Annotated in this window: 49 protein-coding genes, 1 pseudogene and 1 other annotated feature (1 of these 51 only partly in view); of the genes and pseudogenes, 28 read left to right on the top strand and 22 right to left on the bottom strand. The window is 58.5% G+C overall.

The genetic code is table 11. From position 1 onward, the window contains the following. From trpB to MXF20_RS04680, 4 genes and pseudogenes are all read right to left on the bottom strand, one after another. Nucleotides 1-422, bottom strand: the 5' portion of a protein-coding gene (gene trpB, locus MXF20_RS04695; protein ID WP_325967880.1) for a tryptophan synthase subunit beta. 772 nt of this gene lie to the left of the window's left edge; only the first 422 of its 1,194 coding nucleotides appear in the window; the start codon lies at nucleotides 420-422; its stop codon lies beyond the left edge, outside the window. Nucleotides 423-468: 46 nt separating this feature from the next. Then, the gene (gene trpCF, locus MXF20_RS04690; RefSeq protein ID WP_325967879.1) at nucleotides 469-1,836 is read right to left on the bottom strand and encodes a bifunctional indole-3-glycerol-phosphate synthase TrpC/phosphoribosylanthranilate isomerase TrpF; all 1,368 of its coding nucleotides are present in this window, start codon (nucleotides 1,834-1,836) and stop codon (nucleotides 469-471) included. Between the two features lies 1 nt (nucleotide 1,837). Next, nucleotides 1,838-3,431: pseudogene (gene trpD / locus MXF20_RS04685) on the bottom strand (bifunctional anthranilate synthase glutamate amidotransferase component TrpG/anthranilate phosphoribosyltransferase TrpD). Further along, nucleotides 3,431-4,993 carry an anthranilate synthase component 1 gene (locus tag MXF20_RS04680; RefSeq protein WP_325967878.1) on the bottom strand — a complete coding sequence of 521 codons (1,563 nt, stop codon included), beginning with the start codon at nucleotides 4,991-4,993 and terminating at the stop codon, nucleotides 3,431-3,433. Before MXF20_RS04680 ends, trpD begins: the two are co-directional and overlap by 1 nt. Before the next feature lie 22 nt (nucleotides 4,994-5,015). Further along, nucleotides 5,016-5,120 (bottom strand) — a sequence feature (Trp leader region). A 155-nt stretch (nucleotides 5,121-5,275) separates the two neighbouring features. Here MXF20_RS04680 and rnm point away from each other — a divergent pair. Beyond that, nucleotides 5,276-6,160: an RNase RNM gene (rnm, locus tag MXF20_RS04675; RefSeq protein ID WP_325967876.1), complete on the top strand. Its 885-nt coding sequence runs from the start codon at nucleotides 5,276-5,278 to the stop codon at nucleotides 6,158-6,160. Between the two features lie 12 nt (nucleotides 6,161-6,172). After that, nucleotides 6,173-6,793, top strand: coding sequence for an L-threonylcarbamoyladenylate synthase (locus MXF20_RS04670; protein ID WP_021510107.1), 621 nt, complete (start codon nucleotides 6,173-6,175; stop codon nucleotides 6,791-6,793). Here the strand turns inward: MXF20_RS04670 and MXF20_RS04665 are convergent, their stop codons facing one another. Continuing rightward, the gene (locus MXF20_RS04665; protein WP_325967875.1) at nucleotides 6,794-7,450 is read right to left on the bottom strand and encodes a serine protease; all 657 of its coding nucleotides are present in this window, start codon (nucleotides 7,448-7,450) and stop codon (nucleotides 6,794-6,796) included. It lies immediately after the preceding gene. Nucleotides 7,451-8,268: 818 nt separating this feature from the next. Between MXF20_RS04665 and rluB the strand changes: the two genes are divergently transcribed. Next, a complete protein-coding gene (gene rluB, locus MXF20_RS04660; protein WP_325967873.1) occupies nucleotides 8,269-9,147 on the top strand; it encodes a 23S rRNA pseudouridine(2605) synthase RluB in 879 nt (292 codons plus the stop codon). Between the two features lie 32 nt (nucleotides 9,148-9,179). Here the strand turns inward: rluB and cobO are convergent, their stop codons facing one another. Together cobO and MXF20_RS04650 are read right to left on the bottom strand one after the other, a co-directional pair. Beyond that, complete coding sequence (cobO, locus tag MXF20_RS04655) at nucleotides 9,180-9,767, bottom strand: cob(I)yrinic acid a,c-diamide adenosyltransferase (protein WP_325967871.1); 588 nt, start codon at nucleotides 9,765-9,767, stop codon at nucleotides 9,180-9,182. Continuing rightward, nucleotides 9,764-10,528: a YciK family oxidoreductase gene (locus MXF20_RS04650; RefSeq protein WP_325967869.1), complete on the bottom strand. Its 765-nt coding sequence runs from the start codon at nucleotides 10,526-10,528 to the stop codon at nucleotides 9,764-9,766. The genes cobO and MXF20_RS04650 overlap by 4 nt, the downstream gene beginning before the upstream one ends. Before the next feature lie 174 nt (nucleotides 10,529-10,702). Between MXF20_RS04650 and sohB the strand changes: the two genes are divergently transcribed. Then, the gene (gene sohB / locus MXF20_RS04645) at nucleotides 10,703-11,749 is read left to right on the top strand and encodes a protease SohB (RefSeq protein ID WP_325967868.1); all 1,047 of its coding nucleotides are present in this window, start codon (nucleotides 10,703-10,705) and stop codon (nucleotides 11,747-11,749) included. Between the two features lie 26 nt (nucleotides 11,750-11,775). On the opposite strand, the gene MXF20_RS04640 is transcribed toward sohB, so the two are convergent. Beyond that, on the bottom strand, nucleotides 11,776-12,024 hold the full coding sequence (locus MXF20_RS04640) for a DUF2498 family protein (RefSeq protein ID WP_325967867.1): 249 nt from the start codon (nucleotides 12,022-12,024) through the stop codon (nucleotides 11,776-11,778). A 370-nt stretch (nucleotides 12,025-12,394) separates the two neighbouring features. Between MXF20_RS04640 and topA the strand changes: the two genes are divergently transcribed. From topA to acnA, 4 genes are all read left to right on the top strand, one after another. Beyond that, a complete protein-coding gene (gene topA, locus MXF20_RS04635; protein WP_325967866.1) occupies nucleotides 12,395-14,992 on the top strand; it encodes a type I DNA topoisomerase in 2,598 nt (865 codons plus the stop codon). Nucleotides 14,993-15,184: 192 nt separating this feature from the next. Then, a complete protein-coding gene (gene cysB, locus MXF20_RS04630) occupies nucleotides 15,185-16,159 on the top strand; it encodes an HTH-type transcriptional regulator CysB (RefSeq protein ID WP_021510116.1) in 975 nt (324 codons plus the stop codon). A 492-nt stretch (nucleotides 16,160-16,651) separates the two neighbouring features. Beyond that, the gene (locus MXF20_RS04625) at nucleotides 16,652-16,810 is read left to right on the top strand and encodes a YmiA family putative membrane protein (RefSeq protein ID WP_071813666.1); all 159 of its coding nucleotides are present in this window, start codon (nucleotides 16,652-16,654) and stop codon (nucleotides 16,808-16,810) included. A gap of 616 nt (nucleotides 16,811-17,426) precedes the next feature. Continuing rightward, entirely contained in the window at nucleotides 17,427-20,108 is a 2,682-nt protein-coding gene (gene acnA / locus MXF20_RS04620) for an aconitate hydratase AcnA (RefSeq protein WP_325967864.1), read from the top strand. A 79-nt stretch (nucleotides 20,109-20,187) separates the two neighbouring features. Here acnA and ribA read toward each other — a convergent pair whose 3' ends face one another. Continuing rightward, nucleotides 20,188-20,781 carry a GTP cyclohydrolase II gene (gene ribA, locus MXF20_RS04615; RefSeq protein ID WP_325967863.1) on the bottom strand — a complete coding sequence of 198 codons (594 nt, stop codon included), beginning with the start codon at nucleotides 20,779-20,781 and terminating at the stop codon, nucleotides 20,188-20,190. Between the two features lie 230 nt (nucleotides 20,782-21,011). Here ribA and pgpB point away from each other — a divergent pair, with 230 nt between their 5' ends. From pgpB to yciH, 5 genes are all read left to right on the top strand, one after another. Next, entirely contained in the window at nucleotides 21,012-21,776 is a 765-nt protein-coding gene (pgpB, locus tag MXF20_RS04610; protein WP_325967862.1) for a phosphatidylglycerophosphatase B, read from the top strand. Between the two features lie 126 nt (nucleotides 21,777-21,902). Beyond that, nucleotides 21,903-22,208 carry a LapA family protein gene (locus MXF20_RS04605; RefSeq protein ID WP_325967861.1) on the top strand — a complete coding sequence of 102 codons (306 nt, stop codon included), beginning with the start codon at nucleotides 21,903-21,905 and terminating at the stop codon, nucleotides 22,206-22,208. Between the two features lie 6 nt (nucleotides 22,209-22,214). Continuing rightward, entirely contained in the window at nucleotides 22,215-23,384 is a 1,170-nt protein-coding gene (gene lapB / locus MXF20_RS04600) for a lipopolysaccharide assembly protein LapB (protein ID WP_325967860.1), read from the top strand. A 203-nt stretch (nucleotides 23,385-23,587) separates the two neighbouring features. Then, nucleotides 23,588-24,295 (top strand): orotidine-5'-phosphate decarboxylase, encoded by a 708-nt coding sequence (gene pyrF / locus MXF20_RS04595; protein WP_325967859.1) that lies wholly within the window; start codon nucleotides 23,588-23,590, stop codon nucleotides 24,293-24,295. After that, entirely contained in the window at nucleotides 24,295-24,618 is a 324-nt protein-coding gene (yciH, locus tag MXF20_RS04590; RefSeq protein WP_325967858.1) for a stress response translation initiation inhibitor YciH, read from the top strand. Before pyrF ends, yciH begins: the two co-directional genes overlap by 1 nt. Nucleotides 24,619-24,686: 68 nt before the next feature. Here yciH and osmB read toward each other — a convergent pair whose 3' ends face one another. Beyond that, nucleotides 24,687-24,902: an osmotically-inducible lipoprotein OsmB gene (gene osmB, locus MXF20_RS04585; protein ID WP_031279061.1), complete on the bottom strand. Its 216-nt coding sequence runs from the start codon at nucleotides 24,900-24,902 to the stop codon at nucleotides 24,687-24,689. 383 nt (nucleotides 24,903-25,285) lie between these two features. Here osmB and araD point away from each other — a divergent pair, with 383 nt between their 5' ends. Continuing rightward, nucleotides 25,286-25,987: an L-ribulose-5-phosphate 4-epimerase gene (gene araD, locus MXF20_RS04580; protein WP_325967857.1), complete on the top strand. Its 702-nt coding sequence runs from the start codon at nucleotides 25,286-25,288 to the stop codon at nucleotides 25,985-25,987. A gap of 288 nt (nucleotides 25,988-26,275) precedes the next feature. Further along, the gene (locus MXF20_RS04575; protein ID WP_021505954.1) at nucleotides 26,276-27,142 is read left to right on the top strand and encodes a crotonase/enoyl-CoA hydratase family protein; all 867 of its coding nucleotides are present in this window, start codon (nucleotides 26,276-26,278) and stop codon (nucleotides 27,140-27,142) included. 15 nt (nucleotides 27,143-27,157) lie between these two features. On the opposite strand, the gene pdeR is transcribed toward MXF20_RS04575, so the two are convergent. The 5 genes from pdeR to MXF20_RS04550 form a co-directional block, all read right to left on the bottom strand. Continuing rightward, the gene (gene pdeR, locus MXF20_RS04570; RefSeq protein WP_325967855.1) at nucleotides 27,158-29,143 is read right to left on the bottom strand and encodes a cyclic di-GMP phosphodiesterase; all 1,986 of its coding nucleotides are present in this window, start codon (nucleotides 29,141-29,143) and stop codon (nucleotides 27,158-27,160) included. A gap of 153 nt (nucleotides 29,144-29,296) precedes the next feature. Further along, a complete protein-coding gene (locus MXF20_RS04565; RefSeq protein ID WP_325967854.1) occupies nucleotides 29,297-29,593 on the bottom strand; it encodes a YbdD/YjiX family protein in 297 nt (98 codons plus the stop codon). Next, complete coding sequence (locus tag MXF20_RS04560) at nucleotides 29,586-31,652, bottom strand: carbon starvation CstA family protein (protein WP_325967853.1); 2,067 nt, start codon at nucleotides 31,650-31,652, stop codon at nucleotides 29,586-29,588. The genes MXF20_RS04565 and MXF20_RS04560 overlap by 8 nt, the downstream gene beginning before the upstream one ends. A gap of 185 nt (nucleotides 31,653-31,837) precedes the next feature. Next, the gene (locus MXF20_RS04555) at nucleotides 31,838-33,772 is read right to left on the bottom strand and encodes an exoribonuclease II (protein ID WP_325967851.1); all 1,935 of its coding nucleotides are present in this window, start codon (nucleotides 33,770-33,772) and stop codon (nucleotides 31,838-31,840) included. A 126-nt stretch (nucleotides 33,773-33,898) separates the two neighbouring features. Then, on the bottom strand, nucleotides 33,899-36,208 hold the full coding sequence (locus MXF20_RS04550; RefSeq protein ID WP_325967850.1) for an FdhF/YdeP family oxidoreductase: 2,310 nt from the start codon (nucleotides 36,206-36,208) through the stop codon (nucleotides 33,899-33,901). 247 nt (nucleotides 36,209-36,455) lie between these two features. Here MXF20_RS04550 and MXF20_RS04545 point away from each other — a divergent pair, with 247 nt between their 5' ends. Then, nucleotides 36,456-38,045, top strand: a complete 1,590-nt coding sequence (locus tag MXF20_RS04545; protein WP_325967849.1) for a PTS transporter subunit EIIC — start codon at nucleotides 36,456-36,458, stop codon at nucleotides 38,043-38,045. A gap of 188 nt (nucleotides 38,046-38,233) precedes the next feature. After that, nucleotides 38,234-39,130: a LysR family transcriptional regulator gene (locus MXF20_RS04540; protein WP_325967962.1), complete on the top strand. Its 897-nt coding sequence runs from the start codon at nucleotides 38,234-38,236 to the stop codon at nucleotides 39,128-39,130. On the opposite strand, the gene MXF20_RS04535 is transcribed toward MXF20_RS04540, so the two are convergent. From MXF20_RS04535 to sapA, 7 genes are all read right to left on the bottom strand, one after another. Continuing rightward, nucleotides 39,127-40,257 (bottom strand): oxidoreductase, encoded by a 1,131-nt coding sequence (locus MXF20_RS04535; RefSeq protein ID WP_325967847.1) that lies wholly within the window; start codon nucleotides 40,255-40,257, stop codon nucleotides 39,127-39,129. The genes MXF20_RS04540 and MXF20_RS04535 overlap by 4 nt on opposite strands. A gap of 194 nt (nucleotides 40,258-40,451) precedes the next feature. Beyond that, complete coding sequence (gene fabI / locus MXF20_RS04530; protein WP_021505963.1) at nucleotides 40,452-41,240, bottom strand: enoyl-ACP reductase FabI; 789 nt, start codon at nucleotides 41,238-41,240, stop codon at nucleotides 40,452-40,454. Nucleotides 41,241-41,381: 141 nt separating this feature from the next. Continuing rightward, the gene (gene sapF / locus MXF20_RS04525; RefSeq protein ID WP_058758607.1) at nucleotides 41,382-42,185 is read right to left on the bottom strand and encodes a putrescine export ABC transporter ATP-binding protein SapF; all 804 of its coding nucleotides are present in this window, start codon (nucleotides 42,183-42,185) and stop codon (nucleotides 41,382-41,384) included. Continuing rightward, complete coding sequence (gene sapD, locus MXF20_RS04520) at nucleotides 42,185-43,180, bottom strand: putrescine export ABC transporter ATP-binding protein SapD (RefSeq protein WP_325967846.1); 996 nt, start codon at nucleotides 43,178-43,180, stop codon at nucleotides 42,185-42,187. The genes sapF and sapD overlap by 1 nt, the downstream gene beginning before the upstream one ends. Next, entirely contained in the window at nucleotides 43,180-44,070 is an 891-nt protein-coding gene (sapC, locus tag MXF20_RS04515) for a putrescine export ABC transporter permease SapC (protein WP_325967845.1), read from the bottom strand. Before sapC ends, sapD begins: the two co-directional genes overlap by 1 nt. Then, entirely contained in the window at nucleotides 44,057-45,022 is a 966-nt protein-coding gene (gene sapB, locus MXF20_RS04510) for a putrescine export ABC transporter permease SapB (protein WP_325967843.1), read from the bottom strand. The genes sapC and sapB overlap by 14 nt, the downstream gene beginning before the upstream one ends. 2 nt (nucleotides 45,023-45,024) lie before the next feature. Beyond that, nucleotides 45,025-46,647, bottom strand: coding sequence for an ABC transporter substrate-binding protein SapA (sapA, locus tag MXF20_RS04505; protein ID WP_325967842.1), 1,623 nt, complete (start codon nucleotides 46,645-46,647; stop codon nucleotides 45,025-45,027). A gap of 387 nt (nucleotides 46,648-47,034) precedes the next feature. Between sapA and MXF20_RS04500 the strand changes: the two genes are divergently transcribed. From MXF20_RS04500 to MXF20_RS04450, 11 genes are all read left to right on the top strand, one after another. Beyond that, the gene (locus tag MXF20_RS04500; protein WP_325967961.1) at nucleotides 47,035-48,054 is read left to right on the top strand and encodes a dipeptidase; all 1,020 of its coding nucleotides are present in this window, start codon (nucleotides 47,035-47,037) and stop codon (nucleotides 48,052-48,054) included. Between the two features lie 150 nt (nucleotides 48,055-48,204). Next, the gene (gene pqqA, locus MXF20_RS04495; protein ID WP_010617686.1) at nucleotides 48,205-48,276 is read left to right on the top strand and encodes a pyrroloquinoline quinone precursor peptide PqqA; all 72 of its coding nucleotides are present in this window, start codon (nucleotides 48,205-48,207) and stop codon (nucleotides 48,274-48,276) included. A 55-nt stretch (nucleotides 48,277-48,331) separates the two neighbouring features. After that, the gene (gene pqqB, locus MXF20_RS04490) at nucleotides 48,332-49,258 is read left to right on the top strand and encodes a pyrroloquinoline quinone biosynthesis protein PqqB (protein ID WP_325967841.1); all 927 of its coding nucleotides are present in this window, start codon (nucleotides 48,332-48,334) and stop codon (nucleotides 49,256-49,258) included. Next, the gene (gene pqqC / locus MXF20_RS04485) at nucleotides 49,255-50,010 is read left to right on the top strand and encodes a pyrroloquinoline-quinone synthase PqqC (RefSeq protein WP_325967840.1); all 756 of its coding nucleotides are present in this window, start codon (nucleotides 49,255-49,257) and stop codon (nucleotides 50,008-50,010) included. The genes pqqB and pqqC overlap by 4 nt, the downstream gene beginning before the upstream one ends. A 4-nt stretch (nucleotides 50,011-50,014) precedes the next feature. Then, entirely contained in the window at nucleotides 50,015-50,293 is a 279-nt protein-coding gene (gene pqqD / locus MXF20_RS04480; RefSeq protein WP_325967839.1) for a pyrroloquinoline quinone biosynthesis peptide chaperone PqqD, read from the top strand. Continuing rightward, on the top strand, nucleotides 50,280-51,422 hold the full coding sequence (gene pqqE, locus MXF20_RS04475; protein ID WP_325967838.1) for a pyrroloquinoline quinone biosynthesis protein PqqE: 1,143 nt from the start codon (nucleotides 50,280-50,282) through the stop codon (nucleotides 51,420-51,422). Before pqqD ends, pqqE begins: the two co-directional genes overlap by 14 nt. Then, on the top strand, nucleotides 51,422-53,746 hold the full coding sequence (pqqF, locus tag MXF20_RS04470) for a pyrroloquinoline quinone biosynthesis protein PqqF (protein WP_325967837.1): 2,325 nt from the start codon (nucleotides 51,422-51,424) through the stop codon (nucleotides 53,744-53,746). Before pqqE ends, pqqF begins: the two co-directional genes overlap by 1 nt. Nucleotides 53,747-53,866: 120 nt before the next feature. Beyond that, a complete protein-coding gene (locus MXF20_RS04465; protein WP_325967836.1) occupies nucleotides 53,867-54,217 on the top strand; it encodes a hypothetical protein in 351 nt (116 codons plus the stop codon). Between the two features lie 49 nt (nucleotides 54,218-54,266). Next, nucleotides 54,267-56,270: a protein-disulfide reductase DsbD family protein gene (locus MXF20_RS04460; protein ID WP_325967835.1), complete on the top strand. Its 2,004-nt coding sequence runs from the start codon at nucleotides 54,267-54,269 to the stop codon at nucleotides 56,268-56,270. Continuing rightward, nucleotides 56,270-56,992 carry a DsbA family protein gene (locus MXF20_RS04455; protein ID WP_325967960.1) on the top strand — a complete coding sequence of 241 codons (723 nt, stop codon included), beginning with the start codon at nucleotides 56,270-56,272 and terminating at the stop codon, nucleotides 56,990-56,992. Before MXF20_RS04460 ends, MXF20_RS04455 begins: the two co-directional genes overlap by 1 nt. Next, complete coding sequence (locus tag MXF20_RS04450) at nucleotides 56,989-57,492, top strand: thioredoxin domain-containing protein (RefSeq protein WP_325967834.1); 504 nt, start codon at nucleotides 56,989-56,991, stop codon at nucleotides 57,490-57,492. The genes MXF20_RS04455 and MXF20_RS04450 overlap by 4 nt, the downstream gene beginning before the upstream one ends. Nucleotides 57,493-57,671: the final 179 nt, after the last annotated feature.

The raw sequence follows: 57,671 nt of genomic DNA, 5'->3' as shown, positions 1-57,671 counted from the left end.
CGCTCAACGTCTTTCGCACCCATGTAAATGCGACATTTCATGCCGAGCAGGGCGCAGGCCAGCGCCGACGCCACACCGTGCTGACCGGCGCCGGTTTCCGCGATGATCTCGTTTTTGCCCATGCGCTTTGCCAGCAGCGCCTGGCCCAGCACCTGGTTGGTTTTGTGGGCGCCGCCGTGCAGCAGGTCTTCACGCTTCAGGTACAGGCGGGTTTTGCTGCCTTTGGTCAGGTTGCTGCACAGCGTCAGGGCCGTCGGACGACCGGCGTAGTTTTTCAGCAGGTCGGTAAACTCCGCCTGAAACTGCGGATCGCGCTGGGCTTCAACAAAGGCCGTTTCCAGCTGACGCAGGGCCGGCATCAAAATCTGCGGCACATACTGGCCGCCGAACTCGCCAAAGTAGGGATTAAGTAATGTCGTCATCGTGTCCTCTTCCTTATCCGGCCCGCCCGCAGGCGGGCAGACGCAATTAATAGGCGCGCAGCGTGCGGAATACCGCCGCGACTTTGCTGGCATCTTTGATGCCCGGCGCGGATTCCACGCCAGAGTTAAAATCGAGGCCGGCACAGCCGAGCTGAGCGGCTTCGACGCAGTTATCGGCGCTCAGGCCACCGGCCAGCAGCACGTCTGTCAGGTTTTCACCCTGCAGCAGCGACCAGTCAAAGCGCTGACCGCTGCCGCCCTGGCCGTTATCCAGCACATAGCGATCAACGTGCGGCCAGTCGCGTGGCGGCAACCGATCTTTGATGCTCAACGCCTTCCAGATGCGTACGCTGGCCGGCAGCGCCTGACGCAGTTCCGCGACGTACGCCTTATCTTCGTCGCCGTGCAATTGCACGGCCGCAAGCGATAAGTCAGTGGCCAGCGTGACAACGTCACTAATGGCGCTGTTACGGAAGACACCAACATACTTCAGCGGCGCGGCGGCGATCACCGCCTGTGCCTGCGCTGTACTGACCTGGCGCGGCGAACCGGCGGCAAAGATCACGCCACCGAACAGCGCACCGGCCTGATGCGCGGCCTGCGCATCTTCCGGCCGGGTCAGGCCGCACACTTTGTTATCGCCCAGCAGCACGCGGCGCACGCCGGCGTCGAGGTCGTGCTCTTCCATTAGCGCCGAGCCGATTAAAAAGCCGTTGGCGAAATGGCTCAGCTCGCGCACCTGAGCGTAATTATGGATGCCGGACTCACTGATCACCGTGACGCCATGGCCGAGACGCGGCGCCAGCTGACGCGTACGATTCAGGTCAATCGACAAATCGCGCAGGTCACGGTTGTTGATGCCGACCACTTTGGCTTCCAGCGCAATGGCGCGTTCCAGCTCTTCTTCATTACTGACTTCGGTCAGCACGCCCATTTTCAGGCTGTGCGCCACCGCAGCCAGCTGACGGTACTGCTCATCATCCAGCACCGACAGCATCAGCAGAATGGCGTCGGCCTGGTAATGGCGCGCCAGATAAATCTGGTAAGGATCAATAATAAAGTCTTTGCACAGCACCGGCTGCGTAATCGCCGCGCTGACCACTGGCAGAAAATCAAAGCTGCCCTGGAAATATTTCTCATCGGTCAGCACCGACACCGCAGAAGCGTAATGGCGATAGATGCCGGCGATGGTGGCCGGATCAAAATCGGCGCGAATCAGCCCTTTGGACGGGGAGGCTTTTTTGCACTCCAGAATGAAAACGGTGCGCGTGCCGCGCAGCGCCTCGTAAAAATGACGCTCCGCCGGCTGCAGATCGTTCTGGAAAGAGGCCAGCGGCTGCTGCGATTTGCGTGCTTCAACCCACAGGGCTTTGTCCTGCACAATTTTCTCTAATACGGTGCCCTTGATACTCATTTCATCCTCTCGCTGCCAGTGCTACAACGCGCTCATACGCCTGACCGCTGCGAATGGCAGCGATGGCGCGCGCCGCGTTGTCGCGCAAATCTTCATTTCCGAATACTTTCAGCAACATTGCGACATTCACCGCAACCGCCTGCTCGTGGGCGGGCTGGCCTTTACCCTGGAGCAAACGCGTCAGAATGTCACGGTTTTCTTCCGGCGTGCCGCCGGCCAGCGCCTCTTTCGGCTGGAAGCTGAAGCCAAAGTCTTCCGGCGTCAGCTGATAGCTGGTGATCTCACCGTCACGCAGTTCAGCCACCTGGGTCGCACTGTGCAGCGCCACTTCATCCATGCCGCCGCCGTGCACCACGGCAGCGCGCTGGTAGCCCAGCACTTTCAGCGTCTGGGCAATAGGCAGCACCAGCTCCGGGCTGTACACGCCAATCACCGCCAGCGGCGGGCGCGCCGGGTTGATCAGCGGGCCAAGCACGTTAAACAGCGTGCGGGTTTTCAGCTGCTGGCGCACCGGCATCGCATGGCGAAAACCGCTGTGGTACTGCGGCGCAAACAGGAAGCAGACGTTGAGATCGTCCAGTGCCTGCCGTGCCTGCTCTGCCGGCATGTCGAGATTGATACCGAAGGCGGCCAGCAGATCGGACGATCCGGATTTGCTGGAGACGCTGCGGTTGCCGTGCTTGGCCACTTTCAGCCCGCAGGTGGCGGCGACAAAAGCGCTGGCGGTAGAAATATTGATGCTGTTGCTGCCGTCACCGCCGGTGCCGACGATATCGGCAAAGGTATACTCCGGACGCGGGAACGGTTTGGCATCGGCCAGTAGCGCGGAAGCGGCACCGGCGATCTCCTCCGGACGTTCTCCACGCACTTTCATGGCGATCAGCGCCGCTGCCAGCTGCGTTGGCTCCAGCTGTCCGGTAATGATGGCGCTAAACAGCTGGTGGCTCTCGGCCTGGCTCAGCGTCTGCGCCTGATACAGTTTTTCCAGAATAGTTTGCATCGTCATCTCCCTGTTATTTCGCCAGCGCCCAGGCCAGCGTTTGCTCCAGCAGACGTGCGCCCTGCGTGGTGAGAATGGATTCGGGATGGAACTGGAAACCGCACACGCGGTCGGTTTCGTGACGCACCGCCATCACCATGCCGTTGTAGCTGGCATTAACCGTCAATTCCGCCGGGGTATTGCTGCCGACCAGCGAGTGATAGCGCGCCACCGGCAGCGGATTGCTCAGGCCAGTAAACATCGCCTCGCCATCGTGGGTAATGGCGGAAGCTTTGCCGTGCAGAATTTCGCCCGCCTGGCCGACGTGGCCGCCGTAAGCTTCAACAATGGCCTGATGGCCGAGACAGATACCGATGATCGGCAGCTGACCGCGCAGCGCCTGGAGCAGCTGCGGCATGCAGCCGGCATCTTTTGGCGCGCCGGGACCGGGTGAAAGCATCAGCACCGGATTTTCCATCTGCTGCAGGCGGTCGATCAGCACCTCTGCCGGGACGTTATTGCGGTAAATCACCACGTTGTGGCCAAAGGTACGCAGCTGGTCAACGAGGTTATAAGTAAAGGAGTCGATATTATCGAGCAGCAGGATATCGGCCATCAGAAAATCTCCTTGCAGTGATGGGCAGTGGCGATGGCGCGCAATACCGCGCGGGCTTTGTTGCGGCTCTCGTCCGCTTCAGCCTGAGGCTGAGAATCCAGCACCACGCCGGCACCGGCCTGGACCGTGGCGACGCCGTCTTCCACCCAGGCAGAGCGGATCACAATACAGGTATCGAGGTCGCCGCTGGCGGTGAAGTAACCGACTGCGCCACCGTAGCTGCCGCGTCGCGTGCCTTCTTTTTCCGCGATCAGCTGCATCGCACGCACTTTCGGTGCGCCGCTCAGCGTGCCCATGTTCATGCAGGCGCGATAGGCGTGCAGCACGTCGAGATCGTTGCGCAACGTGCCCACCACGCGGGACACCAGGTGCATTACAAACGAGTAACGGTCAACTTTGGTCAGATCCGCGACATAGCGGCTGCCGGGCACACAGATACGCGCCAGGTCGTTGCGCGCAAGGTCTACCAGCATCAGGTGTTCAGCCAGCTCTTTGTGGTCAGTGCGCATCTCCAGTTCAATGCGGCTATCCAGGTCGCGATCCAGCGAGCCATCAGCATGGCGGCCGCGAGGACGCGTACCGGCAATCGGATAGATTTCGATCTGGCGCGAGCTGGCGTCATACTTCAGCGAGCTCTCTGGCGAAGCGCCAAACAGCGCGAAATCCTGATCCTGCATAAAGAACATATACGGGCTCGGGTTGCTGTTTTTCAGCGTGTCGTAAGCCGCCAGCGGTGACGGGCACGGCAGCGAGAAGCGACGCGATGGCACCACCTGGAAGATTTCTCCGATACGAATCGCCTGCTGCAGTTCGCTTACCACGTTGCAGTAAGCCTCGTCGCTCTGGCTGGTGCTGAGCGTCATCTGCTCGACGCGATGTACCGGCAGCGCCGGCGCGGGCTGCGTCATCTGGCCGTGCAGCTGCTCAATGCGGCTCTGCAGACGCTGGAACTCGCTGGTGGACGGCGTAAACAGGCTGGCCTGCAGGCGGGCGCTGCGTTGCTGGTGATCGATCACCAGTAAGGTTTCGGCGAGGTAGAAACAGTAATCCGGGCAGCTCTGGTCGTTGCGCAGCGGCGGCAGATCTTCAAATCCCGCGACCAGATCGTAGGCAAACAGGCCGCCCAGCAGCATGGCTTCACGCTCCTCCGCCGGGCTGTTCACCAGGTGCGGAATCAGACGCAGCGCATCGAACACCGACAGCGCTTTCAGGCGCGAATCTTCATCGTGCAGACCCTGAACCGGCATGAAATGCAGCGCACGGCCGTCCGGACGGACTTCAATACGCACCTCTGGCGGCAGCGCTTCGTCCAGCAGCGGCAGCAGTGCGCGGCCGTTTTCAGACAGCGCCTGCAGGGTGACAACATTGCCGAGTGCGCTGATGCGCAGCGCGCTGTCGACAATCAGCAGGCTTTTCAGGTTCTGCTTGCTGTCGATATCGGCAGATTCAAGCAGCAGAGTTGCCGGTCGTGCGCCGCATAATTGATGAAACACTGCGGCCGGATCTTCGCGGTAGGGCGCGGTGCCGGTAATCAACTTCAATGTAGGTTTCGCATTAGCCATAATGGATTCTCTGAATTTCGCTCAAAAAAAGCCCGCTCGGTGGCGGGCTCAGGTATCTGCACTGCGGTTACGCAAAATGTGCACGACGACGTCGCCCGTGAAAGGGATCATCGCGCCACCAACCATTAACATGCGTACCGATAAGAGCCATGATTAAATACCCGTTACGTGTGAACTTGTGTACTAGTTAACTGGTTCGGGTGAAAAAAGTCAATACCCTTTTTCAGTTACGGGCAAAATCGTTATCATGCCAGCCGGTTTCATGCAGTCGCTGGAGTGACCTTGTCAGATATCGCCCGTTTTCCGCTTTACGATTTACACAGCCATACCCAGGCTTCTGACGGTTTGCTGACGCCGACCGCACTGGTGCAGCGCGCCGTTGAGATGCGCGTCGGCGTGCTGGCCATTACCGATCACGATAGCGTGGCGGGCGTCGCCGAAGCGCAGGCGGCGGTGCAGCAACAGCAATTGCCGCTCAGGGTGCTTGCCGGTCTGGAAGCATCCACGCTGTGGGAGAATCATGAAATTCATATCGTCGGGCTGAATGTGGATTGCCAGCATCCGGCATTAACTGCTTTCCTCGCGCAGCAGCACCAGTGCCGGATGGCACGCGCAGCGCTGATTGCCGAACGGCTGGAACGCGCGCGTATTCCCGACGCGCTGGCCGGCGCCCAGCGTCTGGCGCAGGGCGGGGTAATCACCCGCGGGCATTTTGCCCGCTATCTGGTTGAACTGGGCAAAGCCGATAACATGGCGCAAGTATTTAAAAACTATCTGGCGCGTGGCAAAACCGGCTATGTGCCGCCACAATGGTGTACAATTAAACAAGCCATTGATGCTATTCATCATTCTGGCGGCGTGGCGGTGCTGGCCCATCCTGCGCGTTATGGGCTGTCGGCCAAATGGCTGAAGCGGCTGATCGCGCATTTTGCTGCGGAAGGCGGCGATGCAATGGAAGTGGCGCAGTGCCAGCAGGCACCGAATGAACGTACCCAGCTGGCGAGCTATGCGCGCGATACTCAGCTGGCGGCCTCACAGGGGTCCGATTTCCACCAACCCTGTCCGTGGATTGAACTGGGGCGCAAGCTATGGCTGCCGGGCGGCGTCGAGCCGGTCTGGGAGCGATTCCCCGCGTTAGCGCCCGCGACGTCTCCCGCTGACAGGTGACATGAGGTTTTTATGAGTCAACTTTTTCACATTCATCCGGAAAATCCGCAGCCGCGTCTGGTCAACCAGGCGGTTGATTATCTCAATAAAGGCAGTGTGATTGTCTATCCAACCGATTCCGGCTACGCGCTGGGGTGCCGTCTGGAAGAAAAGAATGCTATGGAGCGCATCTGCCGCATTCGTCAGCTTGATGGCAACCACAATTTCACCCTGATGTGTCGCGATCTCTCAGAGCTGTCGACCTATTCGCAGGTGGATAACAGCGCGTTTCGCATTCTGAAGAACAACACGCCGGGCAATTACACCTTTATTCTGAAGGCGACCAAAGAAGTGCCGCGTCGTCTGATGAACGATAAGCGTAAAACCATCGGCCTGCGCGTGCCGTCAAATCCGGTGGCGCTGGCGCTGCTGGAGCGTCTCAATGAGCCGATGATGTCGACCTCACTGATGCTGCCGGGCAATGATTTCACCGAATCCGATCCGGAAGAGATTCAGCACAGCATCGGCAAGCTGGTGGATTTGATTATCGATGGCGGCACGCTGGGTCAGCAGCCGACCACCGTGATCGATCTCACCAGCGACGCGCCGGTCATTGTGCGTGAAGGGGCAGGCGACACCCGCCCGTTCCTGTGATCAGGCCGGGCCAGGCGCGGTTTGCGGCGCCTGGCCGATATTGGCTTCCAGCCAGCGTTTGAAATCGCCGTAAGGGATGTACAGCGAGACATCTTTTAAGATAACTTTTTTGCTGCGCACGTTAGCAATTTCATGGCTGTAACCCACAATCACTCCGCTGATTGTCTGGTCGGCATTATACACCGCGCCGCCCGACATCCCCTGAACGACACCGGCATCAGAAGCCATCGCCATGCACGGTTTTTTATTCCAGCGATTATTGATCGCGGTGCGCGCCAGATTAACGCCGCTCGATTCCACCGGCATCGCGGAAATAAAGCTGTAGCCGTACATTTTAACCGGCTCGCCCACCGCGCTACTGCGGAATTTCGCCAGCGTATCCGGACTGTTTTTATGATAAATAATCGCGACGTCGCAATAAGGGTGATAAGCCTTTACGCGCTGCACGGCGGTTTTGGCCACGTGCGCGGCGGTCAGGCTATATTCCGGCGTTAACGGAATGGTTGTACCGAGGATGCCCAAACCGAGTACCGTCGGGATGCCGGTCACGCTCATATCCACGTGCTGCATTGCCGTACGACTGTACTCAGTATGGCCCACGGAACAACCGCTCAGTGCCAGCGCTGCAAGCGCCGGCCAAAGCAGAGAGGTTCTCATGATAGCGATCTTCATTTAATGTCCGTCAGCAAAATCCCTGGTGAAGACTTTCGACAGACAAATTAAATTCAATCCGTGAAGCGATTAGCGCGCGAATTCCCGTGCGCGCCGGATTATATTATCAGGCCTGCTGTACCATTAATTGTGAATGGCTTGTTATAAAAAGAAGATAAAGGGTAAATTAAATACTTTATTAAGACAGCTCAGCCAAATTCAGGATTAAATTTTACACAGTTTTCGTTTGAGAACAATTCATCATATTTAATCTTTATCAAATAAAAGCGAAAATACAGACTTAATTCAACCTGCAGTGCCAATTCGCTGTAAATCTGTCATGCCTGATTGACATCGACCTGATTAACCCAATTGTTCAGAGGTTTGTGCTGTTTTTGTTGTAACTTGCCGATTTTATGTTTGCGAATCCTTGTCTGTGTCGTGAACGCTGCTGGCATCTGACTGGTGAGTCAATTTAATCTATTGTGAGGCTAATCGGCCCGGCGGTCAGCCAATAAACCGTGTCAGACAAAACGACGCTATTTCAGCGGGTTGCGTCAGCTGCCCTGACACTTTTTACGCGAATTGATCAGAAACCCAAATCAATCGCCGGCCGGACGGGTACGCACGCTAAACTTCAGGCGCTTTATTATCGGCAGATGAGGAAAAGGTGTTAACGAAACTGTAGCTGGTGTAAAATCACCGGCCGCGCGCGCTGGCATACGGTGCGCTGCGGTCACAAATTCTGATACAGGACCTGGTAACGCCGGTATCTTACCTCTTCATTACCACGACGCCTGGGAAGGCGACAACGAGGCAGCTCCATGAGCGAGAAATTACAAAAAGTATTAGCGCGCGCCGGTCACGGCTCGCGCCGCGAAATCGAAGCAATGATTTCAGCCGGACGCATCAGCGTTGATGGCAAACTGGCGACGCTGGGCGATCGCATCGAAAATGATAAAACCCTGAAAATCCGTATTGATGGTCATCTGGTGTCGATTGCTGAATCGGCCACCGAGGTGTGTCGCGTACTGGCGTACTACAAACCGGAAGGTGAGCTGTGCACGCGCAACGATCCGGAAGGGCGTCCGACGGTATTTGATCGCCTGCCGCGTCTGCGCGGTTCCCGCTGGATTGCCGTTGGCCGTCTGGATGTGAACACCTGCGGTCTGATGTTGTTCACCACCGACGGTGAGCTGGCCAACCGTCTGATGCACCCCAGCCGCGAAGTCGAGCGTGAATACGCCGTGCGCGTATTCGGTGAAGTGGATGACGACAAAGTGCGTCAGCTGAGCAAAGGCGTGCAGCTGGAAGACGGTCCGGCAGCGTTTAAAACCATCAAATTCGCTGGCGGTGAAGGCATCAACCAGTGGTACAACGTCACCCTGACCGAAGGGCGTAATCGTGAAGTGCGTCGTTTGTGGGAAGCGGTTGGTGTGCAGGTCAGTCGTCTGATGCGCGTGCGCTATGGCGATATCCAGCTGCCAAAAGGCCTGCCGCGTGGCGGCTGGATGGAGATGGAACTGCCAGCGGTCAACTACCTGCGTACGATAGTGGGACTGCCGGAAGAGACGGTCACCAAAGTGGCGGTCGAGAAGGATCGTCGCCGTACCAAAGCCAACCAAATCCGCCGGGCGGTCAAACGTCACAGTGCGGTCAGCACCAACAGCCCGCGTCGCAATAACACCAAACGCGGTTCCTGATGTCCCCGACGCCGCGCCTGCGGCGTCAGTTTTTACCAGTCGATTCCCTGCTGTGCCTGAATCCCGGCATCAAACGCATGCTTCACCGGACGCATTTCGCTGACGGTATCTGCCATCTCCAGTAACGTACGGTGACAGCCGCGCCCGGTAATAATCACGCTTTGCTGCGGCGGACGTTGCTGTAGAGCGCTCACCAGCTCATCCAGCTCAAGATAATCCAGGCTCACCATGTAGGTGATCTCATCAAGGATCACCAGATCGAGCGTGTCATCTTGCAGCATGCGTCTGGCGTGTTGCCACACTTGCTGGCAGGCCGCCGTATCGCTGACGCGATCCTGTGTTTCCCAGGTAAAGCCGGTGGCCATCACCTGAAACTCTACGCCGTGCTGCGCCAGCAGATTACGCTCGCCGTTGGGCCATTCACCCTTGATAAACTGCACGGCAGCCACCTTTTTACCGTGACCACAGGCGCGCAGCGCGGTGCCAAAGGCGGCGGTGGTTTTGCCTTTGCCGTTGCCGGTAAACACCATCAGGATGCCGCGCGTGTCGGTGGCGGCGGCGATGCGGGCATCAACCTGTTCTTTCAGCCGCTGCTGACGTTGCTGATGACGATCGCTCATGCGCTGGCCGGTCCCGGTTTACGCCCCGGTTGTGCATCGTAGCTGATGCCGGTTTTGCGGCGGCTGTCATCGCCCATTAAATAAAGGTAGAGCGGCATCAGGTCAGCCGGGGTTTTTAGCAGGCTGGCATCTTCCTCCGGGAAGGCGCTGGCGCGCATTTTGGTGCGCGTGCCGCCCGGATTGATGCAGTTCACCCGCAGATGGCGGTTTTTGTACTCATCGGCCAGCACCTGCATCATGCCCTCGGTGGCGAATTTTGACACCGCGTAGGCACCCCAGCCGGCGCGGCCGGTACGGCCCACGCTGGAGGTGGTGAACACCAGTGAACCGGCGTCGGATTGCAGCAGCAGCGGCAACAGCGCCTGCGTTAAATAGAATGTGGCGTCGAGGTTGATTTGCATCACCTGCTGCCAGACCGCCGGATCGAGCTCGGCCAGCGGCACGATCTCGCCGAGAATGCCGGCGTTATGCAGCACGCCATCCAGTCGCGGCACCAGCGCGGCAACCTGCTGTGCCAGCTGCTGGCAGCTCTCCGGTGTGGCGTCAGCCAGATCCAGCAGCAGCGTGGCGGCGGGCTGTTTGTTAAGTTGATTGATTGCGTCCGCAGTCTGCTGCAGCGTTGCGGCATTGCGACCCAGCAGAATGACGCGCGCACCGTAGCGCGCATAGGTCAGGGCGGCTTCGCGGCCAATGCCGTCGGAAGCGCCGGTCACGAGGATGATGCGATTGTCCAGCAGGTCGCTTTTCGGTTGATAATGCACAGCGATGTCCTTTGCAGGTCAGAGGGTTTTTTGGCTTTATGCCTCAATTTACCGCAAGGTGCAATCGCCGCAACGCGCATTCTGTGCCGCCTGCCGGCATTTCAGGCGACGAACGGCGTTAAAGCGGGTAAACTCAGCGTTTGACTGTAATTCACTGTTTAATAAGGCGGCAGAATGGATTTACTCTCCAGTTATGGATTATTTCTGGCCAAGGCCGTCACCGTAGTGGTGGCGATCGCAGCTATTGTACTGATTGTGCTGAATGCCGCGCTGCGTAAACGTCACAGCGGCGGTCAGCTGCGCTTAACCCATCTCGACGAGGCGTATCGCGAGATGAAAGAGGATTTGCAGCTGGCGAAGATGAAGCCGCAGGCGCAAAAAGTGTGGCTGAAGCAGCATAAAAAAGAAGAGAAACAGAAAGCCAAAGCCGAAAAGCGCAACGCCAAAGCCGGTGTGACTGAAGCGGCGAAGCCGACACTGTATGTGCTGGAGTTCAAAGGCAGTATGGATGCTGGTGAAGTCAGCTCGCTGCGCGAAGAGATCTCCGCGGTGCTGGCAGTGGCGCAGCCGGGTGATGAAGTGCTGCTGCGGCTCGAAAGCCCGGGCGGCGTGGTGCACGGCTATGGCCTGGCGGCGTCGCAGCTGCAGCGCCTGCGTGATGCCGACCTGCACCTGACGGCGGTGGTGGATAAAGTCGCTGCCAGCGGCGGCTACATGATGGCCTGCGTCGCGGATCGCATCGTGGCGGCACCGTTCTCCATCATCGGCTCCATTGGGGTGGTGGCGCAGATCCCTAACTTTAATCGTCTGCTGAAGCGCAACGATATTGATGTCGAACTGCACACTGCCGGTCAGTACAAGCGAACGCTGACGCTGTTTGGTGAGAATACCGAGGAAGGGCGGGAGAAGTTTCAGGAAGACCTGAACGAAACCCATCAGCTGTTCAAAGACTTTGTGCAGCAGATGCGACCGACGCTGGATCTGGACAAAGTGGCGACCGGCGAACACTGGTACGGCCGTCAGGCGCTGGATCTGGGGCTGATTGACGAGATTGGCACCAGTGATGCGCTGATTATCGCACGCATGGAGCGCTTTAGCGTGCTGGGCGTACAGTTTGCGCGCAAGAAAAAGATGATTGACCGCTTTACCCACAGCGCCAGCGTCGCGGCCGAGCGGCTGATTCTGAAAATCTGGCAGCGCGGTGACAAACCGCTGCTGTAAATGAACCCGGCGCAGGCCGGGTTTTTTTATGCCAGGTGATACTGCGCGGAGAGCACCACTGCAAGGTGCTTGAACACGTTGAACACCGCTGTGGTTTTGGCCGTCGGTAAGCCTTCGGCGTCGAGGAACCACGGACCGCGAAACACCAGCACCTCGCCCTGCTGAATCACCTCACTGGCTTCCATCCCGGTAAAATATTCGTCGTGCTGCTGAATGAGCTGATTGGCGATTTCCAGTAACGCCTGGTGTGAAATGGATTCCGTTTCTGCTGACATTTTTCCCCTCTTTTTTGACAACGTATTTTCTCCTTCTATATTACCTGGCTGTTGGTGCGTTCAGCAAATCACCGTTCGGGCGGAAAACTGGCGCAAAATTGAACAGAATGCTAATTAAGTTGCGTAACCGATTTTATCAGGTAGAGTGTGGGCGATTCAGCTTTCAGGGAGTTCACACCGGGATGTGTGATACCGTCAGACGGAAAACTCGCTCTTAATCATCAAGTTGCAAATACCGATGCAATCTGACCAGAGATTGTCCCCGCTGGCTTGAAAATGAAAAAGTCAGCAGCAATATTTAACCCACTGGGTTTTGGGGCCGCCAATCCTCTCCCGTTTATCAGGACGTTTCAATTAGGTAAAGGTACATATGGGTAAAGCACTCGTCATCGTTGAGTCCCCGGCAAAGGCCAAAACAATCAATAAATACCTCGGTAATGACTACGTGGTGAAATCCAGCGTCGGTCATATCCGTGATTTGCCGACCAGTGGTTCAACGGCCCGTAAAAGTGCCGACGGGGAAAAGGCGAAAACCGGCAAGAAAGTAAAGAAAGATGAAAAGGCCGCGCTGGTCAATCGCATGGGCGTTGACCCGTGGCACGGCTGGGAAGCGGACTATCAGATTCTGCCTGGCAAGGAGAAAGTGGTCTCCGAGCTGAAAAACCTGGCTGCCGATGCCGACCACATCTATCTCGCAACCGACCTTGACCGCGAAGGGGAAGCCATCGCCTGGCACCTGCGGGAAGTAATCGGCGGCGACGATAAACGCTTCAGCCGCGTGGTGTTTAACGAAATCACCAAAAATGCGATTCGTCAGGCGTTTGACAAGCCGGGCGAACTGAATATCGAACGCGTGAATGCGCAGCAGGCGCGTCGCTTTATGGACCGCGTGGTGGGCTATATGGTCTCGCCGCTGCTGTGGAAAAAGATTGCCCGTGGCCTGTCGGCCGGCCGCGTACAGTCGGTCGCCGTGCGCCTGGTGGTTGAGCGCGAACGCGAAATCAAAGCCTTCGTCCCGGAAGAGTACTGGGAAATTGACGCCGACCTGTCGACGCCGAAAGGCGATGCGCTGGCGGTCAGAGTGACACATCAGGGCGACAAAGCGTTCCGTCCGGTTAACCGCGAGCAAACCGAAGCGGCAGTCGCGATTCTGGAGAAAGCGCGTTACGCGGTGCTGGATCGTGAAGACAAACCGACCAGCAGCAAACCGTCGGCGCCGTTTATTACCTCGACGCTGCAGCAGGCGGCGAGCACGCGCCTCGGCTTTGGCGTGAAGAAAACCATGATGATGGCGCAGCGTTTATACGAAGCCGGTCACATCACCTATATGCGTACCGATTCCACCAACCTGAGCCAGGATGCGGTGGCGATGGCGCGTGGCTTCGTGGAGAAAAAATTCGGTAAGAATTATCTGCCGGATGCGCCTAACACTTACGCCAGCAAAGAGAACTCGCAGGAAGCGCACGAAGCGATACGTCCTTCCGATGTGAATATTGCCGCCGAGCAGCTGAAAGATATGGAAGCGGATGCGCAGAAACTGTATCAGCTGATCTGGCGCCAGTTTGTCGCCTGCCAGATGGTACCGGCGCAGTATGACTCCACCACGCTGACCGTAGGCGCTGCGGATTTCAAACTGAAAGCCAAAGGCCGTACGCTGCGCTTTGACGGCTGGACCAAAGTGATGCCGGCACTGCGTAAAAATGATGAAGATTTGACCCTGCCGCCGGTGAACGTCGGCGACACGCTGGATCTGAAATCACTGCTGCCGGGCCAGCACTTTACCAAGCCGCCGGCGCGCTTCAGCGAAGCTTCACTGGTGCGTGAGCTGGAAAAGCGTGGCATTGGTCGTCCGTCCACCTATGCTTCGATTATTTCCACCATTCAGGACCGCGGCTACGTGCGGGTGGAAAACCGCCGTTTCTACGCTGAGAAGATGGGTGAAATCGTTACCGATCGTCTGGAAGAGAACTTCCGTGAGCTGATGAACTATGACTTCACCGCGCATATGGAAGACAGCCTCGACCAGGTAGCGAACAACGAAGCCGAGTGGAAAGCGGTGCTGGATTCGTTCTTCAGCGATTTCAGCCAGCAGCTGGAGCAGGCGGAGAAAGATCCGGAAGAGGGCGGCATGCAGCCGAACCAGATGGTGCTGACCTCCATCGACTGCCCGACCTGCGGACGTAAAATGGGAATTCGTACCGCCAGTACCGGCGTATTCCTCGGCTGTTCCGGTTATGCACTGCCGCCCAAAGAGCGCTGCAAGCAGACCATCAACCTGATTCCGGAAAATGAAGTCCTCAACGTGCTGGAAGGCGATGATGCCGAGACCAACGCGCTGCGTGCCCGTCGTCGCTGCCAGAAGTGCGGCACTGCCATGGACAGCTACCTGATCGATAACGGCCGTAAACTGCACGTCTGTGGTAATAACCCGGAGTGCGACGGTTATGAAATTGAGCAGGGCGAATTCCGTATCAAAGGTTATGACGGTCCGATCGTGGAGTGCGAGAAATGCGGTTCCGAAATGCACCTGAAAATGGGGCGTTTTGGTAAGTACATGGCGTGCACCAACGACGACTGTAAAAATACCCGTAAGATTCTGCGCAACGGCGAAGTCGCGCCACCGAAGGAAGATCCGGTGCCGCTGCCTGAACTGCCGTGCGAAAAATCGGATGCGTATTTTGTGCTGCGCGACGGTGCGGCAGGCGTGTTCCTTGCGGCTAACACCTTCCCGAAATCGCGCGAAACCCGTGCGCCATTGGTGGAAGAGCTGCAGCGCTTTGCTGACCGGTTACCGGAGAAACTGAAATATCTGGCCGAAGCGCCGGCAGTCGACCCGGAAGGCAATAAAACCCTGGTGCGTTACAGCCGCAAGACCAAACAGCAATATGTCGCCTCGGAAAAAGAGGGTAAAGCCACTGGCTGGTCGGTTTTCTACACCGACGGTAAGTGGCAGGAAGCGAAGAAGTAATCTCCTGTCAGGCCAGCGCCCGCTGGCCTTTTTCCCATCCTTATAGCTAATCGTTCTACATTCTTACGTTAACTGATATAGTAGTTATAGCTTATTGCATTTTGCTGACTCGCTTTCCCTCATTATTACGCCATCAGGGCGGATACACGCCTGCAGGGAATGCACCTCTGTCGCTATCGGGAAGATATCACTATGAAATTGCAGCAGTTGCGTTACATCGTTGAAGTCGTCAATCACAACCTCAATGTCTCGTCCACGGCAGAAGGGCTCTACACCTCGCAACCGGGCATCAGCAAGCAGGTGCGTATGCTGGAAGATGAGCTGGGCGTGCAGATTTTTGCCCGCAGCGGCAAACACCTGACCCAGGTGACGCCAGCGGGTGAAGAGATTATCCGTATCGCGCGCGAAGTGCTGTCGAAAGTGGACGCCATTAAGTCAGTTGCCGGTGAACACACCTGGCCGGATAAAGGGTCGCTGTACGTTGCTACTACCCATACGCAGGCGCGTTATGCACTGCCGGGCGTGATTAAAGGCTTTATCGAACGCTACCCGCGCGTTTCCCTGCACATGCATCAGGGATCGCCGACGCAAATCGCTGAGGCGGTTTCCAAAGGCAATGCCGATTTCGCCATCGCCACCGAAGCGCTGCACCTGTACGACGATCTCATCATGCTGCCGTGCTACCACTGGAACCGCGCTATTGTGGTAACGCCGGACCATCCGCTGGCGGGTAAATCCAATGTGTCGATTGAAGAGCTGGCTGATTTCCCGCTGGTAACCTACACCTTCGGGTTTACCGGCCGGTCAGAACTGGATACGGCCTTCAATCGCGCGGGCTTAACGCCGCGAATTGTGTTTACCGCGACCGATGCCGACGTAATCAAAACCTACGTGCGTTTAGGTCTGGGCGTGGGGGTGATTGCCAGCATGGCGGTGGACCCGGTCTCCGATCCGGATTTAGTGCGCATCGAAGCTTCAGAAATCTTCACGAATAGCACCACCAAAATCGGTTTCCGCCGCAGCACCTTCCTGCGTAGCTATATGTATGATTTTATTCAGCGCTTCGCGCCTCACTTAACGCGCGATGTGGTCGATGCCGCGGTGGCGCTGCGTTCAAATGAAGATATTGAAGCCATGTTCCGCGACATCAAGCTCCCCTTCAGGTGATCACCTAACTCATTATTTTTGCGGGATGTCCAGCGACTTCCCGCCGCTCTCCCGCCGCTTAGCACCAGCAGAACCTCAAAAAATTTCATTATTTTTTTGTAAATGAAACATGCGTCACATGTTTTTTCATTGTTATTTATTAAATGCGAATCAGTACACAATTTTTACTTTGCCGCTTTGCGGACTGCCAGGAATATTCCCATACTCCAGTTAAGAGCTGATGAGGAAAGGCTTTTTAACTGGCTCGTTAAATTAAACTCAAATTTAGACTGGATCTAATTTTGGTTTAAGCCAAATTTACAATGTAACTATTAAATTAATAGTTTGCAGCGTTCTTAAATTTATCTCATCGTTTTTGGCGGTTTTGATAAATAGCGTTAATCGTTGTGCTCAATAAAAATAACTGGATTTTTGGACTTAACAAGTTTAGGATTCGTCCTAAATCTTCATCGTTGTTATCAATCGTTTTATTGAGAGTGATTATCAAAAACTATGACTACGAGATTAACTGTACAACCGGACTTCCGGGCTAAGAGCACCAAGGTTGAGCGTTCAGGTAACATCCGTCGCAAAGCCTGGTTGACTGTCTTCGCTGCTTCAGCGCTTTTCTGGGTAGTGGTGGCGTTAATGATTTGGCGTATGTGGGGTTAAGCCATGTGGGCAAACACACTCAGTCGTAAATATCCGGTTGCTGCGCGTCAGCCAAAAGCACCGGTGTGCAAAGCGAAAGAAGCACCTGCTGAACCGCAAGTGGCAATCCCGGCATCCTGGGAACTGAGTGAACAGCAGCGCAGTTTTATTGAATCATTCATGGATCCGAAGTCTAAATAACGCAGTCAGCGTAACGTTCTTATTAAGACATACTGTCCCGCACTTTACCGGACTCTCCGGTGGGCACGTTAAAAGCCCGTCCTTTAACACTCAGCATTTAAAAAAACGGTGTCATCAGTACAACGCTGAAGACGATGGCTTTTTGTTGCCCGCGATCCGGGAGGAGTGACCGATGAATACCACAACTTTTTCATGGCTCAGCGTTTATGCCTTCTCAATGGTCTTTTGGGCTGCGACTGTCTGGGCCGTCCTGTAATTCGCTAATCCTGCCAGTTAACACTTTCTGAATGCCCTGATATTTATCAGGGCATTTTTCGTTGCGGTTTTGTGTGTCAATTCGTGTTGTTATCAAAACGTTAACGAAAATGTGGTCTATCTTTAAGCTAAACCTTGCACTCTCTGAGGTTTAGCAGAAGAGCCCATAAAAGGAGGAGTTATGTCGTTAACGTTACGTGAGCAGAGTCAGGATGCGCTGGAAGTCGGGGCAAAAAAATATCATTACTACAGTTTGCCAAAAGCCGCTCAGCAGCTGGGCGAGGTCGATCGCCTGCCGAAATCCCTGAAAGTTCTGCTGGAAAACCTGCTGCGCTGGCAGGATGAAGATTCCGTAACGGCAGCAGATATTCAGGCGCTGGTGGCGTGGCAGCAGAATGCGCATGCCGACCGCGAAATTGCGTATCGTCCCGCGCGCGTACTGATGCAGGATTTCACCGGCGTGCCCGCCGTGGTCGACCTGGCGGCGATGCGTGAAGCCGTCAAGCGGCTGGGCGGCGATGTGGCCAAAGTGAATCCTCTTTCTCCCGTCGATCTGGTGATTGACCACTCGGTCACGGTGGACCATTTCGGCGATGACGATGCGTTCGAAGAAAACGTGCGCCTGGAAATGGAGCGCAACCATGAGCGCTATGTTTTCCTGCGCTGGGGACAAAAAGCCTTCAACCGTTTCCGCGTGGTACCGCCAGGCACCGGAATCTGTCATCAGGTCAATCTGGAATATCTCGGTAAAGCCATCTGGCATGAAACGCTGGACGGCAAAGAAGTGGCTTATCCGGATACGCTGGTCGGCACCGATTCCCATACCACCATGATTAACGCACTTGGCGTGCTCGGCTGGGGCGTGGGCGGTATTGAAGCCGAAGCCGCCATGCTGGGACAGCCGGTGTCCATGCTGATTCCGGATGTGGTCGGTTTCAAACTGACCGGTAAACTGCGTCCGGGCATTACCGCCACCGACCTGGTCTTAACCGTGACGCAGATGCTGCGTAAGCACGGTGTCGTCGGCAAGTTTGTGGAATTTTACGGTGACGGGCTGGCGGATTTGCCGCTGGCGGACCGCGCGACCATCGCCAACATGGCACCGGAGTATGGCGCAACCTGTGGTTTCTTCCCGATTGATGAAGTAACGCTCAGTTACATGACGCTCACCGGCCGCGATGCGCAGCAGGTTGAGCTGGTGGAAGCCTATGCGAAGCAGCAGGGGCTATGGCGTAAGCCGGGCGATGAGCCGATCTTTACCAGCACGCTGGCACTGGACATGGCCGAGGTCGAATCCAGCCTGGCCGGTCCGAAACGTCCGCAGGACCGCGTATCACTTGGCGATGTGCCAGCGGCGTTTGACGCCAGCAATGAGCTGGAAGTGAATCACGCGCAGAAGCCGCACAAAACCGTCAGCTATCGGGACAGCGAAACCGGCGACTCGATTCAGCTGGATGATGGGGCGGTAGTGATTTCGGCGATTACGTCCTGTACTAACACCTCCAACCCCAGCGTGCTGATGGCGGCTGGCCTGCTGGCGAAAAAAGCCGTCGAGCGTGGATTGATGCGCAAGCCCTGGGTTAAAGCCTCGCTGGCACCGGGATCAAAAGTGGTGTCAGATTATCTCGCCGTGGCGCAGCTGACACCGTACCTCGATGAACTGGGCTTTAACCTCGTGGGTTACGGCTGTACCACCTGTATCGGTAACTCCGGCCCGCTGCCGGATGAGATCGAAAGCGCCATCAAAGAGGGCGATCTGACGGTGGGTGCCGTGTTGTCCGGCAACCGTAACTTTGAAGGGCGCATCCATCCGCTGGTGAAAACCAATTGGCTGGCGTCTCCGCCGCTGGTGGTGGCGTATGCGCTGGCGGGCAACATGAAGATCAACCTGCAGACCGATCCGATCGGTCAGGATCAGCAGGGCAATGATGTCTATCTGCAGGACATCTGGCCATCGCCGGAAGAGATTGCCGCGTCGGTGCAGAAAGTCACCAGCGACATGTTCCATAAAGAGTATGCCGAGGTGTTCGACGGCACGCCCGAGTGGCAGCAGATCAAAGTCAGCGAAGCCGCCACCTATGACTGGGATGAAGGCTCCACCTATATACGGCTGTCACCGTTCTTTGACGACATGGAAAAAACGCCGCAGCCGGTGCAGGACATCAGTGGCGCGCGCATCCTGGCGATGCTCGGTGATTCGGTCACCACCGACCATATTTCCCCGGCCGGCAGCATCAAAGCCGAAAGTCCGGCAGGCCGCTATCTGCTGGCGCACGGCGTCGAGCGCAACGACTTCAACTCCTACGGCTCGCGTCGTGGTAACCACGAAGTGATGATGCGCGGTACCTTTGCCAACATCCGTATTCGCAACGAAATGGTGCCTGGCGTTGAAGGCGGTTATACCCGTCACTATCCGAGCAATGAGCAGCTGGCGATTTATGACGCGGCAATGAAGTATCAGGAAGAGGGCGTGCCGCTGGCGGTAATTGCCGGCAAAGAGTACGGTTCCGGCTCAAGCCGCGACTGGGCGGCGAAAGGCCCGCGCCTGCAGGGCGTGCGCGTAGTGATCGCCGAATCGTTCGAGCGCATTCACCGCTCTAACCTGATCGGCATGGGGATTTTACCGCTGGAGTTCCCGGCAGGCGTCACGCGTAAAACCCTGCAGCTGACCGGCGAAGAGCGTATTGATGTGGCGAATCTGGCGCAGTTGCAGCCGGGCTGTAGCGTCCCGGTGACGCTGACGCGGGCTGACGGCAGCCAGCAGACGCTGGAGACTCGTTGCCGAATCGATACCGGTAATGAGCTGACCTACTACCAGAACGACGGCATCCTGCATTACGTGATACGTAACATGCTTAACTAAAGACAAAGCCGGGCATGCCCGGCTTTTTTAATTGATGCTGATAATGGGTATCGCTCGCTGGGGCGCTTTGCCAGTCGCGTTACGATTTCGGCAGCAGATGCCCCATCTTCTCGGCTTTGGTATCGAGATAGTGCGCATTTTTCGGATTACGGCCGACAATCAGCGGCACGCGCTCAACGATATTGATGCCCGCCTCAGACAGAATCTCCACTTTGCGCGGATTATTGGTCAGCAGACGCACTTCGTTGACACCCAGCAATTTAAACATGTCGGCGCACAGGGTGAAGTCACGCTCATCGGCGGCAAAGCCCAACTGATGGTTGGCTTCGACCGTGTCATAACCTTTGTCCTGCAGCGCATAGGCGCGAATTTTGTTCAGCAGACCGATGTTGCGGCCTTCCTGACGATGGTACAGCAGGACGCCGCGACCTTCTTCTGCAATGGCGGTCAGCGCCGCTTCCAGCTGAAAGCCACAGTCGCAGCGCAGGCTGAACAGCGCATCGCCGGTGAGACATTCGGAGTGGACGCGCGCCAGCACCGGATTGTGATCGCTAATATCACCATAAACCAGCGCGACGTGGTCGTGACCGGTTGCCAGTTCTTCAAAACCAACCATCAGGAAATCTCCCCATGGCGTGGGCAGTTTGGCTTCTGCTACCCGTTTAAGCTGCATGTGACTCTCCAGAACCTTCAGAGGATGCGCTATCATCATGATAACGCACGGGCCTGACTGGCCCGACGAAACTGCCGATATTGTGCCACAACCTGAACCAGGGCCGCTAATCAGTCAGAGTGATTGTAGTGATAAAGCACAATTATCTAAGCCGCAACGGGTATGTTATTCTTTTTTCAACTAAAGTTATGCCATACGCCTGACAGGTCGTGGATTGTTAAAGGGAAGAGATGTTAAAAATTGTACAACGCACCACGCTGGGCGCGTTTTTATTATTGCTGATGCCGCTGGGCGTGTGGCTTTCGGGCTGGCAGTGGCAGCCGGGGGAGAGCGGACAGCTGCTGCGCGTGCTGTTCTGGATGACGGAAACGGTCACCAGCCCGTGGGGCACGCTGACCAGCCTGATTCTCAGCGGCTGGGTATTGTGGTGCCTGCGCTTTCGCCTGAGGCCAGCGATTCTGCTGTTGATTATCATGAACGGCGCCATTCTCGCCGGTCAGTCGACCAAATCCTTTATTAAAGAGCAGGTACAGGAACCGCGCCCGTACGTGGTGTGGCTGGAGCACAGCCATGGCGTCAGCGAACAGCAGTTTTATCAGCTGAAACGGCAGCAGCGTGGTGAGATGGTGTCCGCCTTACTGGCCAATGATACGAAGCTGCCCGGCTGGTTAAAAAATCACTGGGCGTTCGAAACCGGCTTTGCTTTTCCCTCCGGTCATACCATGTTTGCCGCCAGCTGGGCGCTGCTGGTGATTGGCCTGCTGTGGCCGCGCCGGCATATTATTACCGTGGTGGTGCTGTTTGTCTGGGCGACACTGGTGATGGGCAGCAGGCTGGTGCTCGGCATGCACTGGCCGCGCGATCTGGTGGTGGCTACGCTAATCTCCTGGCTGCTGGTGACGCTGGCAACCTGGCTGGCACAGCGCTTCTGCGGTCCGCTCAGCGTGCCGCCGGAAGAGCAGCGTGAGATCGCCGGGCGCGATGATGGATTGTAATTTCGCCCGCCGACCCCATATGATTGATTGTACTTGCAGAAAGGGCACTAACTGCTGCGCAGATAAGCAGCAAGCGCGGCGCTTTTTTGGCATACTCTACCGGATAACCTCACGACAGGACGCATTGTGAAATATTTGCTGATTTTTCTAGTGGTTTTGGTCATTTTCATCATCTCCGTCACGCTCGGAGCGCACAATGACCAGATTGTCACCTTCAACTATTTGCTGGCGCAGGGCGAATTTCGCATCTCAACCTTGCTGGCCTGTCTGTTTGGCGCCGGGTTTATCCTGGGCTGGGCAATCTGTGGCCTGTTCTGGCTGCGTATCCGCGTGTCGCTGGCACACGCGCAGCGCAAGCTGAAACGTATGCAGGCGCAAAATGAACAATCTGCTGCGGTAAATAGCACCTCCACTGCAGTGCGTCGGGATTAATGTTCGATGCTTGAATTGCTGTTTCTGCTTCTTCCTGTCGCGGCGGCGTATGGCTGGTATATGGGCCGCCGCAGCGCGCAGCAGGATAAGCAACAGGAAGCCAACCGCCTGTCACGTGAATATGTGGCCGGGGTTAACTTTCTACTTTCCAATCAGCAGGATAAAGCGGTGGATCTGTTCCTCGACATGTTAAAAGAGGACAGCGGCACCGTTGAAGCGCACCTGACGCTCGGCAACCTGTTCCGTTCGCGCGGCGAAGTCGATCGCGCCATTCGCATCCACCAGTCATTAATGGAAAGCGCGTCGCTCAGTTATGACCAGCGCCTGCTGGCCATCCAGCAGCTGGGACGCGATTACATGGCGGCCGGACTGTACGATCGTGCCGAAGACATGTTCAGTCAGCTGATTGATGAAACCGATTTTCGCATCAGCGCGTTACAGCAACTGCTGCTGATTCATCAGGCGACCAGCGACTGGCAGAAAGCCATCGAGGTAGCGGAGCGGCTGGTCAAACTCGGTAAAGACAAGCAAAAAGGTGAAATCGCCCATTTTTACTGCGAGCTGGCGCTGCAGGCGCTGAGCAGTGATGATCTCGAACGCGCCATGAGCCTGTTGAAAAAGGGTGAAGCGGCTGACCATCAAAGCGCGCGCGTTTCTATCATGATGGGACGCATTCTGATGGAGCAGGGCGAATATGCCAAAGCCGCGCAGCGCCTGCAGCGCGTGCTGGAGCAGGATAAAGAGCTGGTGAGCGAAACGCTGCCGATGCTGGAAACCTGCTATCAGCGGCTGGAGCAGCCGGACAGCTGGGCGCAGTTCCTGCAACGCTGTGTCGAAGAGAACACCGGCGCTGCCGCTGAACTCTATCTGGCAGACATTCTGGAGCAGCAGCAGGGGCCGGAGGCGGCGCAGCTGTATATCAACCGTCAGCTGCAGCGCCATCCCACCATGCGCGTGTTCCATCGTCTGATGGATTTCCACCTGCACGAGGCGGAAGATGGGCGTGCCAAAGAGAGCCTGATGGTGCTGCGCGATATGGTCGGCGAGCAGATCCGCACCAAACCGCGCTATCGCTGTCAGAAATGCGGCTTCACCGCGCACGCGCTTTACTGGCACTGTCCATCATGCCGCGCCTGGTCTTCCGTTAAACCCATTCGTGGACTCGACGGCCAGTAATCTGGCCGTTTTGTTGTTTTACTGATACGCATAGTAGTTACAACATACTAATTGATTAATCGTATTCACCGCGTCAGCACTGTGCACCGGCTCGTCAAACAGCGGGGCAATCGCCGTCGCAACGTTGTCGTGGCCGGGTTGCACGGGTAGAATGCTGCCGTTTGTCCATCGCGCCTGCGGGTGCCAGCCTCTGAGGAACCGTTATGTCTGTCACTCACTCACCGATTCTGGTGGCACTCGACTATCATGATCTTGATAGCGCACTGCAGTTCGTCGACCGCATCGATCCGGGCCAGTGTCGTCTGAAAGTGGGTAAAGAGATGTTTACCCTGTTTGGACCGTCGCTGGTGAAGACGCTGCAGGCGCGCGGTTTTGAGGTATTCCTCGATCTCAAATTTCATGACATCCCGAACACGACGGCGCATGCGGTCGCGGCGGCAGCAGATCTCGGCGTGTGGATGGTCAACGTGCATGCCAGCGGTGGGGCGCGGATGATGAATGCGGCGCGCGAAGCGCTGCTGCCGTTCGGCAGTGATGCGCCTTTACTGATTGCAGTGACGGTGCTGACCAGCATGGACGAAGACGATCTGAAAGGCCTCGGCATCACCTTATCGCCGGCGCAGCAGGCTGAGCGACTGGCACGACTGACACGCGAATGCGGTCTTGATGGCGTGGTGTGCTCGGCGCAGGAAGCGGCGCACTTCAAACAGGTCATCGGTCAGGATTTCGCGCTGGTGACGCCGGGCATTCGTCCGGCGGGTAGCGAAGCCGGCGATCAGCGTCGCATCATGACGCCGCAGCAGGCACAACAGGCTGGGGTGGATTATATGGTCATCGGGCGACCGATCACCCAATCTGCCGATCCGGCGCAGACGCTGCAGCAAATCCTGCACAGTTTACAGGAGGGCTAATGGCTCAGGACAATCCGCTGGTGTATTCCACCGAAACCGGCCGTATTACACATAGCGAAGAGAAAGCGCAGCGACCGAAAGGCGACGGCATCGTGCGCATTCAGCGCCAGACCAGCGGGCGGAAAGGCAAAGGCGTGTGTCTGATCACCGGCATCGATCTCGATGATGATGCGCTGGCAAAGCTGGCGGCCGAGCTAAAGAAGAAGTGCGGCTGCGGCGGGGCGCTGAAAGAGGGCGTGATTGAGATTCAGGGCGATAAGCGCGACTTACTTAAAACCCTGCTGGAAGCCAAAGGGATGAAGGTTAAACTGGCGGGCGGTTAAGCAAAGCGGGCCACACAAGGTGGCCCGGTGTTACGTAGATGCGCTGCGTAGCCTGAAACAATATTATTTTAATCAACCTGATGGCCGATAATCCCGCCCACCGCCGCGCCGCCAACGGTACCCAGCGCGCTGCCGTTGGTGAGCACCGAGCCACCAATAGCACCGGCACCCGCACCGATTGCCGTGTTGCGGTCACGTTTTGACCAGTTGGAGCAGCCACTCAGGGCCACCACTAACGTCGTTGCCAGTACGGCAACCGTCACGCGTTTCATTGTTGTAGTCATGAACATCTCCTTGATGGTTTACTCAGAGGCAACTGTTTAAGTATAGATGTTACGCCCTGAAATGGTTCACCCGATGCGCTCGGGCGGTGCTTTTCCTTCACACTCCACGCTGAGTCACGCCCGTCAGGGCGCGCTGTTCACGCTGCTGGCGCTAAGAATTTTCGTACCGCCACAGGCTTGAGATAATTTTAGGCGTAAGCAGATGTGTATGCAGAAGGAAAACTCTGAATTCCCGGTTCGCCACGCCGCCGCCTCATTTTCTGTCTGCGCCACACTTTGCCCGCTTTAGCCACTTTCCGCTGCTAATCCAGCCATTCCCTCCATAACGTTTTTGCCGACGGCTCCGCACAATTCACTCATCACTGTATGGCGGAGAAAACACAATGCTGGAAGCGCTAAAACAGCAGGTACTGGAGGCCAATCTCGACCTGCCGCGTTACAACCTGGTGACCTTTACGTGGGGCAATGTCAGTGCGCTAGACCGCGAAAGCGGGCTGCTGGTGATCAAACCCTCGGGCGTTAAATATGAGCAGATGCAGCGCGACGACATGGTGGTGGTTGAACTGGAGAGCGGCAATGTGGTTGAAGGCAAGCTGCGGCCTTCCTCGGACACCGCGACGCACCGCGCACTGTATCTGGCGTGGCCGGAGGTTGGCGGCATCGTGCACACCCATTCGCGCCACGCCACGATCTGGGCGCAGGCGGGCAGGGACATTCCGGCGTGGGGCACCACCCACGCTGATGACTTTTATGGCACCATTCCCTGCACCCGCACCATGCAGCGGGCGGAGATCGAGCAGGAATACGAATGGCACACCGGTCAGGTCATCATCGAAACCTTTGCGCAGCGCGGCATTGAGCCCGGCGCAATTCCCGCTGCGCTGGTGAACTCCCACGGTCCGTTTGCCTGGGGTAAAGATGCGCACAGCGCGGTGCACAGTGCGGTAGTGCTGGAAGAGGTCTCTTATATGGCGCTGCACACCGAACAGCTGCGCGCGGAACTGCCGCCTATTGCGCAGCCCTTGCTGGACCTGCATTACCTGCGTAAACACGGCAAAAATGCCTGGTACGGACAAAACGGCTAGCGTCACGCTCATTCAGGCACCCTGCGGGTGCCTTTGTTTTGCCGGGAATACGATGCCCGACAATGCGGCAGCATGGTTCACCTTAATTCATTTACCACGGGTTAAGCGTTTTTATGCTGTCTACGCCCGATTCGCCATCATTATGTAAGCCTGCTAATCATTCCCGGGGGAGGCACTCGGGGATATCTCTGGATTTTACGTTATAAATCAAACTCTCATTTGGTCTGGCCTCACTCTGCATTACGCTGATGTGGCGTTTAACGCATCACATAAATAGAGGATGAGACGATGACAGTAATTAACCAACCAACCTGCCGCCTGTTCACCGAAGTCGGCCAAACTACCCAGCTGGCCGCCTATTACGAGGAAGGCCGACACACCATGTGGATGATGCTGCGCGCGCAGCCGCGCCCGAGTTTCAACCATGAATTAATTGAGGAGATCATGAACCTGAGCTATGCCGCTCAGCGTTCCGGTCTGCCGATTGATTTCTGGGTGACCGGCTCGCTGGTGCCGCAAATGTTCAATGCCGGAGGCGATTTACGTTTCTTTGTCGAATGCATCCGCAACAACCGGCGTGAAGCACTGCGCGCTTACGCCCGCGCCTGTGTTGACTGCATCCATTCGGCGGCTCGTGGCTTCGATACCGGTGCGGTGACGCTGGCGATGATTGAGGGCAGTGCCTTAGGTGGCGGCTTTGAAGCGGCGCTGGCGCACCACTTCATTCTGGCGCAGAACAGTGCACGCATGGGCTTTCCGGAAATCGCGTTCAACCTGTTCCCCGGCATGGGCGGCTATTCGCTGGTCGCGCGCCGTTCGGGCATGAAGCTGGCGGAAGAGCTGATCTGTGAAGGGGAGTCGCACAGCGCGGAGTGGTATGAAACCCGTGGTCTGGTTGACAAGGTGTTCCAGCCCGGTGATAGCTACCGGACGACACGCACCTTTATCGACACGCTGCGGCCAAAACTGAATGGGGTCCGTGCCATGCTGAAAGCGCGACAGCGCGTGCTGCAGCTGTCACGGGCAGAGCTGATGGATATCACCGAGGATTGGGTCGACTATGCGTTCACGCTGGAACCGAAAGATATTGCCTACATGGAGCGTCTGGTACAGCTGCAAAATCGTCACAGCGCATCACTGCGTAAAGCCGGTTAGCAGTACGCTCAGACGTTAGACGCGGGCAGGATGCTTAGCCAGCCAATGCCCGAGCTGCTCTGCGGGCATTGGTTTTGCATAATAATAACCCTGACGCCCATCGACACCGTTGGTCAGCACAAACTTCTCTTCGGCTTTGGTTTCGATGCCTTCGGCAATCACCTGTAAATCGAGCGCTTTCGCCACGGCAACGATCGCGCGCACCAGCGACTGCGATACCGGTTGCTTGTTAATATTGCGCACAAAACTTTGGTCCAGCTTGATGGCATCAATTGGCACGCGCGCCAGCTGAGAAAGCGACGAGTAGCCCGTGCCGAAATCATCCAGATGCACCTGTGCACCCAGTTCCTGAAACTGTTTCATCAGCTTCAGCGCGCCGGCTTCGTTTTCAATCAGGCAGCTTTCCGTTAGCTCAATATCAATCGGACACTCACTGATACCGGCTTCGCTCAGCGCCTGCTTCAGATCGCTGTAGATGCTCTGGTCAATCAGCTGCTTCGCCGAGACGTTCACCGCGACGCGCAGGTAAATACCTTCGCTGCGCCATTTGACGATCTGCTGTAATACGTTCAGCATGACCCAGCGGCCCAGCGGCACAATCAGCCCGGACTCTTCCGCGTAAGAGATGAAATCACCCGGCGGCACCAGACCGCGCTCGGGTGAATTCCAGCGCACCAGCGCCTCGGCACTGCGCACTTCGCCGTCGCGATCGAGTTTCGGCTGATAGTGCACCACCAGATGATCCTGCTCCAGCGCTTTGCGCAGGTTGGTATCGAGCCACAAATACTCGAACACGCGCTGGTTCATCTCACTGGCGAACACGCAAAACTTGCCGCGCCCATTCTCTTTGGCGTGATACATCGCGGTATCGGCGTTGCGAATCAGGCTTTCGCGATCGTCGCCGTGCAGCGGGGCGAGGGCGATACCAATCGAGCAGCCGCTGTAAACTTCAATCAGCCCGATGCGGAACGGCTGACGCAGTCGCTCCAGAATACGTGAAGCCATGGCTTCCAGCGCCGCCTGGCTGGTGTGCTCAGCCAGTACCACAAACTCATCGCCGCCGAGGCGCGCCAGCGTCTGATCTTTGCCGAGACAGCTGAGGATCGCCAGTGACACCGCCTGCAGCAGCTGGTCACCGAACATGTGACCATAGGCGTCGTTTACCTTTTTGAAATTGTCGAGATCAAGGTAAACCACGCCGGTCTGGCTGCCGTTGGCCAGCTCCAGTGCCAGGCTAATTTGCTGATGGATGGCGTTGCGATTCGGCAGACCGGTCACCGTATCGGTGTTGGCCATGACCCGCAGACGCTCCTGCGCCCGGCGCTCTTCTGTGATGTCGGTGCCGGAACAGATGAGGAAAATTTCATTTTTTCCGCTACCGCTGTGCACGAACTTATTACGAAACAGAAACAGTCGCTGGCCTTTTCTGGTTTTAACCCAGCGTTCAACCTCATACGAGTTGCCGTCGCGAAAGAAGCCGGCGATGTTGCGGCGCGACGCCTGCGCTTCCTGCTTTGTCATAAACAGCTGAAACACATTGCGGCCAATCACTTCCTGCTCTTTCAGTCCGGTGTACTCTTCGCTCAGACGGTTGAAGCGCTGGATGTTGCCGCGCTGGTCAAGAATGACAATCACCGAATTGGCTTCTGACACCACCTGTTCGGCGAACGACAGGCCAAGGGTTAAATCGCGGGCGACTGACGAGGTATCGCCCCATGCGGACGCAGTGCCGGCCCAGGTCGACTGATTCACTTTACGGCCGACAAAGTGCATCGGCACCGGCGAACCGTGCAGTGACAGGGTAAGGTTGATGCTGGAGGTAATCACCGTCATGGCGCGCAGCAGACTGGCCTGAGCAGGCGTCAGCGGCACGGCAAGATTGGTATTGGCATTCTCATCTTCGGCAAAATGCAGCGCATCGCTATCTGAAGTTAAACGCCAATGAGGGCTGGTTGTGCCAAACAAGGTATATAGCAACGTTTGCCCTTGTTCATCGGTCATGGAAACTTCCTCCGGGGGAATGCGCAGCAGGGGTATCTCATTATTTTAGCAACAGTATTCAACCTCCTGCGTCAGCACAAGATGCAAACTGAATATATTTTTGTTTTTATTAAAGAATGGCACGAAAAAGCCCCGGAATCCGGGGCTGAAAGCTTAGCACGGGCACTTGCCGAGTTTACCCGCCTGGCTGGGAAAGCGCGCGTCGAGACAGTAACGATGGAAAGCGCGTTCATCCATGGGCGTCTGTTCCGGATGTTTTTCGCGCATATGCTTCAGATAAGTTTGATAGTCGTGTACGCCCACCATCAACCGAAAGCTCTGCTGTAACCCCTGCCACAGACGCTGCCAGCGGGCGCGCGGTGCGGCAGGGGCGCTGGACAGCAGCGGTGAGCACTGCTGAATCTGCCAGCGACCGTGCGGTTTTTTCCAGCGTAAAATGGCCTCAGACATTTCTTACCTCCTGACGGAGTGACACTTCCGACTCATGGGTGGTTGGCACCGAACTGCGCAGCGCGCGACGAATCACGAAGAACGCCGCAATCAGCATGGTTACCGCAACCAGCATAAAGAAGCCGCACAGCGCCGCGTTGATCTGGTTGCTGAACACGATGGTCTGCATATCTGCCACAGTTTTCGCCGGCGCGATGATCACGCCTTCGTCCAGACCTTTGCGGAATTTATTCGCCTGCGCGAGGAAGCCAATTGACGGTTTTTCATGGAAAATCTTCTGCCAGCCGGCGGTCATTGAGGTGATAAACAGCCAGGCGGTCGGCACAATCGTTACCCATGCGTAGCGCTGCTTTTTCATTTTGAACAGCACCACGGTGCCGAGGATCAGCGCCATCGACGCCAGCATCTGGTTACCGATACCGAACAGCGGCCACAGGGTGTTAATACCGCCGAGTGGATCGACCACGCCCTGATAGACGAAGAAACCCCAGCCAGCCACCGCCACGGTGGTACCGGCCATATTGCCCAGCCACGAGCGGTTGTTGGCCAGTGAAGGCACCACGGTGCCGACCAGGTCCTGCACCATGAAACGGCAGGCGCGGGTGCCGGCATCGACGGCGGTCAGGATAAACAGCGCCTCAAACAGAATGGCGAAGTGATACCAGAACGCCATCATCGCGCGGCTGTTAAACACCTCGGTAATGATATGCGCCATCCCGACGGCAAACGTCGGCGCGCCACCGGCACGCGAGAGAATGGTGCTTTCGCCCACTTCCCCGGCAATACCGCTCAGCATCTCCGGCGTCACGACAAAGCCCCAGCCATTAATCACCTGAGACGCGCTCTCCACCGTGGTGCCAATCAGCGCCGCCGGTGAGTTCATGGCAAAGTAGACGCCAGGATCGAGCACCGAGGCACAAATCAGCGCCATGATCGCCACAAACGACTCCATCAGCATCGCGCCATAGCCGATGAAGCGAATATGGCTTTCGCGCTCCACCAGTTTCGGCGTGGTACCGCTCGATACCAGCGCATGGAAGCCGGAAATCGCGCCGCAGGCGATGGTGATAAACAGGAATGGGAACAGCGCACCGGAGAACACCGGGCCGCTACCGTCGATAAAGCGCGTCACCGCCGGCATTTTCAGCTCCGGCATGGCGAACAGAATGCCCACCGCCAGCCCGATGATTACGCCGATTTTTAAAAAGGTGGAGAGGTAATCACGCGGTGCCAGCAGCAGCCACACCGGCAGCGACGAGGCAACAAAACCGTAGATCACCAGCACCCACGTCAGCTCGGTGCCTTTCAGGGTAAAGATCGGTCCCCAGTACGGATCGGCCGCCACATCGCCGCCGTAAATAATCGCGGCCATCATCAGCACAAAACCAATGATCGACACTTCCGCGATTTTACCCGGGCGCAGAAAGCGCATGTAGACGCCCATGAACAGGGCAATCGGAATCGTGGCGGCGATGGTGAACAATCCCCACGGGCTATTGGCCAGCGCTTTCACTACCACCAGCGCCAGCGCGGAGAGGATAATGATCATCACGCCGAGCGCACCCAGCATGGTGACCACGCCGGCAAACGAGCCCAGTTCCTGGCGCGCCATTTCTCCCAGCGAGCGGCCATCGCGGCGCGTGGAGATGAACAGCACCAGAAAATCCTGCACCGCGCCGGCCAGCATCACGCCGACCAGAATCCAGATGGTGCCGGGCAGAAAACCCATTTGCGCGGCGAGAATCGGCCCGACCAGCGGTCCGGCCCCGGCGATAGCGGCAAAGTGGTGACCAAACAGCACCCATTTGTTGGTAGGAACATAATCCAGTCCGTCATTGAAGCGCTCTGCCGGCGTGCGGCGCCGGTCGTCCAGCTCAAAGATGCGCCTGGCGATAAACAGACTGTAGAAACGATACGCGATGCTGTAGCAGGCGACGGAGGCAATCACCAGCCAGACGGCGTTAACGTGCTCGCCGCGACTGAGCGCCAGCATGGCAAACGCTGCCGCACCAATTAACGCCACCGCTAACCAGATCAATCCGGTTTTGACGTTGTTCATGAGTTAACTCCTTGTAGGGACCGGGAAAATAGGCGATCGGAATACAACAAGTTAAAAGTAATGTAATGAATTGTTAACGACAGGGAATCGGATCAGAAGTGTGAAGCGGGAAACAAATTTAACAACTGCTCAGGCGGGCGGGGAAAAATGCGGGATAACGGCTGTTATCCCGCACGATTTCATGCTCAGGCGGCCGGACGGGCCACCACGCTGCGTGTTTCCATGCGCACTTCGGCGATGGTCACATCAATCACATCGGTCACACGGTAGGCGACTTCACCTTTAATCTGCACGGTGCCGCTCTCCTGTGAGCACACCAGTTCGTCACGCACGGCGTGAATGAACGGGGCAGGGATAAAGGCGACCGCGCCGTTTTCCAGCAGGCGCACGCGCATGCCGCCGCGGGAAACGTCGATGATCTCGGCGCTGAACTTGCGGTCACTGCCGGCAAACGGCGCGAGGAAGCGCGCGTACAGCCAGTCACCGACATCGCGCTCGGCCATGCGGTTCAGACGGCGACGTTCACCCATGGTGAGCGTAACGTCGTCCTGCGGCCGTGCAATGCTTTCGCCGCGCACGATGGCCTTCAGCAGACGGTGGTTGATCATGTCGCCGAATTTACGAATCGGTGAGGTCCAGGTGGCGTAAGCTTCGAGGCCGAGGCCGAAGTGCGGGCCTGGCTCGGTGCTGATTTCCGCAAAGCTCTGGAAACGGCGAATCCGGCTGTCGAGATACTGGGTCGGCTGAGCATCCAGCTGACGACGCAGCTGACGGAAACCTTCCAGCGTAGTAATCGCCTGCGGATCCACGGTGATACCGTGACCGGCCAGCACGCCCGCCGCCTGTTCTGCGTTCGCGAGATCGAAACCGGTGTGCAGGTTGTAAATACCGAAGCCAAGTTTCTCTTTCAGCACCGTGGCGGCGCAGACGTTCGCCAGAATCATCGCTTCTTCTACGATGCGGTTGGCGATGCGGCGCGGTTCGGCAATGATATCCAGCACTTCGCCTTTCTCACCCAGCACAAAGCGGTAGTCAGGACGATCTTTAAACACCAGCGCGTGGGTCTGGCGCCATTCGCTGCGCGCCAGGCACAGGCGATGCAGCAGGCGAATCTGCTGCGCGATGGTGTCATTTTCCGGCTGCCAGTTACCGCTGTTTTCCAGCCAGTCCGACACCTCGTCATACACCAGCTTAGCTTTGGATTCGATCCACGCGGCGAAGAAGTGAGCATCGTCAGCCAGGCTACCGTCCGGCAGCACGGTAACGCGACACACCAGCGCCGGACGCTTAACGTTAGGGCGCAGCGAGCAGACATCATCCGACAGTTCGCGCGGCAGCATCGGGATGTTGAAGCCCGGCAGATAGTTGGTGAAGGCGCGTTTGGCCGCCATCTGATCAAGTTCGCTGCCGGCGGCAACGTAAGCGGTCGGGTCGGCAATGGCGATGGTCAGCGCCAGCTTGCCTTCCGCCAGCTCTTCGACATACAGCGCATCATCCATATCTTCGGTGCTGGCGCTGTCGATGGTGACAAAGTTCAGCGCGGTGAGATCTTCGCGCTGCAGCTGTTCATCCAGCATGTCGCCGAAGCCGACTTCCGGCGCTTCACGCTCCAGATTGTGGCGCGACAGCGTGACCCACCACGGCGCGAGGTGATCGTCCGCGGTGACAACAAATTCGGTCAGTTCAGCATAGAAACCGCGATCGCCCTTGAGCGGATGGCGGCGCATCTCTGCCACGGCCCAGTCGCCGTTCTGGAAATCGTGGGTCAGTCCACGCACCGCACGGCACTGAATCGCGTCTTTCAGCAGCGGATGATCCGGCACGATAGACAGGCGGTCATCTTTTTTCTGCACGCGGCCGACAAAGCGCGTCAGGAACGGCTCAATCAGGGTTTCCGGCTCCGCGCTCTCGCGGTCTTTGTCAGTGTGGATCACGGCGGCAATACGGTCACCGTGCATCACTTTCTTCATCTGCGGAGGGGGAATGAAGTAGCTTTTCTGAGCGTCAACTTCGAGGAAGCCAAAGCCTTTTTCCGTGCCTTTCACGACACCTTCGGCGCGCGGGGTCTGCGCGTGAAGCTTCTCTTTCAGCTGCGCGAGCAGCGGGTTATCCTGGAACATAATATATTTAGTTTCGTGGCCTAAGAGCGGTGGACAGTTTTACGCGAATCAGGTCCGCGCGGCAAGGCTAAAACAGGCGAAAAAGCCGCTTTACGCGGCTTTTTACTTTCTGGCAACGCGGAGAACTCAGGCGATGCGCTGGGTTGGTGCAGCGGCGGTTAGCGCCAGCTTCACCGGTACCGATTTGGAGGTGGGCGTACCGCTGCCGTCACCGTAGCTGGAGAGCGGCACCAGCGGATTGGTCTCCGGATAGTAGGCGGCAAGGTTACCGCGCGGAATGTTATACGGCACCAGCTTAAAGCCGCTGACACGACGCGTCAGGCCGTCATTCCACAGGGTTTCAATGTCGACCAGCTGACCTTCGCTGAAGCCAAGCGACGCCATATCTTCCGGGTGGATAAATACAACTTCACGCTGCCCGTACACGCCGCGATAGCGGTCATCGAGGCCGTAAATGGTGGTGTTGTACTGGTCATGTGAGCGCAAGGTCTGCAGCGTGAACGGCACTTCAACGTCATTGCCCAGCTGCGGGAACAGCGAGGTCGGCAGGGCGGCTGCGCTAAACTCCGCCTGTCGCGATGGCGTATTGAAGCGCAGTTCGGCGGCGGCGTTACCGAGGTAGAAACCACCAGGAATATCGCACTGACGGTTAAAATCAGCGAAGCCGGGGATGGTCGCCGCAATATGATCACGAATGACGTTGTAATCAGCGGCCATGCCGAGCCAGTCGATGTGGTCGCTGCCGAGCGTGGCGTGCGCGATCCCGGCCACAATGGCCGTCTCCGAACGCTGCGTCTCCGCCAGCGGAATGCCCACGCCCTCTGACGCGTGCACCATGCTGAACGAATCTTCCACGGTGATGAACTGGTTGCCGCTGGCCTGGCGATCGCGCTCGGTACGGCCCAGCGTCGGCAGAATCAGCCCTTCGTGGCCCGGCACCAGATGGCTGCGGTTCAGCTTGGTGCTGATGTGCACCGTCAGGCCGCAGTGCTGCAGCGCTTCTTCGGTAACCGGCGAGTCCGGTGCCGCCGCGGCGAGGTTGCCACCCAGCGCAATCAGCACTTTGACTTCATCGCGCAGCATCGCGTTGAGCGCTTCAACCGTGTTGTGGCCGTGCTCGCGCGGCGGTTCAAAATCAAAATGGGCACCCAGCGCATCGAGGAACGGCCTGGACGGTTTCTCGTCGATGCCCATGGTACGGTTGCCCTGCACGTTACTGTGGCCGCGCACCGGACACAGGCCAGCGCCCGGTTTACCGAGCTGGCCAAACAGTAGCTGCAGGTTAACGATTTCCCGCACGGTATCGACCGAATGTTTGTGCTGGGTAATGCCCATCGCCCAGGTGACGATCACGCGTTCGGCACTCTGGTAGATAGCGGCGGCCTCGCGAATCTGGGCTTCGCTCAGGCCCGACTGCTGCACAATCTGCTCCCAGCGGGTGTCGTCCACGGCGGCCAGATACTGCTCCACGCCCTGAGTATTGGCATCAATAAAGGCCTGATCGAAGATGCCTGCTTCACCGGCGGCCAGCCGTTTACGCTGCTCTTCCAGCAGCGCTTTTACCATCCCGCGCACCGCCGCCATATCGCCGCCGAGGTTGGGCTGATAATAGGCGGAGCTGATGTTGCCGGCCATCGATGTCACCACTTCCAGCGGCTTTTGCGGATCGGCAAAACGTTCCAGACCGCGTTCGCGCAGGGTATTAAAGGTCACGATTCTCGCGCCGTGATCGGCGGCATGGCGCAGGCTGTGCAGCATGCGGGGATGGTTAGTGCCCGGGTTCTGACCAAAAACAAAAATCGCGTCGGCATGGTCAAAATCGTCCAGACGAATGGTGCCTTTACCGACGCCAATGCTGCGCTTCAGCCCGGTGCCGCTGGCTTCGTGGCACATGTTGGAGCAGTCAGGGAAATTGTTGGTGCCCAGCACGCGGCCAAACAGCTGGTACAGCCAGGAGGCTTCATTACTGGCGCGACCCGAAGTGTACAGCTCCAGCTGGTCCGGATGGTCCATCGCCTGCAAATGCTGTGCAATCAGCGCAAAGGCGTCATCCCAGCTGATTGGCTCGTAGTGATCGGTCGCGCTGTTGTAGCGCATCGGGTGGGTCAGACGGCCCTGATACTCAAGGAAATAGTCGCTCTGCTGATACAGCGTGCTGACGCTGTGGCGGGCAAAAAACTCAGGCTCGACGACGCGTCGCGTCGCTTCCCAGGTCACAGCTTTCGCGCCGTTTTCGCAGAAGCTGAAGGTGCTTTTGTTGTCATCGCCCCAGGCACAGCCCGGGCAGTCAAAGCCACGCGCTTTGTTCATGCGCATCAGGTTACGCATATTTTTCAGGGCGGCTTTGCTGTCAAGGACGAAACGGGTGGTGGCTTCCAGCGAGCCCCAGCCGCCCGCTGCGGCGCGATAGGGCTGAATTTTACGTTTAAATTTCATGATAGTCGCAGGCTTATTGTTTATGAATTGTTATCAGAATATGACTTCTGTTGGTGAGAAGTGTGCGACTGGCGGCAAAAGTTGTCTAATTGATTGACTTAATGGTGCGATAGTTAACGTTTATCGCGCGGCAGCGGCAAAAGCGTGATCGCTATCATAAATTACCGGCTGCCGCGCGCCACGGGTTAAGTGCGTTACCGATTACTGACTAATAATTGCTCTTTCTGTAAGTAAAAGGGCGCGATCCATGAAGCAACTCGCCAGTCAGGTTCACGCATTCGGCAAAGCGTTAATGATGCCGATCTCGGTTATTGCCGCCGCCGGTATCTTTCTCGGTCTCGCCGCCGCGATGCAAAATCCGGCGATCACCGGCGAGGCATTCGTCAGTATGCAGGTGCCGCAGCTGATCATCGGTTTTATTCGTAAGGTAGCGGGCGCGCTGTTCGCTAATCTGCCGGTGTTCTTTGCCGTCGCCAGCGCCATCGGGCTGGCCAAAGCAGAGAAGCCCACCGCCGCCTTTGCTGCAGTGATTGGCTACATCGCCATGAATGTCGGCATCAGCGCCACGCTGGCGGCAAAAGGGCTAACGGCGGCCACCACCACGCCAGAGGCGCTGCAGCAGGCAGGCATGGATCAAACCCATGCGATGATGACCTCGGCCGAGTACATCGACATGCTTGGCATTTTTACCTACAACATGAGCGTGCTCGGCGGGGTGATTGCCGGTCTGCTCACCGTGGTGCTGCATAATCGCTTTTACACCCAGCAGTTGCCCACGGCGATCAGCTTTTTTGGCGGCCGCCGCTTTGTGCCCATCGTGACGGTGGTGGTGCTGCCGCTGGCTGGCGTGCTGCTGGCGCTGATCTGGCCCACCATCGGCCAGGGCATCGCGTGGATCGGGCAGATGATCGGTAAAAGCGGCCAGTACGGTGCCTTTCTGCTGGGCGCCTGCGAGCGCCTGCTGATTCCAACCGGCCTGCATCACATTCTCAATGAAACCGTGCGTTTTACGCCCATTGGCGGCATGGCAACGGTAGACGGCCAGACCATCGTCGGCGCGCTGAATATATTTAATACCTCGCTGACGCATCCCGGCGCGATTCCGGATGATACCGTGCGCACCGCCACGCAGTTTCTCGCTCAGGGCAAAATTCCGGTGATGATGTTTGGTCTGCCGGCTGCCGCACTGGCTATCTATCACACCGCCAAACCGGAACATAAGCAGCGGGTCAAAGCGCTGGTGCTGGCCGGCGCGCTGACCTCGTTTACCACCGGCATCACTGAACCGCTCGAATTCTGCTTCATCTTTGTCTCGCCGGTGCTGTACGTGCTGCATGCGCTGCTGACCGGCCTGTCATTTATGCTGATGTCGATGCTGCATCTGATGATTGGCAACGTGCAGGGCGGTGCTATCGATCTGCTGGTGTTTGGCATTCTCGGCGGCAGTAAAACCCACTGGTGGTGGACGCTGGTGCTGGGTGCGATTTACGCCCCGGTCTATTACTGGGGATTTCGGTTTGTCATTACCCGCATGCAGGTGGAGACGCCGGGGCGCGAATCGGAAGACGAAACCAAACCGCAGCAGGTGGCAGCGGGTGAACGCACCCGCGTGATCATCAGCGGACTGGGCGGCGAAGCCAATATAGAGGACGTCGATTGCTGCTTCACCCGCCTGCGCGTGCGGGTTAAAGAGATGAAAGAGGTGGTGGATCAAACGCTGCTGTCGACCGGCGCGAACGGCGTCAACCGCGTCAGCGAGCACGATGTACAGGTGATCTATGGGCCGCAGGTGGAGAAGATCGCCAATGAGGTGAAAACCGCGCTCGGCGTCGCCTGACGCCGGCGGCTTACCGGTACAGCCAGCGGGAGCGCTGTGCCGGGCGCCCGGGCGCGTCTGCGCATTCATCCCGCGTCTCCCACCTTGTCTAATCGCCCGATAAAGCAGAAATTTCTTCGCTGAGTGCGCGTTGGTGCGCGGTGAGTTTTGCTACCATAACGCGATAAAATTCGACGGTGGACAAGAAAATCGACATCAAGCAATTGATCTATCTGTGCAATCTGGAGCGTGAGCGCCATTTTGGCCGGGCGGCGGAGGCCAGCTTCGTTAGCCAGCCTACGCTCTCTATGCGCCTTAAAAACCTTGAGCGTGAGCTGGGCCTGTCGCTGATCAACCGCAGCAACAACTTTGACGGCTTCACGCCGGAAGGGGAACGCGTGCTGACGTGGGCGCGCGAAATTGTCTCGGTGTATCAGGGGCTGAAGCTGGAAGTGGAGTCGCTCAAACATGGCGTCAACGGCACGCTGCGGCTGGGCGTGATGCCGCAGTGCAGCGTGGCGCTGCCGGCGTTACTGAAAGCGGTAGAAGCCCGCTATCCGCAGCTCGACTATCGCGTTTCCGCCATGAGCGCCGATCAGCTGCTGGAAGCGCTTAACAGCCACACCGTGGACGGCGGTATCGGCTTTTTTGAACTGACCTCACTGCGTGAACTGCATTTCCAGACCGCGCTTCTCAACGATCGCGGCGTCGAAGCGATTTTCCATCCCGATCACTTCCCGGCGCTGCTGCCGCATGAGCGGCTGTCGCTGCACACGCTGGCGAGCCAGCCGCTGTGCCTGGCGGAGCCGACACGCTATTTCCGTCGCTATCTCGACGGTCAGCTGCGTGAAACCGGCGTGCTGCCGCGGGTAATTGTGGAAAGCGCCTCGGTGATGCAGCTGATTCAGAGTGCGCAGGTTGGCTTAGGGGTGATGGTGTCGCCCTGCGGCCATCTGCTACCGGAAATGCTGCACCATCTGGCGCGCCGGCCGATTGATATCGCGCCGATGGGGCGTCAGGCGGCGCTGGTGATTGCCGAACCGGGCAGGGCGTCGCCGCTGTCGCAGCACTTTTTCGACGAGGCGCGGCGTCACCTTGCGGACTAGCGCGTCTCGCCCAGCGCCATCAGCAGGCGATCCTGCCAGCTGGCAAACGCCACCGCCAGCATCAGCGTGAACAGGCGATCGCTGTTCCAGCCTGCATTCAACAGCGGCTGCAGGTGAGCGGCACTGAAACGCTCTGGCAGCCGGGTGAGCTGGGCGCTCAGCGCAATCACCTGCTGCGTCAGGTCGTCGTCGCCGGCTTGTTCCACACCTTGCAGCAGCTGTTCCCGCCAGGCGTCCGCCAGCTGCGCAAACTGGCGGCGGCAGCCCAGCACGCGCGCGCTGACCGCCTGAGCCAGCTTATCCTCTGTGCCGAATCCAGCCTCAAGCCGCTGGCGCAGCGTCGCCCAGCCATACAGCGCCTGGGCATCATGCAACAGCAGCCAGACCGCGTCGTCGAGTCCGGCCATGCCCTGACAAAAAGTCACCGCCGCCAGCTGGTCAGCGCTGGCATAGCGCAACTCGACCGGTTTGATGGCGTGCTGCCAGACGGCGTCGTGACTGAACAGCACCGCATCGGCGTCGGCGGGCGGCGTGACGCCAGGGATCCAGCGCACCGGCAGGCCCATCATCGCCTGCAGCGCGGCCACCACGCGCGCCTGAAAGCTGACGTAACCCACCACCTGGTTGAGCGTGACGATATCCGGCTCGGTCAGGCCTACTGCATCCAGCGCGCTGATGCTGCTGGCGGTTATCAGCTCAGGCTGCATCGCCAGCTGGCGCGCATACTGGGTGATTTGCGTCAGGCGATTATTGCTCTCACGCGAAGAATCCGGGCCCGGCAACGGGTTGAGCCGCGCCGAGTAGTGATTGCACAGCCGCTGCACGCCAGCCACCTGCGCCACCGTCAATGCGGTGCTGAGACGATCGTACAGCGTCAAAGTGTGGGTCAGTGAAGTGCTGACCGCGTCGGGCAGCAGCGTGTGGCTCAGATCGCGTGCTGCCTGCAGCACCGGCTGAAAGCGCTGCAGCAGCGGCTGAAGCGCACTGGCTTCCTGCTGCAGGCCGAGCAGAAAACGGTCGTCAATATGGGCGGCTTCGGGTACCAGCGGAGCAGCAGCGGAGGTATGCGGGCGAGTCTGGCTTTCATAAAACCAGTGGTCATGGCCGGGAGAACGGCGGTGTTCCATGGTCATTCCTTTCGCAAAAAACGGACTGAGTGCACAACGGGCAAATCTGAAAAGCGCATCGCCACCCAAGGGCTAGCTTATCGTCGCTGAACGGCTGTCCACGGCAAAAGAATGATGGGGAATAATTAATAGCGTGCGGCTATAAGGCGGGGAGAGAAAATAAAAAGGGCGAGCACCTGGCTCGCCCGCAGAACTTATTTCAGTTCCAGCTCGTTCATCGCGGCAATGCTGAAGCCGCCATCAACGTGCACCACTTCACCGGTGATGCCGCCTGCCAGGTCTGAACACAGGAAGGCCGCAGAGTTACCCACGTCTTCGATGGTGACGGTACGGCGAATCGGGGTTACCGCTTCGCAGTGTGCCAGCATCTTACGGAAATCTTTGATGCCGGATGCGGCCAGGGTACGGATTGGACCAGCAGACACGGCGTTGACACGCACGCCTTCCGGACCCATCGCGTTCGCCATGTAGCGCACGTTGGCTTCCAGCGACGCTTTTGCCAGACCCATCACGTTGTAGTTCGGGATCGCGCGCTCTGCACCCAGGTAAGAGAGGGTCAGCAGTGCTGCGTTCGGGTTCAGCATCGCGCGGCACTCTTTGGCCATCGCGACAAAGCTGTAGGCGCTGATGTCGTGCGCGATTTTGAAGCCTTCACGGGTAACGGCGTTCACGTAGTCGCCATCCAGCTGGTCGCCCGGGGCGAAGCCGATGGAGTGAACGAAACCGTCAAATTTCGGCCAGGTTTTTGCCAGTTCAGTGAACAGGGCAGTGATGCTCTCGTCTTCTGCCACATCGCACGGCAGAACAATGTCTGAACCCAGTTCTTTAGCGAACTCTTCCACGCGACCTTTCAGTTTGTCGTTCTGGTAGGTGAAAGCCAGTTCTGCGCCCTGTTTGTGCATCGCCTGCGCAATACCGTAGGCAATGGAAAGTTTACTGGCAACGCCAGTAATCAGAATGCGCTTACCGGAAAGAAAACCCATAGCTGTAATCCTTATGGTCATTGTTGTTGGCGGTCGCGATGATTAAGAATTGTGCGACCGACGTTAATCGACGTGCGGATTCTAGCACGTCTGTATCAAATGGGGTAAATCGCGCCGCGTTTTCCGCTAGCACGGTAGCATTCAACGCTCGCGCCGCCACGCCTCGGCGGTTAACGCTTCGCCAAAATGGCTGGCGATCAGCCGTTTGGTTAAGTCGTGCAGCGGCGAGGCCAGCACGTCAGCAGTGCCGCCGCGCTCCACCACTTCGCCCTGATGCATCACCAGCACCTGGTCGCTGATGTGCTTCATCATGCCGAGATGCTGAGTGACATAAATATAGGCGATGCCGTGTTTCTCCTGCAGCTCCAGCATCAGGTTCACCAGCTGCGAACGCATGGTCATGTCCAGCGAGGCGAGGGCTTCATCGGCGACAATCACCTTCGGCTGCAGAATCAGCGCGCGCGCCAGCGCCAGACGCTGCTTCTGGCCGGGTGCCAGCATGTGCGGATAATAGCCGGCGTGATCGCGCAGCAGCCCGACCTGGCGCAGCGTGGCGATGATGCGCTTTTCGCGCGCCTCATCATCAAGATCGGTATTCAGCCGCAGCGGAAAGTCGAGAATCTGGCTCACGCGCTGGCGCGGATTGAGCGAGGTCGACGGATCCTGAAAAATCATGCGAATCCGCTGGCTGCGGTAACCGTAATCGCCGTAGCTAAGCGGGTGATCGTCAATCAGCATCTCGCCTTCGCTCGGTGCCACCATGCCGCTCAGCATCTTCGCCAGCGTGGATTTGCCGGAGCCGTTCTCGCCAATAATGGCCAGCGTCTGCTTTTCACGCAGGGTAAAACTGACGTTTTTCACCGCTTCCACATGCTGACGCCGAAACAGTCCGGTGCGATAGCGGTAGGTTTTGCTCAGGTTGCGCACCTCCAATAAGGTTTCCATTACTGGCTCTCCATATTCAGCGGGAAGTGGCAGGCATAAAGATGGGCTTTGCTGCCGCTCAGGCGCGGTGTTTCAATGCACTTTCGCTGCGCGTAAGGGCAGCGCGGGCCAAGCCGGCAGCCAATCGGCAGATGTTCCAGCGACGGAATCGCGCCGGACAGCGTATTCAGGCGGCTTTTATGCGGCAGCGCACGGCCGAAATCGGGCATCGCGCGGATCAGCGCCTGGGTATACGGATGGTGCGGCGTCTCCATCAGATCGTCACTCTGCGCGGTTTCCACCGTTTGTCCGCAGTACATCACGTTGATGCGGTCCGCCCACTGGCTCATGGTGCGCAGGTCGTGGCTGATCAGCAAAATCGTGGTGTTGTTATTCTGATTGAGGCGGCTCAGCAGGCGGAAAATCTGCGCCTGGGTGGTCGGCTCCATGGCGTTAGTCGGCTCATCGGCAATCAGCAGGCGCGGCTGGTTGGCCAGCGCGATGGCGATCATCACTTTCTGACATTCGCCCTCGGTCAGCTCATACGGGAAGCTGCGCATGATGTCTTTGTGATCTTTAATGCCGACGCGGTGCAGCAGCTCAATGGCGCGCTCTTTGCGCCAGAACCACAGGCGCTGATACCAGCGCCCTTTAAAGGTCCAGCGCGGAATCGCCTGCATCAGCTGGCGGCCCACGCTCTCCGACGGGTCGAGACAGGATTGCGGCTCCTGAAAAATCATCGAGACATTATGGCCCACGATGCGCCGCCGCTCGCGCGGCGACAGGCGCAGCAGATCGATATCATTAAACACCATGCGGTCGGCGGTGACACGCCAGTTGTCTTTGGTCACGCCGCAGATGGCTTTGGCCACCAGACTTTTCCCCGAGCCGGATTCGCCCACCAGGCCGCGCACTTCGCCTTCGTTCAGCGTCAGATTGATACGATCGACCGCCTTCACCGGACCTTCTGCGGTCATGAATTCAATGGTGAGATTTCGGATGTCGAGTAACGGCATTATTCCACTCCCGCAGCGACAGCGCGACGGATGCCATCGCCCAGCAGGTTAACAATCAGTACGCTTACCATCAGCGCGGCCCCCGGCAGCATCACCGTCCACGGCGCTACGTAAATCAGCTCCAGCGCGTCACCCAGCATCGCGCCCCATTCCGGCGAGGGCAGCTGCGCGCCGAGATCGAGGAAACCGAGCGCGGCGATATCCAGAATCGCCATCGACAGCGAGCGGGTAAACTCACTCACCAGCAGCGGCAGGATGTTGGGCAACACCGCATTCCACAGAATATTCAGGTTGCGCGCGCCATCCAGCCGCAGCGCCACCACATACTCTTTTTCCATCTCGTCATGCACTGCGGTGTAGATTTCGCGCACCAGACGCGGGATCAGCGCCAGCAGTACCGCCAGCATCGCATGCTCCAGTCGCGGTCCGAGAAAGGCCACCACAATAATCGCCAGCAGCAGAGAGGGAATTGACAGCAGCGTGTCCAGCACGTGATTCATCACCGCCGAGCGCAAACCGTGGGTCACACCCGCCAGCACCCCCAGCAGCATGGCGCAGATTGCCGCCAGCACCGTAACCAGCAGCGCAGAGCCAACCGTCGGCGCTACACCGCTCAGCAAGCGGCTTAGCACATCGCGGCCCAGATCGTCGGTGCCGAGAAAGAAGGAGACATCGCCGTAGCGCGACCACGACGGCGGCAACAGCTGATAACCGAGAAACTGCTGGTCGATGCCGTAAGGGGACAGCAGGCCGCCAAACAGACACAGAAACAGCAGCATGCCGAAGCCGTACAGGCCAATCATGGCGCTGGTATCGCGGTAGAAACGCTGCCAGCTGAGGCGAAACGCGCTCGGCAGCCGCTTCTCGGCGTAGATGTTATCTGAGGGCATACCACTCCTTGTGTTTCAGCGGATTGAGCGCCGCACCGATAATATCCGACAGTACGCTGACCAGAATCACCAGCCCGCCAACCACCATCACGCCTGCGGAGATCGCCGCATAATCCTGCTGACGGATGGCGTTGATCAGCCAGCGTCCCAGTCCGGGCCAGTTGAACACCACTTCGGTGATCATCGCCAGCGTCAGCATGGTAGAGAACTGCAGGCCCAAACGCGGGATCACCGGCGGCAGCGCGTTGTGCAACACGTGACGGCGAATCACGGTGAAGCGCGACAGTCCGCGCGTCGCTGCCGCCTTGACATAGTTTTTGTCCATTACGTCGCTGGTACTGTTGCGCAGCAGGCGAATCACTTCGGTGGTCGGCGCCACGGCCAGCACGATCACCGGCAGAATCAGGTGCGTCAGCGCGCTGACCAGCATCTCGTGCCGCCACGGTGAAGGGCTGAGCCAGGCGTCAATCAGGGCAAAACCGGTAATGTTCTGTACCGGATACAGCAGATCGAAACGACCGGAAACCGGCAGCCAGCCGAGCGTTAGCGAGAACAGCAGGGTAAACAGCAGCGCCAGCCAGAACACCGGCATCGAGAAACCGAGCAGCGCCAGCGCGCTGATGGCTTTATCCTGCCATTTATTGCGCATTACGCCGGCGCAGATGCCGAGCGGAATACCGATCAGCAGCGCCAGCATAAATGCCAGCACGCACAGTTCGAGCGTGGCGGGAAACACCTCGCGCAATTGCAGATCAATCGCCTGACCGTTGGTGCTGGAGACGCCAAAATCAAACTGCAGCAGGCCTTTGAACCAGAACCACCAGGCATCGAACAGCGAGGCACCTTCCAGCGGTGCGTTGGGCGTAAAATAGCTTAGGCTGAAGCTTACCAGTGAGAGTAAGAACAGGGTGATGATCAGCAACAGCAGGCGACGTAACAGATAGATGATCATGCTTACTCCTCGCCGTGCTCATCGCGGTAAACCCCGGCGAACGAGGCGTTACCAAATGGACTCAGCACCAGGCCTTTAATATCGTGGCGATAGGCCTGCAGGCGCAGCGACGACGCCAGCGGCAGCACCGGCAGCTCCTGCGCCAGCAGTTGTTGGGCGCGATCGTAGCTGTCGATACGCGCCGACAGCTGCTGCGACAGCAGCGCGCGCTGCAGCGCCTCATCGAACGCCGGTGAACACCAGTGCGCGTAGTTGGTCTGCGAACGAATCGCCGCGCAGCTCAGTAACGGGCGGAAGAAGCTGTCCGGATCGTTACTGTCGGTAGCCCAGCCGGTGAGGGTCAAATCATGATTCATGGCCATCAGTTGCGCTTCCTGAAAACGCCCCTCGACCGGGGCGATGGTGACGCGCACGCCCACCTGCGCCAGATCCGCCTGCAGCAGCTCAGCGGTTTTCAGCGGGCTGGGGTTCCACGACATTGAGGTGGTCGGCACCACCATACGCAGATGCAAATCCTCAATGCCCAGCGCTTTTAACGCTTCGCGCGCTTTGGCCGGATTGTATTCGGTCACGCGCGCATCATTGTCGTAGGCCCATGAGGCGCGCGGCAGAATCGACGCCGCGGTTTCCGCCGTGCCGTAATAGATAGATTCCATCAGACGTTCGTTGTTGATCGCCAGCGCCAGCGCGTGGCGCACTTCCGGACGGTCGAGCGGCGGTTTGCGGGTGTTGAACGCCAGATAGGCAATGTTCATGCCGGGACGCAGCGTCATGCGCAGGCGCGGATCGTCTCGCAGGATCGACAGCTGACTGGCGGCCGGATAGGCCAGCACGTCGCATTCGCCGGTCAGCAATTTCGACAGGCGGCCAGTGCCGCCCACGCCGAGGTCGATCACTACCTGTTGCAGACGCGGCACGCCTTTCCAGTAGTGCGGATTGCGCGCCAGGCGCAGATATTGTCCGGTGCGGTACTCACTCAGCTGGAACGGGCCGGTGCCTACCGGCTGACGATCCAGCTGTTCCTGCTGGCCTGCCGCGCTCAGCTGGCTGGCGTACTCCTGCGACAGCACCGGCGCGTAGTGGGTGGCAATATGCCACAGGAACGAGGCGTCAGGGCTGTTGAGGCGGATCTCTACCGTGTCGTTATCCAGCTTCTTCACGCTCTGCACCGAGTCGGCAAACTGCAGGCTGTCGAAGTAGGGATAGCTGCCGCCGTTGACGTTATGCCACGGATGCTGGCGATCAAACATGCGGGCAAAACTGAAGACCACATCGTCGGCGTTCATTTTGCGCGTCGGCGTAAACCAGTTGGTGTGCTGGAACGAAACATCTTTGCGCAAGTGGAAGCGGTACGTTGCGCCGTTATCGCGCACTTCCCAGCTCTGCGCCAGATCGGGGATCAGGCGATAGGTATAAGGATCGACGTCCAGCAGGCGGTCATACAGCTGTGCCGCCAGCGTATCGACCACCAGCCCGCTGCTGACCATCTGCGGGTTGAAGGTGTTGACGGTGCCGTTCACGCAATAGACAAAGCCGCTGTGGCGGATGGAATCCGTCGGTGCGGCGAGCGCAGAGGCACTCAGAACGCTGAGACCAAGCAGCAGCGCGGGGAATATTTTTGGCATAGAACTCAACGATTCTCGGGCAATAGCAAGAGTGTATCGCAAAGCATGCGCACTCCCCAAATTCGCCGCGCATCTGCCTCTTTTTTACCCAGCCTGAGGCGGCGGTAAGCACAGAGTTAGTGTGGAGATGAGAAAAATTCTCAATTAGCACTTTACAGATGATAATAAGAATGATTATTATTCTTCCGCACTTCGACGGTGGCTCTACCGAAGAAGGGCACGACATTGCTCACATTGCTTCCAGTATTACGTTGCCCGCACCTCGTGTTGCGGGCTTTTTTTTGTGCTGGCCAGGCTGAACACACGCTTTGTGCGCCGGTATTTGGCGAACCTGCGCGACACGCGTAGCATAACGCCATGAATTCCCGGGCGGATAAGCCAATGCTAATCAAAACTTTCGATGGTCATAACGATCTGCTGCTCAATCTGTGGCTGCATCATCGCGACGATCCCGCCGCTGCCTTCTTCAACGGCATTGAAAACGGCCACCTTGATTTTTCGCGCATGCAGCAGGGCGGGTTTGCTGGCGGACTGTTCGCGCTGTTTGTGCCGCCGCAGCGCTACGTCAGCGAAGTGGCGCCGCAGCGGGCCGCAGAAGCGTGGCAGCCGCTGGCGATCCTGTGGCAGCAGCTGGAGATTCTGAAAACGCTGGTGGCACGTTCTGACGGCCGGGCGCGCCTGTGCCTCAGCAGCGCCGATATCGCCGCCTGCCGGCGCGACGGCGTGCTGGCGATGGTGGCGCACATTGAGGGCGCGGATGGCTTTGACGGCGACGGCGCCGACCTTGCCGCCTTCTGGCAGGCGGGCGTGCGCAGCATCGGTCCGTTCTGGAACCTGGAAAATCGCTTTGGCGCTGGCGTTACCGGCGCGTTTCCCGGTTCGCCGGACAGCGGTCCGGGGCTGACCGCTGACGGCGAGCGCCTGATCGCGCTGGCGAATCAGCAGCGCATGATGATCGACGTGTCGCACATGAATGAAAAAGCATTCTGGGACACGGCCCGGCTCTCATCCGCGCCGCTGGTTGCCAGCCATTCCAATGCGCACGCGCTGTGCCCACAGCCGCGCAACCTTACTGACGACCAGCTGCGGGCGATTCGTGACAGCGGCGGCCTGGTCGGTATCAATTTTGGTAACGCCTTTCTGCGCGCCGACGGTAAGCGCGACGATGACGGCGGCTTGATCGAAATTGTTAAACACTGTGAGCATCTGATGACTATCATGGGAAGCGAACATGTTGCGCTGGGGTCGGATTTTGACGGCATCAGCGTGCCCGCCGAGCTGAAAGATGTTACCGGTTTGCCGCGTCTGTATGCGCTGATGCGCAGTCTCAACTATGATCAGGCATTGCTGGAACAACTTGCCTGGGGCAACTGGCAGCGGGTATTGCAACGTATCTGGCACGCGTAAGCGCATTTCCTTACGCAATCAGGGTTGATAAGATCGCTACATTGGCGCAACATCGCCCCGCGTTATCCATTGCTGGCGGAAGCCTTGCTTCTGTCGCAATGTTTTTTAGCAGAGCCTGCTCTGCGTTTTAAGACTATGAGGAAGAATATTATGTGGAAAAAGCCTGAGTTTGTTGACCTGCGTCTGGGCCTGGAAGTGACGCTGTACATCTCCAACCGCTAAGACGTCCTGCCCGCCGTTCGTGCGGGCATTTTCTTTTCCTGCTTCGGTCCTTCACATGTTTATTAAAGTCCTCGGTTCGGCGGCTGGCGGTGGCTTCCCGCAGTGGAACTGTAACTGCGCCAACTGCAGCGGTCTGCGTAACGGCATGCTCCAGGCGCAGGCGCGCACTCAATCCTCGATTATTGTCAGTGATAACGGTAGCGACTGGGTGCTGTGCAACGCCTCGCCGGACATCAGTCAGCAAATCGCCCGCACGCCGGAACTGGTGAAACACGGTGTGCTGCGCGGTACGGCGATTGGCAGCATCATTTTGACCGACAGTCAGATCGACCACACCACCGGCCTGCTGAGCCTGCGTGAAGGCTGCCCGCATCAGGTATGGTGCACGCCGGAAGTGCATGCCGATCTCACCAGCGGTTTCCCGATTTTCACTATGCTGCAGCACTGGAACGGTGGCCTGCAGCATCGCGCGCTGACGCCGCTTGAGCCGTTCCGCGTTGACGTCTGCGCCAGTCTGCAATTCACCGCTATCCCGATTCTCAGCAATGCGCCACCGTATTCGCCGTATCGCGATCGTCCGCTGCCGGGTCACAACGTGGCGCTGTTTATCGAAAACACCGCCAGCGGCCAGACGCTGCTGTATGCGCCGGGCCTCGGCGAACCGGATGCGGTGATTGTGCCGTGGCTGCAAAAAGCCGACTGTCTGCTGATCGACGGCACCGTGTGGCAGGACGATGAGCTGCTGACCACCGGCGTCGGCAAAAATACCGGCAAAGCGATGGGCCATCTGGCACTGGCGGAAGAGCAGGGGCTGATGGCGCTGCTGGCTGCGCTGCCGGCCAGACGCAAAATTCTGATTCACATTAACAACACCAATCCGATTCTCAACGAGCATTCGCCGCAGCGCCAGTTCCTGACGCAGCAGGGCATTGAAGTGAGCTGGGACGGCATGGCGATCCATTTGCAGGAGTCCGCATCGTGATCATTACCGAGGCGTTGTCACCCGAAGCCTTTGAACAGGCGCTGCGTGCCAAAGGCGCGTATTACCATATTCATCATCCTTACCATATCGCGATGCACAATGGCACCGCGACGCGCGAGCAGATTCAGGGCTGGGTGGCGAACCGTTTTTACTATCAGACCAATATTCCGCTGAAAGATGCGGCGATCATGGCCAACTGCCCGGATCCGGCGACGCGCCGTAAATGGGTACAGCGTATCCTCGATCACGACGGCCGTAACGGTGAGGAAGGCGGCATTGAAGCCTGGCTGCAGCTGGGAGAAGCGGTTGGTCTCGATCGCCAGGTGCTGCTGTCAGAGAAGCTGGTGCTGCCGGGCGTACGGTTTGCCGTTGACGCTTACGTCAATTTTGCGCGCCGCGCCAACTGGCAGGAAGCGGCGTGCAGTTCGCTCACCGAGCTGTTTGCCCCACAAATCCATCAGTCGCGCCTCGACAGCTGGCCGCAGCATTATCCGTGGATCAAAGAGGAAGGGTACTTCTACTTCCGCAGCCGCCTGAGTCAGGCAAACCGCGATGTCGAGCACGGCCTGGCGCTGGCGCTGGAAGTCTTTACCCGCGCAGAGCAGCAGAACCGCATGCTGGAGATTCTGCAGTTTAAACTCGATATTCTCTGGACCATGCTGGATGCCATGACCATGGCATACGCGCTGCAGCGTCCGCCGTACCACACGGTGACCGATCAGGTCGCCTGGCACAGTACAAGACTGGTGTAATCACATGAAAGATTCTCTGATTCCGGCGTTTCGCCGCGGCTATCGTCTGCAGTGGGAAGCGGCGCAGGACAGCCACGTGGTGCTTTACCCGGAAGGGATGGCGAAGCTGAATGAAACCGCTGCCGCCATTCTGGAACTGGTGACCGGTAAGCAGGATGTGGCGGCCATTATTGCCACGCTCAATGCGCGTTTCCCGGAAGCGGGCGGCGTCGACGATGACGTCAAAGATTTCCTGCAATCGGCCATTGAACAGAAGTGGATCCAGTGCCGTGAACCCGAATAAACCTGGCGTGAATGCGCCGCTGTGGCTACTGGCGGAACTGACTTATCGCTGCCCGCTGCAGTGTCCTTACTGCTCGAACCCGCTGGATTTTTCTCAGCAGGAACAGGAGCTGAGCACCGAACAGTGGATTGAGGTGTTCCGCCAGGCGCGCGCCATGGGCAGCGTGCAGCTGGGCTTTTCCGGTGGCGAACCGCTGACGCGCAAAGACCTGCCGGAGCTGATTCGCGCCGCGCGCGATCTGGGCTTTTACACCAACCTGATCACCTCCGGTATCGGCCTGACAGAGAAAAAGCTCGACGCTTTCGCCGAAGCCGGGCTGGATCACATCCAGATCAGTTTCCAGGCGAGCGATGAAACGCTGAATGCCGCGCTGGCCGGTTCGCAAAAGGCGTTTCAGCAGAAGCTGGCGATGGCGAAAGCGGTGAAAAAGCACGGCTACCCGATGGTGCTGAACTTCGTGCTGCATCGCCATAACATCGATCAGATCGATAAAATCATCGATCTGTGTATTGAGCTGGAAGCGGACGATGTCGAGCTGGCCACCTGCCAGTTCTACGGCTGGGCGCATCTTAACCGCCAGGGGCTGCTGCCAACCCGCGAGCAGATTGCCCGCGCCGAAGCGGTGGTTGCACGCTACCGTGAGCGCATGGGCAGCAGCGGTAATCTCACCAATCTGCTGTTCGTTACGCCGGATTACTACGAAGAGCGGCCCAAACCCTGTATGGGCGGCTGGGGATCGATATTTCTCAGCGTGACGCCGGAAGGCACGGCGTTACCCTGTCACAGTGCGCGCCAGCTGCCGGTGCAGTTCCCTTCAGTGCTGGAGCAGAGCCTGGAGGAAATCTGGTACAACTCGTTTGGCTTCAATCGCTACCGTGGCTTCGACTGGATGCCAGAGCCGTGCCGCTCCTGCGATGAGAAAGAGAAAGATTTCGGCGGTTGCCGCTGCCAGGCCTACATGCTGACCGGCGATGCCGACAATACCGATCCGGTGTGCAGCAAGTCGCCGCATCACGGAAAAATTCTTGAGGCTCGCCGTGAAGCCAGCTGCAGCGATATCAAAATCGCCCAGCTGCAGTTCCGCAACCGCAGCAACTCTGAACTGATTTTTAAACAGCGGGTCACCTGATGCCCGTGCGCAGCCTGACGCTGGCCAACGGCCTGCGCTGTCATCTGTCTCATCAGCCCGACGCGCGGGAAAGCGCGGCGCTGGTGCGGGTCGACGCGGGCAGTCTGCACGAGCCCGACCGCTGGCCCGGCCTGGCGCATCTGCTGGAACACCTGCTGTTTTGCGACAGCGCGGAGTGTAGCGGCGATGCGCGCCTGATGCCGTGGCTGCAGCAACAGGGCGGTCAGGTGAATGCCACCACGCAGCTCAGCCGCAGCGCCTGGTTCTTTCAGCTGCCGGCGCAGGCACTGGCGGCGGGCGTGGCAAAGCTGGCGGACATGCTGGCTGCTCCTTTGCTGACTGGTGCGGCGATTGCGCAGGAAGTGGCGGTCATTGATGCCGAATATCAGCTGCTGCAACACCATGCTGAAACGCTGAGTGAGGCGGCGCTGCTCGATGCCGGCGGTGGCGCATTACGCCGCTTTCGCGTCGGGAGCGCAGAGCATTTCGGTGACAACGTCACGCAGTTACAGCAGGCGCTGCGGACTTTTCATCAGCAGCATTTCGTCGCCGCCAACCAGCAGCTGTGGCTGAGCGGACCGCATTCCCTAGATGAATTACAGCAGCTGGCCGAAGCGTTTGCCGCTCGTCAGTCAACCGGCGCGGTGCTCTCCGCACTGCCATCGATTACCGCACTCGCGCGTGCCGACACGCTCATCCAGCTTCCCGGTGAAGAGGCATTCTGGCTTAGCCTGTTAATACCCGGCAAAGAAGCCGCATTGCGTGACAACGTCACCTTACTGGAAGCATTTTGGCTGGATGAAGCGCCTGGCAGCCTGCTGGCGCAGCTGCGCAGCGAGCAACTGTGCGCATCGCTGCAGTGTGAATGGCTGTGGCAGAGTGCGGAGCACAGCTGGCTGGCGCTGCGCTTCAGCGCGCCGAAGCTGTCGCCGCAGGCAGCACAACGCATTGAACAGCTGTTCTGGCAGCATCTGAATGCGCTGCGCGCTGCCACGCCAGCACAGCATCGCCACTATTTGCATCTGACACAGCAGGATTTCGCCGCGCTGTCGCCGCTGACGCAGCTGCGCGGACGGGCGCTGGGATCGGCACCGTCAGCTGACGTTCCCGCCGGTTTCACCGGCTTCATTGCCGCGCTGCCACAGGCACCCTGCACGCGGCTGCTGACCCAGCGCCGGGTGACCGCACAACCTGATTTAACACAGGGTTTTTTACTGCAGCGTGCGCCATGGCCGCAAACAAAACCCGCGCCAGCCGCGCCGGTGAGCTGGGCGTTTTATCCCCGTCCAGCCGGTGCGCATCTGCCTGCGTTGCCGGCGAACGGCCCGTCATTACCGCGGGTGACGCCGGTGCAGGCGCGGGAAACGCTACTGGTGCGCCCGGCGTTTTATCACACCCTGAGCGATGAAGCGGCGCTAAGCTGGCAGCAGCAGCTGCGCCCACGTCTGGCCGCGCTGCGCCATGCCGGCGGCAGCGGAAACTGGCAGCTGCAGCAGGGCGTGTGGCAGCTGGTGATTGAGCTGCCTGTCACCGCAACCCAGGCGCTACGCGAGCTGCCAGAGGTGCTGGCGGCACTCAACGCACCGGTGGTGCCGCAACCGCACCGTGCTGCACAAACTATTGCGATTCGTCAGTTGCTGGAAGCGCTACCGCAGCAGTTGCTGCCACCCGCTGCGCATCCCGGGTGGCAGGCCGTCTGGTGCGGCAACAGTGAGAACGCCAGCCGGTACGCCGCGCACTGGCTGAGCGGTCTGGTCCGGCAGCAGAACGCGCAATCGCGCGCGCCTGCGCTACAACGCGGCGTCACTGCGCTGCGCTGCGCGGCGAACGATCAGGCGCTGCTGCTGTTTATTCCCTTGCCCGACGCCGACAACGCCAGCCTTGCGGCGCTGCGCGCGCTGGCGCTGCTGTTCGAACCGCGTTTCTTTCAGCGGCTGCGGGTCGAGCAACAGATTGGCTATGTGGTGTCGGCGCGCTATCAGCGCGTAGCAGATGTGGATGGGCTGCAGCTGGCGCTGCAATCACCGTCTACTGGCTGGCGCACGCTGCTGCAACACTGTAAAACGTTTCTGCGTGACATGGTGAGTGAGCTCGCCGCCCTCAACGATGAAACGCTGCAGGGCTGGCAGTCAACACTGCTGACGCAGTGCCAGCCACAGCAAAACGCCGATGCCGCCAGCGAGGCATTGCGGCAGCAACAGGGGCTGCCGGTGCTCACGCCAGAAGCGGTCGCCGCGCTCACGTTACCGCAGTTACAGCAACTGCATCAGCGCCTGCTGCGCCAGCGTCGCCGCTGGCGCTTGCTGATTAATCAATGTGAATAATCTTTCCCTCGCTACAGTCAGTCCACTCCCGCCGGCATAAAGACAAAAGTTTACACAGCAGGACTTGGTGTTTCTGCTGCTTTTGCATAAACTGCCCGCACTTTTCTCTGAGGCTGTGGCATGACGATATCGCCCCAACGCGCAAAATGGATTCTGGCACTGGTTTGTCTGGTGCTGGCATTTTGTCTCGTCCAGCGCAGCTTCAATCTGCCAACTCAGCCGGTGGTAAGCGTCTCTGCACACAGTGCCGCCGCGGATGACGGTGCCAGCAGTGATAAACCCTGCGCGCTGGGGGCAAAGTCACTCAGCGGCAGCGCGCCGCTGCTGGATACCGCACTGCCGTTCCTCGTCCTGCTGCTGGCGTTGATCGCCACGCTATTCCAGACGTCGTCTGTCACTTTCTGGCGGCGTGAACCGCTGCGGGTGCCGCTGCGACGGCGCCATCTCACGCTTTGCGTTTTCCGCGAATAACACCACGCATTCCACCGCGTAACCCCTGTTATTCACCGGAGAAACTATCATGACATTCCTGATCAGGAGCCTGCTGCTCCTGCTGGCGAGCTGCGCATTGACCGTGCAGGCCGCCGATACCGGCTGGCTGCGCTCTGCGCAAAACAGCCACGCCGAAGTGCGCCTGCGCGCCGCGCCGCAGGGCGACAACCTGCAGCTACTGCTGGATATTCGTCTGCAGCCGGGCTGGAAAACCTACTGGCGCACGCCGGGTGAAGGCGGCGTCGCGCCGGAAATCCGCTGGGAAACGCCGGATATTAACGCCCGCTGGTCGTGGCCAGCGCCAGCGCGCTTTGACGTCAGCGGCCTCACCACGCAGGGCTACAAAGGCAACGTCACGCTGCCCATCGTGCTTGAACCTGCGCCACAGGGCACGCTGGCTGGCACCCTGACGCTGTCCACCTGTAGCGACGTCTGCATTCTGACGGACTTTCCGTTCCAGCTCGATCTCTCGAAGCCCGCCAGTCCGGCTTTTGCGCGTGACTTCGCCCAGGCGATGGGGCAGATCCCGGCTGACAGCGGGCTGACCGATCAGCTTGATGCCAGCTTCGTCGATGGCGTCCTGCAAATCCGGGCGCAGCGTCAGCAGGGCTGGCAGCAGCCCGAGCTGTTCTTTGATTATCCGCAGGGCAGCATGCTGGCGGCGCCGCAGATTAGCGTGCAGGGCGAAACGCTCACCGCGCGGGTGGCGGTGACCGACGAATGGGGCGAGGCCGCGCCGGACCTGCGCGGTAAAGCGCTGTCGCTGGTGGTTGCCGACGCCGGTATCGCTCAGCAAAGCCAGCTGACTATTGGTCAGCAGCCGCTGTTTTCTGCCGCTGACGGCAACGCCACGCTGTGGTCGGTGCTGCTGCTGGCGCTGCTCGGCGGGCTGATTCTTAATCTGATGCCGTGCGTGCTGCCTGTGCTGGCGATCCAACTGAGCAGCCTGGTGCAGCAGCAGGGACAAACGCGACGCCAGACGCGCCAGCAGTTTCTCGCGTCCAGCGCCGGAATTGTGTTCTCTTTCCTGCTGCTGTCATTGCTGATGACGGTGCTACGCCTCAGCGGCCAGGCGCTGGGCTGGGGCATTCAGTTTCAGAGCAGCGGCTTTCTGCTGCTGATGGTGCTGGTGATGTTCCTGTTCAGCGCCAGTCTGTTCGATCTGCTGCATTTCCGCCTGCCTTCCGGCCTGACTACCCGGCTGGCCACCCACGGCGGCAGCGGCCTGGCCGGACACTTCGGCCAGGGGGCCTTTGCCACGCTGCTGGCGACGCCGTGTAGCGCACCGTTTCTCGGCACCGCCGTGGCCTATGCGCTGACTGCGCCGCTGCCGCAGCTGTGGCTGCTGTTTGTTGCGCTCGGCGTCGGTATGAGTCTGCCGTGGCTGCTGGTTGCCGCGCTGCCGGGCATGGCGCGTTGCCTGCCGCGCCCGGGGCGCTGGATGCTGCATCTGCGCACGCTGCTGGGGCTGCTGATGCTGCTGGCAACGCTGTGGCTGGTGACGCTGCTGATTCCGCACTGGGGCAGCACCGTCGCCATGCTGCTGGCGGCCATCCTGCTGCTGGTGCTCATCGGCTGGCTGATCGCACGCCGCGCGCTGCCGCAGGCAGGACTGGTGTTCATCATCGTGACGCTGGCCGGCGCGCTGTTACTGCTGACGCGCCTCTCCCCGGAAGAAGAGTCGCTGGTGTGGCAACCGCTGACCGAAGCCGCCATCAATCAGGCACTGGAGCAGGATAAGCGCGTATTCGTCGATGTCACCGCTGACTGGTGCATTACCTGCAAAGTGAACAAATCGCGGGTGCTGAAGCAGCCCGACGTGCGCGCCGCCCTCGGCGCAGAGGATGTGGTGCTGCTGCGCGGTGACTGGACGCAGCCGGATCCGGCCATCGGCGAGTTCCTGCGCCGCCGCGATCGTGTAGCAATTCCCTTTAACCAGATTTACGGCCCGGCACTGCCGCACGGCCAGATTTTATCGCCGTTGTTAAGTCGTGATGCGGTGATTTCCACACTCTCTGAGGCAAAAAAATGATGAAAAAATCCCTGTTACTTTCGCTGATGTTGCTGGCTGCGCCTGCACTGGCCACCACGCCGTTTACACCGGAACAGGAAGCGCGTATCAAACAGCTGATTCGCGAAACGCTGGTGCAAAATCCGGCGATTCTGGCCGAAGCCGCCGACGCATTTGATAAAGAAGCCGCGCGCCAGCAGCAAAACGTGGTGGCGCAGATGGTAGAGAAAAACCGCGCCGCGCTGTTTGACGATGCGGGTTCTCCGCGTATGGGCGCGGCAAAACCGGCACTGACGCTGGTCTATTTCACTGATTACAACTGCGTGTTTTGCAAAAAGTTTGAGGCGGATATCGAAAAACTGCTGCACAACTATCCGCAGGTGGCCGTGGTGCTGAAACCGCTGCCGTACCGCGCGGAAAGCTCACTCAGTTCGGCGCGCCTGGCACTGACGGTGTGGGAGCAGCAGCCGAAAAACTTTCTTAAGCTGCATGAACGGCTGATGGCGAAGAAAGGGAATCATGATGAAGCCAGCATCGCTGCTGCGCTGGAAAAAAGTGGCATCAGCCTGCCGGCGCCGAGCACGGCCAGCCTCGACACCATTAACCTCAATCTGACGCTGGCGCAGCAGCTCGGTGTGCAGGGCACACCTGCCACACTGGTGGGCAATCAGCTGATCAGCGGTGCCGTACCTTATGCGCAGCTGGAGGCGGCGGTGAAAGGTGCGCTGCAGGCTCAGCCATGAGCCGGCTACGCCGCTGGCTGCGCGAAGGCGTGCTGTTGTTGCTGATGGCGGCGGCGCTGCTGCTGGCCATGGACTGGCTGCGTGCGCCGCAGCTGCCTGCGGATGTGGCCTTGCAGCCGCTCAGCGCGCTGCAGGGTGAGGTGAATCTGGCGACGCTGAGCCAGCAGCAGCCGGTGCTGGTTTACGTCTGGGCCAGCTGGTGCGGCGTGTGCAAACTCACCACACCGACGGTGGCCGCGCTCAGTCAGCATGGCACGCAGGTGGTCAGCGTGGCTCTGCGATCCGGCAGTGATGCGCGCGTCGCCACCTGGCTGGATAAAAAAGGGCTGCAGGGTCTCGCCGTCAATGACGAAAGCGGGGCGCTGGGACAGCGCTGGCAAATCAGCGCTACGCCGACGTTCATCGTGCTGCATCAGGGCAAGGTGGTGAGCACCAGCAGCGGCTGGACCAGCAGCTGGGGGCTGAAGCTGCGTCTGTGGTGGGCGACGCACGTTGCCTGATTAAATCAGAAAAGATTAACCGGCGCGTTAAATAACCGCAGCGGAAATAACAACTCGCTGCGGTTATTTTTTTTTCGTTATTTAATCCGCAGGTATAATATTTCAGGTGATTGAAAATAATATGAAATTAATAAAGTGTAAAATGAATATCTAAAGCGGGTTTGCATTTACCGCCATCC

The organism is Pantoea dispersa, from assembly GCF_035783935.1.
In the GTDB taxonomy this organism is placed as follows: domain Bacteria; phylum Pseudomonadota; class Gammaproteobacteria; order Enterobacterales; family Enterobacteriaceae; genus Pantoea; species Pantoea dispersa_C.
Note: the sequence above shows the minus strand (reverse complement) of the source record. Positions and strands in the feature narration are given on the sequence as shown.

Bases quoted from the DNA above. Each gene is read 5' to 3' on its own strand.
- trpCF (WP_325967879.1), bottom strand. From the start codon at position 1,836: ATGAGTATCAAGGGCACCGTATTAGAGAAAATTGTGCAGGACAAAGCC.
- MXF20_RS04680 (WP_325967878.1), bottom strand. From the start codon at position 4,993: ATGGCTAATGCGAAACCTACATTGAAGTTGATTACCGGCACCGCGCCC.
- MXF20_RS04670 (WP_021510107.1), top strand. From the start codon at position 6,173: ATGAGTCAACTTTTTCACATTCATCCGGAAAATCCGCAGCCGCGTCTG.
- MXF20_RS04665 (WP_325967875.1), bottom strand. From the start codon at position 7,450: ATGAGAACCTCTCTGCTTTGGCCGGCGCTTGCAGCGCTGGCACTGAGC.
- rluB (WP_325967873.1), top strand. From the start codon at position 8,269: ATGAGCGAGAAATTACAAAAAGTATTAGCGCGCGCCGGTCACGGCTCG.
- cobO (WP_325967871.1), bottom strand. From the start codon at position 9,767: ATGAGCGATCGTCATCAGCAACGTCAGCAGCGGCTGAAAGAACAGGTT.
- sohB (WP_325967868.1), top strand. From the start codon at position 10,703: ATGGATTTACTCTCCAGTTATGGATTATTTCTGGCCAAGGCCGTCACC.
- MXF20_RS04640 (WP_325967867.1), bottom strand. From the start codon at position 12,024: ATGTCAGCAGAAACGGAATCCATTTCACACCAGGCGTTACTGGAAATC.
- topA (WP_325967866.1), top strand. From the start codon at position 12,395: ATGGGTAAAGCACTCGTCATCGTTGAGTCCCCGGCAAAGGCCAAAACA.
- cysB (WP_021510116.1), top strand. From the start codon at position 15,185: ATGAAATTGCAGCAGTTGCGTTACATCGTTGAAGTCGTCAATCACAAC.
- MXF20_RS04625 (WP_071813666.1), top strand. From the start codon at position 16,652: ATGACTACGAGATTAACTGTACAACCGGACTTCCGGGCTAAGAGCACC.
- acnA (WP_325967864.1), top strand. From the start codon at position 17,427: ATGTCGTTAACGTTACGTGAGCAGAGTCAGGATGCGCTGGAAGTCGGG.
- ribA (WP_325967863.1), bottom strand. From the start codon at position 20,781: ATGCAGCTTAAACGGGTAGCAGAAGCCAAACTGCCCACGCCATGGGGA.
- pgpB (WP_325967862.1), top strand. From the start codon at position 21,012: ATGTTAAAAATTGTACAACGCACCACGCTGGGCGCGTTTTTATTATTG.
- lapB (WP_325967860.1), top strand. From the start codon at position 22,215: ATGCTTGAATTGCTGTTTCTGCTTCTTCCTGTCGCGGCGGCGTATGGC.
- pyrF (WP_325967859.1), top strand. From the start codon at position 23,588: ATGTCTGTCACTCACTCACCGATTCTGGTGGCACTCGACTATCATGAT.
- yciH (WP_325967858.1), top strand. From the start codon at position 24,295: ATGGCTCAGGACAATCCGCTGGTGTATTCCACCGAAACCGGCCGTATT.
- osmB (WP_031279061.1), bottom strand. From the start codon at position 24,902: ATGACTACAACAATGAAACGCGTGACGGTTGCCGTACTGGCAACGACG.
- araD (WP_325967857.1), top strand. From the start codon at position 25,286: ATGCTGGAAGCGCTAAAACAGCAGGTACTGGAGGCCAATCTCGACCTG.
- MXF20_RS04575 (WP_021505954.1), top strand. From the start codon at position 26,276: ATGACAGTAATTAACCAACCAACCTGCCGCCTGTTCACCGAAGTCGGC.
- pdeR (WP_325967855.1), bottom strand. From the start codon at position 29,143: ATGACCGATGAACAAGGGCAAACGTTGCTATATACCTTGTTTGGCACA.
- MXF20_RS04565 (WP_325967854.1), bottom strand. From the start codon at position 29,593: ATGTCTGAGGCCATTTTACGCTGGAAAAAACCGCACGGTCGCTGGCAG.
- MXF20_RS04560 (WP_325967853.1), bottom strand. From the start codon at position 31,652: ATGAACAACGTCAAAACCGGATTGATCTGGTTAGCGGTGGCGTTAATT.
- MXF20_RS04555 (WP_325967851.1), bottom strand. From the start codon at position 33,772: ATGTTCCAGGATAACCCGCTGCTCGCGCAGCTGAAAGAGAAGCTTCAC.
- MXF20_RS04550 (WP_325967850.1), bottom strand. From the start codon at position 36,208: ATGAAATTTAAACGTAAAATTCAGCCCTATCGCGCCGCAGCGGGCGGC.
- MXF20_RS04545 (WP_325967849.1), top strand. From the start codon at position 36,456: ATGAAGCAACTCGCCAGTCAGGTTCACGCATTCGGCAAAGCGTTAATG.
- MXF20_RS04535 (WP_325967847.1), bottom strand. From the start codon at position 40,257: ATGGAACACCGCCGTTCTCCCGGCCATGACCACTGGTTTTATGAAAGC.
- fabI (WP_021505963.1), bottom strand. From the start codon at position 41,240: ATGGGTTTTCTTTCCGGTAAGCGCATTCTGATTACTGGCGTTGCCAGT.
- sapF (WP_058758607.1), bottom strand. From the start codon at position 42,185: ATGGAAACCTTATTGGAGGTGCGCAACCTGAGCAAAACCTACCGCTAT.
- sapD (WP_325967846.1), bottom strand. From the start codon at position 43,180: ATGCCGTTACTCGACATCCGAAATCTCACCATTGAATTCATGACCGCA.
- sapC (WP_325967845.1), bottom strand. From the start codon at position 44,070: ATGCCCTCAGATAACATCTACGCCGAGAAGCGGCTGCCGAGCGCGTTT.
- sapB (WP_325967843.1), bottom strand. From the start codon at position 45,022: ATGATCATCTATCTGTTACGTCGCCTGCTGTTGCTGATCATCACCCTG.
- sapA (WP_325967842.1), bottom strand. From the start codon at position 46,647: ATGCCAAAAATATTCCCCGCGCTGCTGCTTGGTCTCAGCGTTCTGAGT.
- pqqB (WP_325967841.1), top strand. From the start codon at position 48,332: ATGTTTATTAAAGTCCTCGGTTCGGCGGCTGGCGGTGGCTTCCCGCAG.
- pqqD (WP_325967839.1), top strand. From the start codon at position 50,015: ATGAAAGATTCTCTGATTCCGGCGTTTCGCCGCGGCTATCGTCTGCAG.
- pqqF (WP_325967837.1), top strand. From the start codon at position 51,422: ATGCCCGTGCGCAGCCTGACGCTGGCCAACGGCCTGCGCTGTCATCTG.
- MXF20_RS04465 (WP_325967836.1), top strand. From the start codon at position 53,867: ATGACGATATCGCCCCAACGCGCAAAATGGATTCTGGCACTGGTTTGT.
- MXF20_RS04460 (WP_325967835.1), top strand. From the start codon at position 54,267: ATGACATTCCTGATCAGGAGCCTGCTGCTCCTGCTGGCGAGCTGCGCA.
- MXF20_RS04455 (WP_325967960.1), top strand. From the start codon at position 56,270: ATGAAAAAATCCCTGTTACTTTCGCTGATGTTGCTGGCTGCGCCTGCA.
- MXF20_RS04450 (WP_325967834.1), top strand. From the start codon at position 56,989: ATGAGCCGGCTACGCCGCTGGCTGCGCGAAGGCGTGCTGTTGTTGCTG.